Raw genomic sequence first — 44,722 nt, forward strand, 5'->3', positions numbered from 1 at the left:
GTTCACGTTGACGGCGGTTTCAACATCGCTGCCATGAACGAGCTGGAAATCAAATAAGCGCGTGACTCTCTTCCCGTCCGGGAAGAGAGTTTCTCTCCCCCTGCAGCGCTCTTCGTTATTCCCTTCTGTTATTTGTTATCACCTAACAATATTTTTCCCCTCATCCGCCTTACGCCAGGATATTGATCGCCATTTTGAGATCAAGGAACGCCCATGGAACAACGCCGCTTTTCCGGCAAAGGCCACTGGTATCATGAAACCCAGTCCAACCACTCGCAAACGGATGTCCTGCCTTTGGTGCCCGAAGCCGCTAACGTCGACGATCGTTTTTTGCTCGATTTAGAACTCCCTGAAAAGATTGTCACCGCCTGCCATGGCTGGCTCGCTCCCGCCAGGGCCTTGTGCCACCTTCTGTTCCCGCTCAATATTGAGGTTAACCGACTGCACACACTCAGTGCGTACGACAGACTCAGCACGGCGTTGACGGTCGCTCAGGCGTGTGGTGTTCAGCGACTTTGTAACCACTACGCTGCCCTGCTCGCCCCCCTCCCTGGTCCTGACTCCTCACGCGAAAGCAATCGCCGCCTGGCACAAATCACGCAATATGCCCGCCAACTTGCCAGCTCACCAGACGTCATTGACCACAAAGCGCAGCTACAGCTCGATGAAGTGGGCCTGACAACCTATGACATTGTGCTGATCAACCAGATTATCGGCTTTATTGGCTTTCAGGCGCGTGTTGTGGCGGTGTTTCAGGCGTTGCTGGGGCATCCTGTACGCTGGTTGCCCGGACACCATATTCCGCCGCATTCCTTACCGGTGACTATTCGTGTCTGGACCCCTGTACTGCCCGTCGTCGAACTGCGCTACGCGACCCCATTCCAGCTTGAGTCGCTTTCACGCTGGCAAGCAGAGCCAGAACTTCAGGCGCTCACGCCGGTGCTGAGCCACGAGCCTGCGCTACTCAACCTGACGGGCGAGATTCTGATCAATCACCGTCAAAGCGAGCCACAAACGCACGGGGCGCTTACTGCGGCAGTAGAGCTACTGACCCGTTCACCGGATCGTTTTAGCGCGGCACAATTCACGCCGCTGATTGATGCTGGGATCCCTGATATCCGCGCCATCAATCTGCTTACTCAAAGTGCATTTACTGGCTGGCTCGACCGCCTGCGAGTGGCGCTTGGCAAAGCGGAATAACCGTATTTTTTACCCAAAGAGCGCTTGCTGAAGCAGTAAGATTCGCGTAAAACTGTCAGCCGCTCAATGGCTACGAAAATAGAACATTATGTTTCAGGACAACCCGCTGCTAGCGCAGCTTAAACAGCAACTGCATTCCCAGACGCCGCGTGCAGAAGGGGTCGTAAAAGCCACGGAAAAGGGCTTTGGCTTCCTTGAAGTTGACGGGCAAAAGAGCTATTTCATCCCGCCTCCGCAGATGAAAAAAGTGATGCACGGCGATCGTGTCACAGCGGTTATTCATACGGAAAAGGAACGCGAGTCCGCCGAGCCAGAAGAACTGATTGAACCCTTCCTGACTCGCTTCGTGGGCAAGGTACACAGAAAAGATGACCGTCTTTCCATCGTGCCGGACCATCCCCTCCTGAAAGATGCTATTCAGTGCCGTGCTGCACGTGGCGTTGAGCATGATTTTAAAGAGGGTGACTGGGCCGTTGCTGAAATGCGCCGCCACCCTCTCAAAGGCGACCGTGGTTTCTATGCTGAGCTGACGCAATTTATCACCTTCGGCGACGACCACTTCGTCCCGTGGTGGGTAACGCTGGCGCGTCACAATCTTGAAAAAGAGGCGCCAGACGGCGTCGCGACAGAAATGCAGGACGAAGGTCTGTCACGCCGTGACCTGACCAGTCTGGACTTTGTCACCATCGACAGTGCCAGCACCGAAGACATGGACGATGCGCTGTTTGCAGAAGAGACTGCGGATGGCAAAGCGCCCCTCACCGTCGCGATTGCCGATCCTACCGCCTGGATTGTCGAAGGCAGTAAACTGGACGATATGGCAAAAGTGCGTTCGTTCACCAACTACCTGCCGGGCTTCAATATCCCGATGCTGCCGCGTGAACTCTCTGACGATCTCTGCTCGCTGCGCCCGAATGAAGTGCGCCCGGTACTCGCCTGCCGCATGACTATCGCCGCCGACGGCACGATTGAAGACGATATCGAATTTTTTGCTGCGACCATCGAGTCCAAAGCCAAGCTGGCCTATGACGACGTGTCCGACTGGCTGGAAAACACCGGCACCTGGCAACCTGAAAACGACGCCATTGCCGCGCAAATTCGACTGTTGCATCGCGTGTGTCTGAACCGCAGTGAATGGCGTAAAACCCATGCGCTGGTCTTTAAGGATCGTCCGGACTACCGTTTCGTGTTGGGTGAAAAAGGCGAAGTGCTGGATATCGTTGCTGAACCACGCCGTATCGCTAACCGTATTGTTGAAGAAGCCATGATTTCGGCCAACATTTGTGCCGCCCGCGTATTGCGCGACAAGTTAGGCTTCGGCATCTATAACGTGCATACCGGATTCGATCCGGCTAACACTGAGGCGCTGGCTGCCCTGCTGAAAACGCATGACGTGCATGTCGATCCTGAAGAAGTGCTGACGCTGCAAGGCTTCTGCAAACTTCGTCGCGAACTCGATGCGCAACCATCCGGTTTCCTCGACAGCCGTATTCGCCGCTTCCAGTCCTTTGCCGAAATCAGCATCGAACCGGGCCCGCATTTCGGTCTGGGGCTTGAAGCCTATGCTACCTGGACCTCTCCGATTCGTAAGTACGGCGACATGGTAAACCATCGCCTGCTGAAAGCGATTATCAAAGGGGAATCGGTCGCACGTCCTCAGGATGATTCCACCGTGCAAATGGCCGAGCGCCGCCGCCTGAACCGTATGGCTGAACGCGATGTCGGTGACTGGCTGTACGCGCGCTTCCTGAATGATAAAGCTGGAACGGATGCCCGCTTCCCGGCAGAAATCATTGATATCAGCCGCGGCGGTATGCGCGTACGTCTGGTGGACAACGGTGCCGTTGCTTTCATTCCTGCGCCATTCCTCCATGCTGTACGCGACGAACTGGTGTGTAGCCAGGAAAACGGAACCGTGCAAATCAAAGGCGAAACGGTTTACAAAGTCACTGAGGTGATTGATGTGAATATCGCTGAAGTTCGCATGGAAACGCGCAGCATTATTGCGCGCCCGGTCGCCTTATAAGCTGTTAAATTGTCGACCCTTTCCTTCATGGGTGGGTCGACAAATTCTTCTCTCATCACAAACCACAAAATCACTGACTATTTTCAGTCTCCTCCCGCCCAAAATCGCCATAATTATCTACATTAAAAGAATCCCTTGATATTCGGTTACGTGAATTTTTATCTGCTGAGTATCCTTTTTAACCTGACTCGTTTTATTATAAGAAATCAGGGAAAAAACAATAAGTTCACTTCGGTTTTGCCGCTGTATCACAACGGAAAAGTCGACAACAAATGAATGATTTGTGCGCTAATGAGTAGCTGCGGGAGAAAACAGGATGGACGATTTGGAGCAGAATTTGCTGTTTCGTTACATGGGAACCCACAGCCCCTGGTGGCGACTGACCGCTGACAGCAATGCTCTGCATCTCTCCACCAGTGAAAATGCCGATGTGACGCAAGTGATCGCGCTGAATGATGAACAGGCCGCGCTCATCCGCCAGTTAACCGTTATCACTTCCAGTATCTCGATGACCCTCTCTTTGTACGGTGAAGATGTTCCTGTCCATCTGGTCGGGCGCAAAATTACCCGAAACGAGTGGGCCGGTACAGCCTCTGCCTGGCACGATACCCCTTCCGTTGCGCGCGATCTGGCGCAGGGTCTCTCTTTTGCCGAACAGGTTGTCTCAGAAGCCAATTCAGTTATCGTTATCCTGGACCAGAACGGCAATATCCAGCGCTTTAACCGCCTGAGTGAAGAGTACACCGGGCTGAAAGAGCACGAGGTGATCGGGCAAAACGTCTTCAAACTGTTTATGACCCGCAGCGAAGCCGCTGCTTCAAGACGTAATATCGCCGGTTTTTTTCGTAACGGCAGTTCCTACGAAGTTGAACGCTGGGTCAAGACCCGCAAAGGGCAGCGATTGTTTCTGTTCAGAAACAAATTTGTTCACAGCGGCAGCGGTAAAAATGAAATTTATCTTATCTGTTCCGGTACCGATATCACGGAGGAGCGGCGTGCTCAGGAACGCCTGCGCGTGCTGGCTAATACGGATACCATCACCGGACTGCCAAACCGAAACGCGATCCACGAGCTGATTTCCGATGCCATCGCCACCCGGGGAGACACTCAGGTCGGCGTGGTCTATCTCGACCTGGATAATTTTAAAAAGGTTAACGATGCCTATGGGCACATGTTTGGCGACCAATTATTGCAGGCCGTCGCCCTTGCCATTCTGAGTTGTCTGGATGAAGGTCAGGTGCTGGCGAGACTCGGCGGTGATGAGTTTATTGTGATGGCAACCGATACTTCGCAAGGCTCACTGGAAGCCATGGCATCGCGTATTTTGAGCCGGTTACGGCAACCCTTCCGCATCGGCTTAATTGAAATTTATACCGGCTGCTCTCTGGGCGTCGCCCTTGCCCCGCAGCATGGCAACGACCGCGAGAGCGTCATTCGCAACGCGGATACCGCGATGTATACCGCGAAAGAGAACGGGCGAGGCAAGTTCTGCGTTTTCTCTCCAGAGATGAACCAGCGCGTGTTCGAATATCTTTGGCTGGATACCAACCTGCGCAAAGCGCTGGATAACGACCAGCTCTTGATCCACTATCAGCCGAAAATGACCTGGCGCGGTGAAGTCAGAAGCCTGGAAGCGCTGGTGCGCTGGCAATCGCCAGAGCGCGGACTTATTCCTCCGCTGGAATTTATCTCTTACGCTGAGGAGTCCGGATTGATTGTGCCGCTCGGTCGCTGGGTTATGCTGGACGTGGTGCGTCAGGTGGCTAAATGGCGCGATAAAGGCATTAACCTGCGGGTGGCGGTCAACGTATCAGCGCGTCAACTGGCAGACCAGACCATATTCAGTGACCTGAAACAGGCGCTGAAGGATCTGAATTTTGAATATTGCCCTATCGATGTTGAACTGACCGAGAGCTGTCTTATCGAAAACGAAGAGCTGGCCCTTTCGGTCATCCAGCAGTTCAGCCAGCTTGGAGCGCAAATTCATCTGGACGATTTCGGTACAGGCTATTCATCCCTGTCACAGCTGGCGCGTTTTCCTATCGATGCCATCAAGCTCGATCAGTCGTTTGTGCGGGATATCCATAAACAATCCATTTCGCAGTCGTTGGTCCGTGCGATTGTGGCCGTCGCTCAGGCACTGAATCTGCAGGTCATTGCGGAAGGCGTGGAGAGCGCAAAAGAAGACGCCTTTCTGACTAAGAACGGCGTCAACGAACGGCAAGGTTTTCTGTTTGCTAAGCCGATGCCCGCTGCCGTTTTCGAGCGATGGCTAAAGCGCTATCAGTCACGAAAGATGCGTTAACTGGCCTGGCGCAACCCCGCCGCCTGATGGCGGTTTTGCAGCATAACCAGACGTTCCATATAAGCGATATCTTTCGGTTCAAGGCAAAACGCGGCATCGACCCAGTCTTCTGTAATATCCATCAGTTCACTGCGTGGCAGCTGCAAAACGCGGGTGCGCGCGCGCAGCATTGCCCTTACACCGTTCAGTTTAGGCTGCAGCGTGTCGATAAATGTTCGGACGGTGACATAGCTTTGTCCCGGTTCAAACAGCACATCCACCAGTCCGTGCTGTTCGTACCACTCAGCCGTATGGGATTCCCCTTTGTAGATGAGCTCCTCTGCCAGCTTCATGCCTGAGCGGCGTGCAACGAGCGAATAGCCCCCCATCCCGGGGAAAAGATTAAAGGCGATCTCCGGGAACCCTAACCGGGTATCGCGCTGAGCCAGGAGAAAATGGTGCGCCAGCGCAGCCTCGAAGCCGCCTCCTAAGGCGCTCCCTTCGACCATCGCCAGCGTAATTGCCCCGGTATCAAAACCCCGTGATGCGGCGTGTACGCAATCAACACAGGCACGCGCATATGCACGTAATGCTTCCCGGCGCCCGTTTTGAATACAGTCTACGAAGAACTGCAAGTCCCCACCGGCGTTATACATATCGGGTACCAGCGATCCGGTAACCCAAAAATCGACCGCAAAACCGGACTGGCGAACCAGCCAGGAAAGATTCATGATCTCCTCTATTAATGCGTGGTTGAAGCAAGGGCGCGGTTGCGACCGCAACATCATCCAGACAGTGCGACGCTCCGCCTCATAATAGCCCGCTAGCTGAGTGAAACGTTCAGTATCGGTAAACAGTGTGCAGGTTGCTTGATTGATAACGGTCATAGTCTAATTCCTCTTAAAAAAAAGCGCCTTGCGCGCAGTTTTAGACTAATCCACTCATTAACCCTGCAGCATGAGAGGGAATAAAATTATCACTTTCATTTATGTACTTTAGTTATTGCATTTTTTCCCTTCTCTTTTGTTCCCATTTTCTGCATCATTGAAAATATTAACTTTTCGCTCCTGGGGTGAGATTATGTCTGACATTGATGCACTGGCTGTGGCACGACGTATTGATACGGTGCTGGATATCCTGGTTGCAGGTGATTATCACTCTGCGATCCGTAATCTTGAGATCCTTAAATCAGAGTTACTGGCTCACAAAGATTCCGATTCTGCGCCAGAAAGCGCCCAGCCAAAAGCCCCGTGGGAAGTTTGACTCCACCGTTTCCGACCTCGTTTTGCTTTTTAAATGGATGCTATGAATTCCCGACAACAAATCATTTTGCAGATGGTCATCGATCAGGGGCGCGTAAGCGTGGTCGATCTCGCTAAAACGACCGGCGTTTCTGAAGTCACAATCCGTCAGGATCTTAACCTTCTGGAAAAACAGAGCTACCTGCGTCGCGCGCATGGTTATGCCGTCCCACTGGACAGTGAAGACGTTGAAACCCGCATGATGAACAATTATGCCCTCAAACGAGAACTGGCAGAATTTGCTGCGTCCTTAGTGAACAATGGTGAAACGGTCTTTATTGAGAATGGCAGCAGTAATGCCCTTCTGGCACGCACACTGGCCGATCAAAAAGACGTAACCATTATTACCGTCAGCAGCTATATTGCGCATCTGCTGAAAGAGACGCGCTGTGAGGTCATTCTGCTGGGCGGTATTTACCAGAAGAAAAGTGAAAGCATGGTGGGACCACTCACTCGCCAGTATGTCCAGCAGGTTCATTTCAGCAAAGCGTTCATTGGTATTGATGGCTGGCAACCTGACACCGGGTTCACCGGCCGGGATATGATGCGTTCTGACGTAGTAAATGCCGTGCTGGAAAAAGAGTGTGAAGCAATTGTCCTTACCGACAGTTCTAAATTCGGTTCCGTACATCCTTATATGATGGGCCCGATAAACCGATTTAGCCGCGTGATCACCGATGAACGACTGAGTGATGAACATCGCCAGCAGCTTGAGCATGACGGCCTGACCGTCGATATTGTGAGAAAACCTGCCTGACTCTCCTCTGCGCCTGAATAACGGGCGCAAATCTCTCCCTCTCTCTGAGATGATTCCGAAGCCTGCTTTAAGAGTTTTTACCTGTTTAACCTGGGCTAAAGAGGTAAAATTATTATTAGCGATATAACAGGAAGTGACTATCACTTGCGTGATTACGTAACACCTGCGCGACTAGCTTTCATGGAAAACAGAATTTAAGTATGACTATTGTCTATACTTAAAGTGCACTTCTTTCCGTGAATCGATAATTCAGGAGAAAGTATTATGACCTTTACCAGCAAAAAAATCGCTGCCGCTGTTCTGGCAATTACAGTAGCTATGTCCCTGAGCGCCTGCTCTAACTGGTCTAAACGTGACCGTAACACCGCGATTGGTGCGGGTGCCGGTGCTCTTGGTGGTGCGGTATTAACGGATGGTAGTACGCTGGGTACATTAGGTGGTGCTGCTGTCGGCGGCATTATCGGTCACCAGGTGGGCAAATAATCACCATAACGGCTCTCACCGGTCTAATAATATATTCAGTATTTTTCAGGTCTGACTTACACACGTATAAAGAGCCACGGTTAACGCCGTGGCTCTTTTAATTTAGCCACCCGCCAGTTTAACTTTCATTCCTTTGGCTTCGAGCAGCGTTTTAATTAAATCGCGTTTGTCGCCCTGAATTTCGATCACGCCATCTTTCACGGCACCGCCGCAGCCGCATTTCTTTTTTAATTCTGCGGCCAGTTTAGCCAGCTCCGCATCATCCAGATCGATACCGGTAATCAGGCACACTCCCTTGCCCTTGCGACCACTGGTCTGACGCTGGATGCGCACGATGCCATCACCTTTAGGACGTTCAGCTTTCTCTTTTGGCTCATCGATACGCCCGGTGCCGGTGGAGTAGACCAGGCGGCTGTTGGAATCGCTCATCAGGCACCCTTTTTCAATGACGCGTTGATCGCTTTTAGCGTCTGCGCCGGATCCGCAGATTGCGTAACGGGACGGCCGATCACCATATAATCTACACCTGCAGCCAACGCTTGCTCTGGCGTCATAATGCGGCGCTGATCGCCAACCTCACTGCCCGCGGGACGAATACCCGGCGTGATAAGCTTAAATTGTTGGCCCAGTTCGGATTTGAAGCGCACCGCCTCCTGGGCTGAACAGACTACCCCATCGAGACCACAGTTTTGCGTCAGACGAGCCAGACGTTCAGCTTGCTCAGCAGGTGACAACGTCACGCCAAGATCGCGCAGGTCAGATTCATCCATGCTGGTCAGCACGGTGACCGCAATCAGGAGCGGTGCATCTTTGCCGAAGGGCACCAGCGCCTCGCGCGCGGCGGTCATCATACGCGCCCCACCCGATGCATGGACGTTGACCATCCACACACCAAGCTCGGCTGCTGCAGCGACGGCATGCGCAGTGGTGTTGGGAATATCATGGAATTTCAGGTCCAGGAAAACGTCAAACCCACGCTGCTGAAGACCGCGGACAATTTGCGGACCAAACAGCGTAAACATCTCTTTGCCAACTTTCAGACGGCAATCTCGCGGATCGATACCATCAACAAAGGCCAGCGCGGTGTCGCGGTTATTATAATCAAGCGCAACAACAACAGGAGAATCAGTAATTACGCGGGAAGCGGAGGAAGTAACAGACGTCATGACCAGCCCTTTTCGTCTATGGGCGCGCAGCGGCGCGGAACAGATAAACGGCCAGCATTCTACCTGCCAGCGGTGGACATTGACAGAATCGATTTCCTTTCCTGCCTGACCGAAAAATTGCACGGTGCTGACTCAGTGACAAAAACCCAACAGTATGTTGTAACTAAAATGAGGCGTTTTAAAAAATTACTGCCCGTCAAGACCACGAATCGGCTTGATGGTTGACCAGGCGCGGCACGAAGGACAGTGCCAGTACAGCGTATAGGCAGTAAAACCGCACTTCTGGCAGCGGTAGCGCGGCTTACTGCGTACCTGCTCGCCGACCATATCGCGCAGCACCCTCAGGCTCTCTTTGGCACGCCCTTCTTCTGCGTCGTTCAGGTGGTAATCCATCAGCTTATGGAACACCCGCATGGTCGGATGACGCTGCAGCTGACGCGTAATATAAACCTGCGCGGTGTCGCTTCCCTCATACTGCTCAACAACGTCTGAGAGCATCAGTTCAGCGGTGGCGCCAGTATTTTCTTCCACGCAACGACGCAGGAATGCTACCCACTCATCCTGCTTGTCGAGCTGTTGATAGCAGGTTTGCAGCATTTCCAGCGTTTCACTGACCAACTCTTTATCCTGGTCGATAACCCGCAACAGGCTTTCAACGGCTTTGGCGTAGTCGCCATTCGCCATAAAGACGCGCCCCATCATGATGGAGATTCGTGCGCTGTTGCGATCCGCAGCGGCGCCTTTCTTCAGCAGTGCCATGGCTTTATCCATGTCGTCGTTGCCCATTTGCTGAAGCGCCAGTTCGCAATAGAAGTGAGCAATTTCTACGCGTTGCTTATCTTTGCCAAGCTTCACCAGACGTTCGGCTGTATCTATGGCTTTTTGCCATTCGCTGGTCGCCTGGTAAATCTGCAGTAACTGCTGGAGCGCACTGATACGGAAGTCGGTCTCATCAACCAATTGGGTGAACATATCTTCGGCACGGTCGTACAGCCCCGCCGCCATGTAATCACGTCCCAGCTGTTGAACGGCCAGCAAGCGTTGATCGTAGGTTAACGACGCGCTTTCCATCAGCGTCTGGTGAATACGAATAGCGCGATCAACCTCACCGCGCGAGCGGAACAGGTTGCCCAGGGTGAGATGCGCTTCTACGGTGCCCGTATCCTCTTTCAACATATCAAGGAACAGATCAACCGCTTTATCCTGTTGATTGCTCAGGAGGAAGTTCACCCCCGCTACATAGTCGCGGGAGAGTCGGTTGGCCTCATCCTGTTTTGTTTGTTGCGCACTTCTGCGGCCCATATACCAGCCATAGGCTGCGGCTACAGGCAAAAGCAGAAACAACAACTCCAGCATATTCGATTATTCCTTGGCTACCGGCACACCAGAACTCTCCGGAATGTCAGTCGCGGGCGCAATTTGATGTTCAAGGCGTTTGATTTTACGTTCAGCGCGCACAAGCGAAACACGAACTTTAAGCCAGAAGAGACCACACACCAGCCAGCCGATGATAAAACCGGCGGCGAAAAGGACCGCGAGCAGGCTCGATACCCGGTACTCGCCCTGTGCAAGCAGATAGTTAAAGGTCACCTGCTGATCGTTTTGCGCACCTAAGGTGACGGAAATAACAAAAATCGCCAACACCAGTAAGAAAATGAGTAAATATTTCACATGACTTCCCGTTATGTGGTTCAAGCGAATAAAGTCTGTTCAACTCACCGCAATCAGCCTTATAAACTACCATTTTAGTGACGGGGGCGAAACGGAAAAAGTTGCGCGCCCGTCATGGATTTATGGGCAAAATACGGAAAATCAACCTTCAGACACCGCTTTGCTCGCGCTCGGCGATTTCTTCCTTCTCTTCCGGTGGCGGCGTCAGCGGCCCACAGAATCGTTCGGCAAGCCAGGTGGCTAACGTTACCAGCAGCCAGGAAATCAGCGTGGCCACGACTAAATCACGCGGCCAGTGCATCCCCAGCAGTAAACGGCTCCCCATCACGCCGGTTGCCCAGACTAACAGAATCGCAATAGTGACCGTCCGGCGCCGCGGCCACAATAACCCGACGCCGAGTAACGCCCAGCTTGCGGCAAACATCGTGTGCCCGGAAGGAAACGCGAAACCGGTCTCTTTTTGCCAGTGTTTACGCAAAAATGCCGGAATATCCTCTTGTTCTGCAAGCTGCTCTTTTACCAGCGCACCGCGATCTTTACGTTTTAAAGTGTAGAACTCATCTACTGGCACATGGTGCGTTTTTTCCATCCAGATGACGAAAGGACGCGGCTCCTGTACACGATCTTTAACCCAGGATTTTACGCCCTGCCCCACCAGAATGGCCCCGCCGAGGATAGCAAATAACACCAGCGCTGCGCGAAGACGAAAACGCAGGCACCACAGGAACCAGGCGCAGAGAAGAACATGCGTGATGATCCCCCACGGCTGTGTCACCGTTTCCGTGATCCAGTATAACGTTTTCAGCCACATGGCGTTTTGGCCCGGCTGCCACATCCAGCCGGAGCACCATACAACCAAAGGCATCACAAGTAGTACGGCCGCACCCGCTGCCGTTCGTCTGGCGATTGAAAGCATGTCTTCTCCTTTTATGCTAAGCACCACAATCATAACTGAAATTCATCGATGTGGTGGATATGTCGGATCGTGCGTTTAACGCGCGTATAGCATGGTGGTGATTAGGCGAACTTGAGGAGCTTGTGGCAAAATGAACAGATAGAGAAAGCCAAACAGGCAGACGGCACGAAACGTGTCAGCCGATTCTGGAGAATCACATGCAGCTTAAACGTGTGGCAGAAGCCAAACTGCCAACCCCATGGGGCGATTTCCTGATGGTGGGTTTTGAAGAACTGGCAACCGGACAAGATCACGTCGCGCTGGTCTATGGCGACATTGCAGGGCAGACGCCGGTGCTGTCCCGCGTACATTCAGAGTGTTTGACCGGCGATGCGCTGTTCAGCTTGCGCTGTGACTGCGGTTTCCAGCTCGAAGCCGCCCTCTCGCACATTGCGGAAGAAGGCCGTGGCGTGCTGCTGTATCACCGTCAGGAGGGGCGTAATATTGGTCTGCTGAATAAAATCCGCGCTTATGCGCTACAGGACCAGGGTTACGACACGGTAGAAGCCAACCACCAGCTGGGCTTTGCCGCTGACGAACGCGATTTCACCCTGTGTGCAGATATGTTCAAGCTGCTGGGCGTGGATGAAGTGCGTCTGTTGACCAATAACCCTAAAAAGGTCGAAATTCTGACCGAGGCGGGGATCAACATCGTCGAACGCGTGCCGCTGATTGTAGGACGTAACCCGAAAAACGCGCACTACCTCGACACCAAAGCCGCGAAAATGGGCCATCTGCTCAGCGAGTAATCCTGAAAGCCCGGCCGTAAAGCCGGGCGTTTTCTTTCAATCCAGCATCTTACGGATCACATAGTGCAAAATGCCGTCGTTCTGGTAATAGGTCAGCTCTGTTGCCGTATCGATGCGGCAACGGCATTCCAGCACCTCAATCTTCCCATCTGCCCGCGTTAACTTCACGGGAACCGTTTTACCCGGCTGCAGATTTTGCAGACCGCTAATGTCAATCTGCTCCTCCCCGGTCAGGCCCAGCGTTTTACGGGTGACGCCCTGTGGAAATTCGAGTGGCAGGATCCCCATCCCGATCAGATTCGAGCGGTGAATACGTTCGAACGATTCGGCGATGACCACCCGAACCCCGAGCAGGCGCGGCCCTTTTGCTGCCCAGTCGCGGCTTGAGCCAGATCCGTACTCCTTCCCGGCAATGACCGCCAGCGGCGTGCCTTCCTGCTGGTATTTGACGGCCGCATCATAAATGGAAACGACCTCCGTTCCCGGCAGATGACGCGTCATGCCGCCTTCCACACCCGGCACCATTTCATTACGGATACGAATGTTGGCAAACGTCCCGCGCATCATCACTTCATGGTTGCCCCGGCGAGAACCATAGGAGTTAAAATCACGGCGTTCTACACCCCGGCTTTGCAGATAGCGTCCAGCCGGGCTATCGGCTTTGATGCTTCCCGCCGGTGAGATATGGTCCGTGGTGACAGAATCCCCCAGCATCGCGAGAATGCGCGCGCCGTGGATATCCTGAAGCGGCGCAGGCTCAGCCAGCATTTCATCGAAGAATGGCGACAGGCGGATATAGGTTGAATCATCCTGCCAGTCATAGGTATCCGAGCCGACGATGTTGATGGCTTTCCATTCCGGCGTGCCTTCAAACACCTCCGCATACTCTTTGCGGAACATTTCGGTCGACACTTTTTCTACCGCACGGGCAATTTCTCGCGACGACGGCCAGATATCTTTCAGATAGACCGGCTCGTTCCTGCGATCGTGACCAATCGGATCGGTAACCAGGTTGATGTTCATATTCCCGGCCAGCGCGTAAGCCACGACCAGCGGCGGTGACGCCAGCCAGTTGGTTTTGACCAGCGGATGAATACGACCTTCAAAGTTTCGGTTGCCCGAAAGCACTGCGCCAACGGTCAAATCGCCCTGCTTGATAGCCACTTCAATCGGTTCCGGTAGCGGACCGGAGTTACCGATACAGGTGGTACAGCCATAGCCAACCAGGTTAAAACCCAGTTCATCCAGATACGGGGTCAACCTGGCCTGCGCAAGATAATCGGAAACCACTTTGGAGCCCGGCGCGAGAGAGGCTTTCACCCATGGCTGAGGCTTGAGGCCCAGCTCCACCGCTTTTTTCGCCAGCAGCCCGGCGGCCATCAGTACGCTTGGGTTGGAGGTATTGGTGCAGGATGTAATTGCGGCGATGACCACAGCACCATCAGGGAGCTGATACTGATGCCCGTTCATGACATAGTCGACCGGACGGTGATCCTTTTGTGCCGTATTCACTTCCAGCTCATTGCTGGCCGCAAACGCCTTTGGCACATCGTTCAGGGCAACGCGATCCTGAGGCCGTTTTGGCCCCGCCAGACTCGCTTCAACCGCGCCCATATCCAGCGCCAGCGTGCTGGTAAAGACCGGTTCATCCCCGGGATTGCGCCACATGCCCTGCGCTTTGGTGTAGGCCTCGACCAGCGCCACCTGTTCTTCGCTGCGACCACTCAGACGCATATATTCCAGCGTGACATTATCGATTGGGAAAAAGCCGCAGGTTGCGCCATATTCCGGCGCCATATTGGCGATAGTGGCGCGATCCGCCAGCGGCAATGAATCAAGTCCGTCGCCGTAGAATTCAACAAACTTGCCAACCACGCCATGCTTACGCAGCATCTGGGTAACCGTCAACACCAGGTCCGTGGCGGTAATCCCTTCTGAGAGCTTACCTGTTAGTTTGAAACCGACGACATCAGGAATGAGCATGGAGACAGGTTGCCCAAGCATCGCCGCTTCCGCTTCGATGCCGCCGACACCCCAGCCCAAAACGCCCAGGCCGTTGATCATGGTGGTATGGGAATCCGTACCAACCAGCGTATCCGGGTAAGCGACCCATTCCTTATCCTGTAATTCGCTCCAGACGGCTTTGCCAAGATATTCGAGATTCACCTGGTGACAGATGCCGGTGCCCGGTGGAACAACGCTGAAGCGGCTGAAAGCCTGCTGTCCCCACTTCAGGAAAACATAGCGTTCATGATTACGCTCCATCTCCAGACGCACGTTCTCACCAAACGCATCATCATCGCCAAAATGGTCAACGGTCACCGAGTGGTCAATAACCAGATCGACGGGGGAAAGTGGATTCACTTTTGCCGTATCGCCACCCAGACGTTTTACCGCTTCACGCATGGCGGCTAAATCAACGACGGCAGGTACGCCGGTGAAATCCTGCATCAGGACCCTTGCCGGGCGATAGGCTATTTCTCTGTCAGCATGGGCATCCTTGAGCCATCCTGCCAGAGCGTGAATGTCCTCGGCGGTGACAGAATCTTCATCCTGCCAGCGCAGGAGGTTTTCCAGTAAAACTTTCAACGACTTGGGTAACCGCGAAATGTCTCCAAGCGTGTTGGCTGCCAGCGGCAAGCTATAGTAATGCCAGGTTTTATTTTCTGCCTGCAACGTATCCTTACTGGCTTCGCGTAGGGTTAACGACATAAGCTCCTCCTTAATCACAGGGAAACCCTGACAATCATCAGGGCCGTAATTAAAGATAACACAAAGATGTCGTAACGTTTTGATAACAACCCAAATTGATAAATCCAGGAAGGTTCTGGTGAAGCATAAAAACAAAAAACCCCGCCGCAGCGAGGTTTTAGCATTTAGTGGATAGCCAGCCAGATAAGCTGACACCAGAAGAGAATCGACACGGAAAAAACGCCGATCCATGACCAGTATTTGAGAGTTGTCATGTTATTCATCATAGGGGCACCAGGCTTTAATTATTAAAGATTCCGAGGTCAGCCCTCAGGTCTATATTGCTGATGTGTATTTATTAAAGAGTACAAAAGCACAGAGTCTTTATTCAGACTATTTGCATCATTACGCAAAAAAACTAAATTATTGTTTTTTGGGTTCGTCTTCCGCGAACACATCAATAAATGCTTGCTGCTGTGCTGTCAGCTTCCAGGACGCAGGTACGGTAGTCGCAGGTGCTTTGCGAGCTTTGTGCCCGTTGTCACGGTGTTGACACATTGGTTTTAGCGTTTCAGAACGTACCGTCACTGCCATATTCAACCCCAATATCTCCAGGCCAGGAGAGCAACCACCACCCAAAACAGGGTAGAGACGAGAAAGACCGCCAGCCAGGCTTTACGCTTGAGCGCAGGATCCCTTTGCGGTTCTTCACTTCCTGAAGGCATTGCTAACCTCATACAATCGACATCGCTTATCATTTTAGGACCAAACAATTGGTACAATTAATCATCTGATGAGATAAATCCTAAAGAAACTTTAGCCGAAAAGCCAGTGAATTTACGTATCTCTTCCCGCGAATATTCAATCTTTTGACCAGAAATAAATAATTGAAAAGAAATATTTGCGAAGGCGTAAAATACTTTCTACTTTTGTCGCCAATTCGCGACATTAAAACCACACAGTCTTAATGGATACTGACATTATATGGCACTAAAGTGCAGATGATGATAATTCTGATTTAGGTTTGAGAGGTTATTTCGGTATCTCTCCGCAGGGGAAAGATACCGGGAGTGATTATTTGGCAGGAAGTTTGATGTCTTTAAACATCTCTTCGATATCTTCGTTTGAGCGCAAAGCAACGGCGGTATCAACCACGTCGCGGGTTAAATGCGGGGCGAAGCGTTGAATAAAATCATACATATAGCTGCGCAGGAAAGTACTGCGGCGGAAGCCAATCTTGGTCGTGCTATGGCTGAAGACATCATGCGCATCAAGGCGTACCAGATCCGGGTCGGAAACCGGGTCAACCGCCATACTGGCAATCACCCCTACCCCCAGTCCCAGACGTACATAGGTTTTAATCACATCGGCGTCGGTTGCGGTAAAGACGATTCGCGGCGTTAAGCCCGCGCGGTTGAATGCCGTATCAAGCTCAGAACGCCCGGTAAAGCCGAACGTGTATGTCACGAGCGGATATTGCGCCAGCTCTTCGATCGTCACCGAACCTTTCCCCGCCAGCGGGTGGTCGGGCGTCACGACAATGGAGCGGTTCCAGTGGTAGCACGGCAACATCACCAGATCGTCATAAAGATGAAGAGCTTCCGTCGCGATGGCAAAGTCCGCATTGCCCTTGGAGACCGCTTCAGCAATTTGCGTCGGAGAGCCCTGGTGCATATGCAAAGAGACGCGGGGATAACGCTCGATAAAGCCTTTAATGACGCCTGGCAGCGCATAACGCGCCTGCGTGTGGGTGGTTGCGATGTAGAGCGAGCCTTTGTCTGGCCAGGTATGCTCCCCCGCCACAGATTTAATCGCATCGACTTTGGAAAGCACTTCCCGCGCAATCCGAATAATTTCCTGCCCGGCTGGCGTCACCTGTGTGAGGTGCTTACCGCTACGGGCGAAAATCTGGATGCCTAACTCATCCTCCAGCATGCGAACCTGTTTGCTGATGCCTGGCTGCGAGGTATAAAGCCCCTCAGCGGTAGAAGAGACATTAAGGTTGTGATTCACCACCTCAACAATATAACGAAGCTGCTGTAATTTCATGCCAGACCATCCGATTTAGCGCACGCGGGTCAATCGCTTAAGACGATTTGATAATAAGAAAAGGGTTAACTATAACCACTATATCATTTATAGCCTGACTGTATAGTACGTAACAAAAAATAATAACAACGTAATAAAAAAGGGCCGGAAATCCGGCCCTTTCACAGGTAAGTTACGGTAAGTGAAGATTATTTCTTGCCTTCAACCCACTTGCCGTCAACAAAGAACGCCGACCAGCCGGTCGCTTTACCCTCTTTCTCCGCAGCCACGTACTGCTGCTTCGTTTTACGGCTAAAACGCACTACGGTCTTGTTGCCTTCTGGATCCTGCTGTGGCGCGTCGGCCAGATAGCGCAGTTTTTCCGGCAGGCGATCGCGGAAGCGATACAGCTCTTCCACCAGCGGCGCACGCGTTTCACGTGATTTCGGGAAGGTGTTGGCCGCCAGGAACACGCCGGCAGCACCGTCACGCAGCACAAAGTAAGCATCTGACTTCTCACACGGCAGCTCTGGTAGCGGAACCGGATCTTCCTTCGGAGGAGCCACTTCACCGTTACGCAGAATTTTACGCGTGTTTTTACAGTCGTCGTTAGTGCACGCCATGTACTTACCGAAGCGCCCCATTTTCAGGTGCATTTCAGAACCGCACTTCTCGCACTCAACGATCGGGCCGTCATAGCCCTTAATGCGGAACTCACCTTCTTCGATCTCATATCCGTCGCAGGTCGGGTTATTACCGCAGACGTGCAGTTTACGTTTAGGATCGATCAGGTAGCTGTCCATCGCTGTGCCGCATTTCTGACAGCGACGCTTGGCGCGCAGGGCGTTGGTTTCTGCATCGTCACCTTCCAGCACGTTGAGCACTTCGCTCTCAGGTACCAGGTTGATAGTGGTTTTGCAGCGCTCTTTCGGCGACAGCGCGTAACCGGAGCAGCCCAGGAACACACCCGTGGTTGCGGTACGGATACCCATCTTGCGGCCACAGGTTGGACAGTCAATGCTGGTCAGGACCATCTGGTTAGGCAGCATGCCGCCCTCTTCAGGGTCTTTCTCGGCTTTCTCAAGCTGGTCGGTAAAGTCGCTGAAGAAGCTGTCGAGAACCTTCTTCCACTCCGCCTTGTGGCTGGCAACCTCATCGAGGCTGTCTTCCATCTGCGCGGTGAAGTCGTAGTTCATCAACTCGCGGAAGTTGGCTTCCAGACGGTCGGTGACAATCTCACCCATTTTTTCAGCGTAGAAGCGACGGTTTTCAACACGGACGTAGCCACGATCCTGAATGGTCGAAATGATCGACGCATAGGTCGACGGACGACCGATCCCGCGTTTTTCCAGCTCTTTAACCAGCGAGGCCTCACTGAAGCGTGCAGGCGGCTTGGTGAAGTGCTGCGCCGGAACCAGATCGACAAGCGACAACTCGTCACCTTTATTAACCGCAGGCAGCGTTCTGTCTTCATCGCCTTTACGCAGCGCAGGCATCACTTTGGTCCAGCCATCGAAGCGCAGAATACGACCGCGCGCCTTCAGGCGGAAATCACCCGCGCCGACGGTCAGCGTTGTGGAGTCGTATTTCGCAGGCGTCATCTGACAGGCGACAAACTGGCGCCAGATCAGCTGATACAGCTTCTGCGCATCCGCTTCCATATCTTTTAACGATTCCGCGAGGACGGAGACGTCAGAAGGACGAATTGCTTCGTGCGCTTCCTGGGAATTCTCTTTGCTGGCGTACTGATTCGCACTTTCCGGCAGGTATTTTATGCCGAAATTGTCACTGATATAGCCGCGGACCATATTAACAGCGTCCTGGCTCAGGTTGGTGGAGTCAGTACGCATGTAAGTGATGTAACCCGCTTCATACAAGCGCTGCGCCATCATCATGGTTTTCTTCACGCCGTAACCCAGACGCGTGCTCGCCGCCTGCTGCAGCGTTGAGGTGATAAACGGCGCACCAGGCTTGCTGCTGGTCGGTTTATCTTCGCGATCCAGCACCTGATAACGTGCTTTTTCCAGCAGCGCCACCGCAGCCATAGTCTGGTCACGGTTCTCAGGACGGAAAGGTTTGTCGTTGTGATGACTGACCTGCAGCGGCAGAGCGTCACCGCCCGGCGTAGTCACATTGGCGTCAACTTCCCAGAACTCTTCCGGGACGAAGGCTTTAATTTCGCGTTCGCGCTCGACGACAAGACGTACGGCTACGGACTGCACACGACCGGCGGACAGACCACGCGCAACCTTTTTCCACAGCAGTGGCGAAACCATGTAGCCCACGACACGGTCCATAAAGCGACGTGCCTGCTGCGCGTTTACACGGTCAATGTTCAGTTCGCCCGGCTTCTCAAACGCCTGACGAATCGCATTCTTAGTAATTTCGTTAAACACTACACGGCTGTAGCGTTTGTCGTCACCCCCGATCACTTCCCGCAGGTGCCAGGCAATGGCTTCCCCTTCGCGGTCAAGGTCGGTTGCGAGATAGATGTGGTCTGCTTTTTCAGCAAGCTGCTTCAGCTCGTTAACGACTTTTTCTTTACCTGGCAGCACTTCATATTGTGCATCCCAGTTATGCCATGGGTTAACACCCATGCGGTTGACAAGCGCGCTACGTTCATCCTTTTTAGGCTTTTTAGCCCCTTTGGTGGAGGTAGAGTCTGCGCTCTTTTTGCTGGCTGAGCCACTGGTCGGCAAATCGCGGATATGACCGACGCTGGACTTAACCACGTAGTCATTACCCAGATACTTATTGATCGTTTTGGCTTTTGCCGGGGACTCAACGATGACGAGAGCTTTACCCATATTCACCTTTACCTAATTTAATTCTTCCAGGAATACGCCGCACGTTGATTTCCCTTCCGCTGACGACGAGCCATTGATATTGCGACTGCGCCAGGGGATATCAACCCCTTTGTCTTACCGGACGTCAGAAAGATAACATCCAGGTTATTGACTTATCGGGTATTTTTCTCGCACTTAATATAATTCGTGACGAATTCCCGGTCGAATGTCAAGCAATTCTGTTGCCAGAATGACGAAAGCGCACACTGTACCTGATAAAATTCGTTACGCAACTTTATTAGCATGCAAAAGCAAATCATGCCAGCCAGACCCCTTCACCTTACCCTCTCAGATTACAGGGAAAATTTGCCCCCAACGCGCCCCGGGCGTAAACTACTGTCATTGTTTAAGGAGTGGATTATGCACAGTACGACCCAACCTATTGACCGAGCGTCTCTGCTTATTGAAGCAAATAAACTCATTCGCGATCATGAAGACACCCTGGCGGGCATTGAGGCCACTGGCGTGGAACAGCGTAACGGCGTGCTTGTTTTCAGCGGTGAATATTTCCTTGATGAACAGGGTTTACCCACCCCGAAAAGCACCGCGGTATTCAACATGTTTAAATACCTGGCGCATACGCTCTCAGAGAAATATCACCTGATCGATTAATGCAAAACGCGAGGCAACTGCCTCGCGTTTTTGTTTACAGCAGCGGTTTTTGACCGCGCTGTAGCCAGCGTAGCAGCAAGCGATCTGCACTTTCTGCGGCACTATTGGTAAAGCGGTCCAGCAGACGCTTACGCTGTGTGAAGCGCACGCCAACCAGTTCGCGCCCTTCCATCAGGTTCAGGAGCAGATCGTCACTGGTCCCCACCTCGTCCACCAGCCCTTTATCCTGGGCCTGCGTGCCATACCAGTGTTCACCGGTTGCGACATGTTCGATATCAAGCGAGGGGCGCATACGGTGCACAAAATCTTTAAACAAGTGGTGGGTTTCGTTCAGGTCTTCGCGGAATTTTTGACGCCCTTCTTCCGTGTTCTCTCCCAGCAGCGTCAGGGTACGTTTATACTGCCCCGCGGTGTGAAGTTCGATATCAATCTCTTTATTTTTCAGGAAGCGGTTAAAGTTCGGGATCTGCGCGACCACGCCAATTGAGCCAATGATAGAGAACGGCGCCGCGACAATTTTGTCCGCCACGCAGGCCATCATATATCCCCCGCTTGCGGCCACTTTGTCCACGGCTACGGTCAGCGGGATCTGTTTTTCACGCAGGCGCTGCAGCTGCGAAGCCGCCAGTCCGTAACCGTGGACCACCCCGCCAGGACTCTCAAGACGGACCACCACCTGATCCTGTGGTTTCGCTACCGCTAATACTGCCGTCACTTCTTCGCGCAGGGAGGAGACTTCATGCGCATCCATGCTGCCTTTAAAATCGAGCACATAGACGCGAGGTTTTGCCTCATCCTGCGGCGCGGCAAGCTTCGCTTTTGCCTTAGCCGCTTTGGCTTCCTGTTTATGCTTTTTCCTCTGCGCTTTAAGCCAGAGTTTCTGTTGATGGCTATCAAGCAGCGCCAGAGACATCTCTTCCTGCATTTCTTTATACTGCTCGCTCAGGCGAGTGATGCGTAACTCCCCACGCTGACGCTTGCGCTGCGTCAGGTTGACGATCAGAACGGCAACCACCGCAATGGCAATCACCACCGTCGCGATTTTGGCCAAAAACAACCCATATTGAGAAAGTAATTCCACGCGTTCCACCTTGATTTAACCACGAATCTTTCACGGCAGTGTACAACAGCCCTGCCCATGCGTCTCGCTCGTGACATTACCTCTGCGAGCCGCCTTCAGGAATCCCCGGTCTGGAGTTTAAATATTTGCAAATTGTTAATTTTACAGTAATCCGTCCTGTAGACTGATTGAATTATTAGGCTAATTCGGGCATAAAGCCGAAAAGTCATAAAAGAAGGCGCCATCAAGCTCCAGTGCGCCAGAGGAGTCACCGTGCATTATCAACCGCAAAAAAATCTGCTCCAGAACCGGATCATACTTGTCACTGGTGCCAGCGACGGCATTGGTCGTGAAGCCGCCCTGACGTACGCTGAATATGGTGCCAGCGTCATCCTGACGGGTCGTAATGAAGAAAAACTCAGGAGAGTCGCTCAGGAGATTGAATCTGCTGGCGGCATCGCTGCGTCCTGGTACACCCTCGATTTACTTACCTGCACGCCCACTAGCTGTCAGGAACTTGCCCAGCGTATCAGCACTCATTATCCCCGTCTGGACGGCGTGTTGCACAACGCAGGCTTATTGGGCGAAGTACGCCCAATGGATGAACAAGATCCTGAGATTTGGCAGCAGGTAATGCAGGTAAACATTAATGGAACCTTTTTCCTCACCCAGGCTTTGCTTCCTTTATTGCTCAATTCTGAGTCTGGTTCGCTGGTCTTCACCTCTTCCAGCGTAGGCCGTGAGGGACGCGCCAACTGGGGGGCTTATGCCGTCTCGAAATTTGCGACCGAAGGCATGATGCAGGTGCTGGCGGAGGAGTATCAAAACCGTCATCTGCGCGTAAACTGCATTAACCCTGGCGGAACGCGGACAAAAATGCGCGCCAGCGCTTTCCCGACGGAAGATCCGCAAAAGCTGAAAACGCCGGCAGACATTATGCCGCTCTATCTCTGGCTGATGGGTGATGACAGTCGCCGTAAAACCGGGATGACTTTTGATGCCCAACCCAACCGCAAACCGGGGATTTCGCAATGAGTGATGAACGCCATCAGCAGCGCCAGCAGCGTCTGAAAGAACAGGTTGATGCACGCGTTGCCGCAGCCCAGGACGAGCGTGGGATCCTCATCGTATTTACCGGCAACGGTAAAGGGAAAACCACCGCCGCGTTTGGCACGGCGACGCGTGCCGTCGGACACGGGCAGAAAGTGGGCGTGATCCAGTTTATCAAAGGCGAATGGCCCAATGGCGAGCGCAATTTACTTGAGACTCACGGCGTTGAATTTCAGGTGATGGCCACCGGATTTACCTGGGACACGCAGAACCGGGAAACCGATACAGCCGCATGCCTCGCCGTCTGGGAGCATGCAACGCGAATGCTGGCTGATCCCTCGCTGAATATGGTTCTGCTGGATGAGATAACCTACATGGTCGCCTACGACTATCTGCCGCTGAACGCCCTGCTGGATGCACTGAAGAACCGCCCTGCGCACCAGACGGTTATCATCACGGGACGCGGGTGTCATCGGGATATTATTGAGCTGGCAGATACCGTCAGCGAACTGCGTCCGGTCAAGCATGCGTTTGATGCAGGTATCAAAGCGCAAATTGGGATTGATTACTAAAGAAAAAAGCCCGGTGCGTTCACCGGGCTTTTAGATTAACCGTTGTTATTCCGGCTGCCAGAGCGACGATTGCTGCTGACCTGGCTGTGACGCTTCACAGCACGGCGGATCTGATTCGCCTTCATGCGACGACGATCTTTTTCAACCGCCACTTTAGAGGTGGTTTCCGGGGTCAGACCGACCAGCTCGCGCAGGTAGTTGGTTTGAGTCAGATCCAGTTCGGTATACCCACCGCGTGGCAGTCCTTTAGGCAGCAGAATGTCACCGTAACGGACACGGATCAGACGGCTCACCTGGACGCCTACCGCTTCCCAGAGACGACGCACCTCGCGGTTACGGCCTTCGGTCAGGGTCACGTTGTACCACTGGTTAATGCCTTCCCCACCGGTAAACTTGATGGTTTTGAACGCCGCAGGGCCGTCTTCCAGTTGAACGCCACGCGACAAGTCGCGCAGTTTATTTTCGTCAACCTGGCCGAAGACGCGCACCGCGTATTCCCGTTCCACTTCGCGGCTTGGGTGCATCAGACGGTTTGCCAGTTCACCATCGGTGGTAAACAGCAGCAGGCCGCAGGTGTTCACGTCCAGACGGCCTACGGCGATCCAGCGAGCGCCACGCAGCTTAGGCAGACGGTCGAACACCGTCGGGCGACCTTCCGGGTCGTTGCGGGTACACAGCTCGCCTTCCGGCTTGTAGTAAGCCAGCACGCGGCAGATCTGTTCGGCGGACTCTTTCACGGAGATAAGATGACCGTCGATGCGGATCTTCAGCCCCGGGACAATTTCTACGCGGTCACCCAGCGTGGCGATTTTACCGTCCACACTCACGCGACCCGCTTCAATAATGGCTTCGATTTCACGGCGCGAACCGTGGCCAGCACGCGCCAGCACTTTCTGTAACTTCTCGCTCATTGAGCTTCCTCAGGTGTCGCCTTCACAGGCGTCGAATCAGGTCAAAAGAGGGTCGGGCCCTGCTTTGATGGCCGCGTAGTATATCTGCTTACACCTTTACAAGAAAGGCTTAACATCACCCACGCCTTCACGAATCACTTCCGGCGCATCTTCGGTTAAGTCGACCACGGTGGTCGGCTGCTGGCCAAGATAGCCACCGTGAATAATCAGCTCAACCACCTTCTCCAGACGATCTTTGATCTCTTCCGGGTCGGACTCGGTAAACTCACTTCCCGGCAGCCTCAGCGAGGTGGAGAGCATCGGTTCGCCGAGGGTTTCCAGCAGCGCCTGCGCAATCGGATTCGATGGCACGCGCATGCCGATGGTTTTGCGTTTTTCCTGCAGCAGACGACGCGGTACTTCCTTCGTGCCCTTCAGAATGAAGGTGTAGTTACCCGGCGTGTTGTTCTTAATCAGGCGAAACGCCACGTTATCAACATACGCGTAGGTCGACAGCTCAGAGAGATCGCGGCACATGAGGGTAAAATTATGACCGTCCGGCAACTGGCGAATACGGCAAATACGCTCCATCGCCCCTTTATCTTCAATTTTGCAGCCCAGCGCGTAGCCTGAATCGGTCGGGTAGACAATGACGCCGCCTTTGCGGACGATCTCCACGGCCTGGTTAATCAGACGTGGCTGCGGGTTATCAGGATGGATATAGAAAAACTGACTCATACTTCCCTCTCTTCAATTTGCTGCGGCTGTCCCCAGAGCTGCCAGACCGGCTCACCGCCGGCAGGCAACCAGAGCTTGCGCCCCAGTTCGATCCAGGCACAGGGCTGATGGAAATCAGAACCCTGTGACCCAAGCAGGCCGAACTGACGAGCATAGGTGGCAAGCTGTGCACGCTCATTGGGTGCCTGCTGACACTGGGCAACTTCCATTGCCTCGCCACCGCATTCGGCAAAGTGTGCCAACAGTCTTTTCAGCCATTTAGCAGAAAGATTATACCGTCCCGGATGGGCCAGCACAGCCTTACCGCCAGAATGATGAATCACATCAATAGCTTGTTTTATTGTACACCACTGTGGCGGAACGTATCCGGTTTTCCCGCGCGCCAGATACCGTTTAAAGACGTCCGCCATGGTCGTCGCTTTACCTGCCTCAACCAGAAAACGGGCGAAATGACCGCGCGTCACGGCCCCACCGTTCGCCAGCTTTTGCGCCCCTTCGAGTGCGCCAGGAATGTGGGCCTTCTCCAGACGTTCGCCAATCATCTCTGCACGCTGGTTGCGGCGTGTTTTTTGTTCTTGCAAAAACGCACACATTGCCGGATGGTCTATATCAATGTTGAGGCCAACAATATGAATTTCATGGTTTTCCCAGACGGTCGAGATCTCAACGCCGGCGATCAGGTTCAGCGCCAGCCCGCTGCGGGCGATCTCAGCGCGCGCCACCGGAATGGCATCTGTCGTATCGTGATCGGTTATCGCCAGCGTGCCGACACGCATTTCAACGGCACGATGAACCAGGGCTTCGGGCGTCAGAAGGCCATCAGAGGCCTGAGTATGGCTGTGTAAATCATAAATAATGGCGTAGGTGGTATCGCTCAAAGCACTTCCCATAACAGGTTGGAGACATCCGAAAACACCATGATACCGACTTAACGCGAAATTCTGAAATCAAGGGTTGACAACCAGCCATCGAACTAGTTAACTAGTACGCAAGTTCACACGAGAAAGGTATCTGAAAATGACAGCACATTTCACTTTGCACGGTTGGTGGCGCACTTCCTGATCTTCGGGCAGTGTCACGCGTCTGCGAAATGCAAACAGATACCCAGCCCGCTACCCAGCGGGCTTTTTTTTGAACAGAAAATGAGAACAATATAATGCAAACAGCCAAACCACACCTCGAACTGCTGACCTGCGAGGCGGCCTATCGTCACAACCCCACCGCACTGTTTCATCAGGTTTGCGGAGCGCGTCCGGCTACCCTACTGCTGGAATCTGCGGATATCGACAGTAAAGACGATCTCAAAAGCCTGCTGCTGGTCGACAGTGCGCTGCGCATTACCGCTTTAGGTGACACTGTCACTATCAAGGCGTTATCAGAGAATGGTGCATCGCTGCTGCCACTGCTGGACGCCGCACTGCCTTCTGGCATAGAAAACGAGCGCCATCCGGACATGCGCATTCTGCATTTCCCGGCGGTCAGCCAGCTGCTGGACGAAGACGCGCGGCTCTGCTCTCTTTCCGTTTTCGATGCCTTCCGCCTGCTGCAGAATCTTGTCACCGTGCCGGCAGAGGAACGGGAAGCGATGTTCTTTGGCGGGCTGTTTGCTTACGACCTGGTTGCCGGTTTCGAAGATTTGCCGGAAACGGAACAGGGTAACCGCTGCCCGGATTACTGCTTCTATCTGGCTGAAACCCTGCTGGTGATCGACCATCAGAAAAAGTACACCCGCATTCAGGCTAGCCTGTTCACTCCATCGACCGCTGAGAAAAATCGTCTTGAGCACCGCATCGCTCAGCTTCAGCAGCAGATGACGGAAGAGCCACCGGCGCTGCCTGTGCAGCGGGTGGAGAAAATGACGTGCGACGTTAACCAGACCGACGATCAGTACGGCGCCGTGGTTCGCCAGATGCAAAAAGCGATTCGCGCCGGGGAAATTTTCCAGGTGGTGCCTTCACGCCGCTTCTCACTGCCCTGTCCGTCGCCGCTCGCAGCCTACGACGTGCTGAAAAAGAGCAATCCAAGCCCGTACATGTTCTTCATGCAGGACAATGATTTCACGCTGTTCGGCGCATCCCCGGAAAGCTCGCTGAAGTACGACGCCACCAGCCGTCAGATTGAGATCTACCCGATTGCCGGTACTCGTCCACGTGGACGCCGCGCCGACGGCTCGCTGGATCGCGATTTGGACAGCCGTATCGAACTCGAAATGCGGACTGACCATAAAGAGTTGTCAGAGCACCTGATGCTGGTTGACCTGGCGCGAAACGATCTGGCTCGCATTTGTACCCCTGGCAGCCGCTACGTGGCGGATCTGACCAAAGTTGACCGCTATTCATTCGTGATGCACCTGGTCTCCCGCGTGGTTGGTGAGTTGCGCCACGACCTTGACGTTCTGCACGCCTACCGCGCCTGCATGAACATGGGCACCCTGAGCGGTGCGCCGAAAGTGCGCGCCATGCAGTTGATTGCCGCCGCCGAAGGACGCCGACGCGGCAGCTACGGCGGCGCGGTGGGCTACTTCACGGCTCACGGTGACCTCGACACCTGCATTGTTATCCGCTCCGCTTATGTTGAAGACGGTATTGCCACCGTCCAGGCGGGTGCCGGGATTGTTCTTGATTCTGTTCCGCAGTCTGAAGCTGACGAAACGCGCAGTAAAGCGCGTGCGGTCCTTCGCGCCATTGCGACTGCACACCACGCACAGGAGATTTTCTGATGGCTGACATTCTGCTGCTCGATAATATCGACTCTTTTACCTATAACCTGGCAGATCAGCTGCGTGCTAATGGTCACAACGTCGTTATCTACCGCAACCACGTACCGGCGCAGACCCTGATTGACCGTCTGGCAACCATGCAAAACCCGGTGCTGATGCTCTCCCCGGGGCCTGGCGCACCGAGCGAAGCGGGCTGTATGCCGGAGCTGCTGACCCGTATGCGCGGCAAGCTGCCGATCGTCGGCATCTGTCTGGGACATCAGGCGATTGTTGAAGCCTACGGCGGCTACGTTGGCCAGGCGGGTGAGATCCTGCACGGCAAAGCCTCCAGTATTGAACATGACGGCCAGGCAATGTTTGCCGGGCTGCCGAATCCGCTCCCGGTTGCGCGCTACCACTCGCTGGTGGGCAGCAATATTCCTGCGGGGCTGACCATTAATGCCTCGTTTGAAGGCATGGTGATGGCGGTGCGTCATGATGCGGATCGCGTCTGCGGTATGCAGTTCCACCCGGAATCGATCCTGACCTCCAACGGCGCGCGCCTGCTGGAACAGACGCTCGACTGGGCGTTACAGAAGCTGGAGCAGACCAACACCCTGCAGCCGATTCTGGAAAAACTGTATCAGGCGCAGACCCTGAGCCAGCAGGAGAGCCACCAGCTCTTCTCCGCCGTGGTTCGCGGCGAGCTGAAGCCTGAACAGCTGGCGGCTGCGCTGGTGAGCATGAAAGTGCGCGGCGAAAGCCCGCAGGAGATCGCCGGTGCCGCCACGGCCCTGCTGGAAAATGCCGCCCCGTTCCCGCGCCCGGACTATCAGTTTGCCGATATCGTTGGGACCGGCGGTGACGGCAGCAACAGCATCAACATCTCTACAGCCAGCGCCTTTGTCGCCGCGGCGTGTGGGCTGAAAGTGGCGAAGCACGGTAATCGCAGTGTCTCCAGCCGGTCAGGCTCTTCCGATCTGCTCGCCGCGTTTGGCATTAACCTGGATATGAAAGCAGAGCGTTCTCGTGAAGCGCTGGATGACCTGGGCGTCTGCTTCCTGTTTGCACCGAAGTATCACACCGGTTTCCGCCACGCGATGCCAGTGCGACAGCAGCTTAAAACTCGCACGCTGTTTAACGTGCTCGGCCCGCTGATCAACCCGGCCCATCCACCGCTGGCGCTGATTGGCGTTTATAGCCCGGAACTGGTTCTGCCGATTGCTGAGACACTGCGCGTGCTGGGCTACAAACGTGCCGCCGTGGTACACAGCGGCGGTATGGATGAAGTATCGCTGCATGCACCGACGCTGGTTGCCGAACTGAACAACGGTGAAATTATGAGTTACCAGCTTGAGGCTGCTGACCTCGGCTTAGCGCCGTATCGCCAGGAAGCGCTGGCAGGCGGTACGCCGGAAGAAAACCGTGACATTCTCACGCGCTTATTACAAGGTAAAGGAGAGGTTGCCCACGAGGCCGCCGTGGCTGCCAACGTCGCTATGCTGATGCGTTTGCACGGTGAGGAAGACCTGAAGGCCAACGTTCAAAAAGTTCTGGACGTACTGCGCTCCGGTGCAGCTTACGATCGCGTTACCGCACTTGCGGCAAGAGGGTAAAGAATGCAAACCGTTTTAGCGAAAATCGTTGCCGATAAGGCCATCTGGGTAGAAGCCCGCAAGCAACAGCAGCCGCTTGCCAGCTTCCAGAATGACGTCGTACCAAGCCAACGACGTTTCTATGATGCCCTGCAGGGTGCGCGCACCGCGTTTATTCTTGAGTGCAAAAAAGCGTCCCCGTCGAAAGGCGTTATTCGTGACGATTTTGACCCGGCGCGTATTGCCGGTATTTATAAGCATCATGCGTCCGCCATCTCCGTGCTGACGGATGAAAAATATTTCCAGGGCAGCTTCGATTTTCTGCCGATCGTCAGCGGCATCGCGCCGCAGCCGATCCTGTGCAAAGACTTTATTATCGATCCGTATCAGATCTGGCTGGCGCGTTTCTACCAGGCCGATGCCTGCCTGTTGATGCTCTCGGTGCTCGACGACGAGCAGTATCGCCAGCTCTCCGCCGTCGCGCACAGCCTGAACATGGGCGTGCTGACCGAAGTGAGCAATGAAGAAGAGCTTGAGCGCGCCATTGCGCTGGAAGCCAAAGTGGTCGGCATTAACAACCGCGATCTGCGCGACCTGTCCATTGACCTGAACCGCACGCGCCAGCTGGCACCGCGTCTCGGATCTGGCGTCACGGTTATCAGCGAATCAGGCATTAACAGCTACGCCCAGGTGCGCGAGCTGAGCCACTTCGCCAACGGTTTCCTGATTGGCTCCGCCATGATGGAGCATGACGATCTCAACGCAGCGGTACGCCGAGTGCTGCTGGGTGAAAACAAAGTCTGCGGCTTAACCCGCGAACAGGATGCCCAGGCCGCGTACGAAGCCGGGGCAATTTATGGCGGGCTGATCTTTGTCGATTCGTCCCCTCGCGCGGTCAGCGAAGAGCAGGCGCGTAAGATCATTGCGGCGGCTCCGCTCAGCTACGTGGGCGTTTTCCGCAATGCAGATATTGAAGACGTTGCGGCAAAAGCCGAGGCGTTATCCCTGAGCGCGGTGCAGCTTCACGGCGGCGAAGATCAGGCGTATATCGATGCCCTGCGCGCCGCGCTGGCGCCTCAGGTTCAGATTTGGAAAGCGCAAAGCGTCGGCGAGACCCTGCCCGCACGTAACCTGAACCATGTGGATAAATACGTGCTCGATAACGGCCAGGGCGGCACCGGCCAGCGTTTTGACTGGTCACTGCTGAGCGGCGAAAAGCTGGACAACGTCCTGCTGGCGGGCGGATTAAGCCCGGATAACTGCGTAGAAGCCGCGAAAACCGGCTGCGCAGGCCTCGATTTCAATTCAGGCGTAGAGTCCCAACCGGGTATTAAAGATGCCAACAAACTGGCCTCGGTTTTTAAAACTCTGCGTGCATATTAAGGAAGAGAAGATGACGACATTACTAAATCCGTATTTTGGTGAGTTCGGCGGGATGTACGTCCCGCAAATCCTGATGCCCGCGCTGCGCCAGCTGGAAGAAGCCTTTGTCAGCGCGCAGAAGGATCCGGCGTTTCAGGCGGAATTTACCGACCTGCTGAAGAATTACGCCGGTCGTCCGACCGCGCTGACCAAATGCCGTAACCTGACGGAAGGCACCAAAACCACGCTTTATCTGAAGCGTGAAGACCTGCTGCACGGCGGTGCGCATAAAACTAACCAGGTGCTGGGCCAGGCGCTGCTCGCGAAGCGTATGGGTAAAACCGAAATCATCGCTGAAACCGGCGCAGGTCAGCACGGCGTGGCCTCTGCGCTTGCCAGCGCCCTGCTCGGCCTGAAATGCCGAATCTATATGGGGGCGAAAGATGTTGAGCGTCAGTCTCCGAACGTCTTCCGTATGCGCCTGATGGGGGCAGAAGTGATCCCGGTACACAGCGGTTCCGCCACGCTGAAAGATGCCTGTAACGAAGCGCTGCGCGACTGGTCTGGCAGCTACGACACCGCGCACTACATGCTCGGCACAGCCGCAGGTCCGCACCCGTTCCCGACTATCGTACGCGAATTCCAGCGTATGATCGGTGAAGAGACCAAAGCACAAATCCTCGAGAAAGAGGGTCGCCTGCCGGATGCGGTGATCGCCTGCGTTGGCGGCGGGTCTAACGCCATCGGCATGTTTGCTGATTTCATTGACGACACCAGCGTCGGTCTGATTGGCGTCGAACCTGCCGGTCACGGGATTGAATCCGGTGAGCACGGCGCGCCGCTGAAGCATGGTCGCGTAGGGATCTACTTCGGGATGAAATCCCCGATGATGCAAACCGATGAGGGCCAGATTGAAGAGTCTTACTCTATTTCTGCCGGCCTCGACTTCCCGTCCGTTGGCCCACAGCATGCGTATCTGAACAGCACAGGCCGCGCGGACTATGTCTCCATTACCGATGACGAAGCGCTGGAAGCCTTTAAAACATTGTGCCGCAGCGAAGGGATCATCCCGGCGCTGGAGTCTTCACATGCCCTGGCGCATGCGCTGAAAATGATTAAAGAGAACCCGGAAAAAGAACAGCTGCTGGTAGTGAACCTTTCCGGTCGCGGTGACAAAGACATCTTCACCGTTCACGATATTCTGAAAGCACGAGGGGAAATCTGATGGAACGCTACGATAACGTATTTGCAGAGCTGAAGTCCCGCCAGGAAGGCGCGTTCGTTCCCTTCGTCACCCTGGGCGACCCGGGCCCGGAACAGTCGCTGAAGATTATCGACACCCTGATTGAAGCCGGTGCCGACGCGCTGGAGCTGGGTATTCCGTTCTCTGACCCGCTGGCGGATGGCCCGACCATCCAGAACGCGACGCTGCGCGCTTTTGCCTCCGGCGTGACACCAACCCAGTGTTTCGAGATGCTGGCAGCGATTCGCCAGAAGCACCCGACCATTCCGATCGGCCTGCTGATGTACGCCAACCTTGTCTTTAACCGCGGTATTGATGAGTTCTATGCCGAGTGCGCACGCGTGGGCGTCGACTCCGTGCTGGTAGCAGACGTGCCGGTTGAGGAGTCTGCTCCATTCCGCCAGGCGGCGATGCGCCATAACGTTGAGCCGATTTTCATCTGCCCGCCGAACGCAGACGACGAACTGCTGCGCCAGATTGCTTCTTACGGACGCGGGTATACCTACCTGCTCTCCCGCGCGGGCGTGACCGGTGCCGAGAATAAAGCGGCGTTGCCTCTGCATCATCTGGTGGAGAAGCTGGCTGAATACCACGCCGCGCCTCCGCTGCAGGGCTTTGGTATTTCATCCCCGGATCAGGTTGCTGCAGCAATCGATGCGAAGGCCGCCGGGGCGATTTCCGGTTCCGCCATCGTAAAAATCATCGAGAAAAACGTGGATAAGCCAGAGCAGATGCTGGCCGAGCTCAAAACCTTCGTGACCGAGATGAAAGCGGCAACGCGCAAAGCATGATGCACTCCCCGTCTGGCGCGACTGCCAGACGGTTCCCCTTTTACCCCTGTCGAGTTACGTCAAAATTGATCGCGTCGATATTCTCGGTGCGAATAACTTTTCAAACCCTGCCGTAAGCGTATGATTCGGTTTCTTTCTGTTTATACCTTCTGAGTTCAAAGAAAAACGAAAAATACAAATTCCTCATTTAATTCAAAAAGATAACTAAGATTTTTAGCGTATTTTTTAATGTATTTTACGTTGTGCGAACGCAAGCATTTTCATGCACTTACATCTAAGTTTTGGAGAAAGATTTTTTACCGACGTTGACATAAAAATCATTTTTTCTCATACTCGCCCTGCACCAGCAAAATCTGGTGCCGGGATTGGCGTCCCGGATCACATCATGACGCATGGCCGCGTTAGCGGTTTTTTTATGCGTTAAGCACGGCCACATTCGCATTATGGTGGGCTGTGTGGGGGCGGAGAAATCCGCGCCGGGTTTCATGATGACCGGTTACGCCAACCCTGCACAGTTCACCACCTCGCTGATTGGCGTCAGCAGTGGTGATAACTTCGTTTCTTAGGAGTATCATCATGAATGCAGAGATCGCCGTTTCCACTGAATCCCCAAAAGTATTTTTTAGCAATTCCCGCTTAGTTACCACTTCCCAGGCTATCGCCGATTACTTCGACAAACAGCATAAGCACGTATTGGAAAAGATAAGATCCCTTGATTGTTCACCAGAATTCGCGACAGCCAACTTTTCGACCGTCGTCATAAAAGTTCAGGCAGGTTTCATGGAAAAGGATGCTGAAAGTTACGAAGTAACCAAAGATGGCTTTATGTTTTTGGTAATGGGTTTCACCGGAAAGAAAGCAGCCAGACTTAAGGAGGCATACATCGCCAAGTTTAACGCGATGGAAGCCGAGTTGCTTAACAGAAACCCAGCAGCTTCACGCCATGGTAATTACGCTGTTATCACCTATTTCGAAAACGGCCTGCCCGTGGCATGCCACCCTCTTATGCCTGGCGAAGCAATTATGAGTCCAGATTCTTGTCTGGAACATGTGATCCGCTCAGGCTATGTGGTGATGCCATGCGATGAGGCTGAGAAATTCACCCTGGGGCAGATTCAGGAAATGATTGCCATAGCTCGTCGAGCGCGAGATCGCAGGTCATAGTATTAATGCCGCCGCCCGTTCTTACATGCAACGGTCGGCGACTCAGAAGTTCATGAGAGATATACCATCACTCTAATATGACCGCAAAATTTTAAATCGATAAATATCGTCAAGGAGTGCATAAATCGAGGGCTTATTGATATTGGGAAAAGCAAGATTGACGAACTTAAACGAGCTTTATAAGGTGGTTTTGCCCCATCCATGCCCCGCAACAGATTTCATCTCACACCAGGTGTCATCCGGCCTGCAGGTTGATTTGTCTAAAAATCCACTAAGAATTCCCCAAAAATTTCTTAATAGTATAATGGCTGTTGCGAAAAACACTGTATATTAAATCAGTATCAGCGTAGCTCTGTTATATGCATCGTAATGGTTATGACAACCTAAATAAATAATGAAGGGTTGGATGCTCTATGTGGTTTACATATTCTCACTAACAACCGGAAAGGTATTTGGTGGTAAAGGACTCAATCAGATTTTTCAGGGCGAAAAAATCGGTGTGGTTATCAAGAAAGGTCAGGATTACGTTGCGCATGGTGAATCCCACGTCTGAGTGTGTCGTAGAAGTACGATGCCCGCAAACCTGCGGGCGGAGGGAGGGCGACGGCAGGAAATGTGCGCTTTTGCGGGGGAGTTCACAGGAATTTTTGGGTTATGCTTCTTTCCTTCAATCTTCCTAACAATCTGAACAACTCACAATCATTTTTCAGACCGAACTTGTGCATCATACTGTATTTATGTGTCGTCACCGTTTTGTAGCTGATGTTCATCATTCTGGCGATATGTTCTATTGAATTTCCCTTATAATATTTATCCAGAATATCTCGCTGCTTGAGAGATAATGTGTAATGTTTACAGTTCAGACAGGATGTGTATTGTGGAAATACATCGCTCACTATCCATTGTTGCCAGGCAATATAGAGTTGATGCGTTATCTCCTCAAGAGATTCCCGTCGCGTGAGATAGAGAATATCTTCAAAGCATAAGGGCGAACGACGATAATCCCTCTCATCGACTAGGCCAATAATAATACCCTTACGCCGGGCGCGTAACTCCGGGAAGCAGGTGTAACGTTCGCCATTGCACATGGAAAGCACAATCACATCGGCGACAGCAATATTCTCTGAGTTATAGTCAGTAATAAATTCGGCTTTTAGCCGGAATCGCCGCCAGAAAAAATCACTCAGATAATATTCCATGCCCTGGAGAAACATGAGATCGGTCTCTTTTATCAAAACTTTTACCATCTTCAACCTAGTGTATAGCTGATAAAAAACCTTTCTTCCGGCCACATAAACCCCTGCAGGAAATGGCTTCCGCCCCCTTTCGCGATTTGGAAATGCTGGCTGTTTTCCACTCCTTCCACCAGCACGGCGTTAACGTTACGGACGCAACGGTTAATAAGCGGAATTAAAGCAGACGGATCCTGCAGGATGCTTCTGTCAATTTTCACCCCGTCGAACCGCGCCAGTTCACCGCCTAAATTATCTACCTGCTCCGGAAAAATATCATCCAGCCAAATTTCTGCCCCCATGGATTTAATCATCCTGGTATATGCATAAAAGGCCTGCCGGTCGGAATAAGACAGGGAAATAAAGCCGTGCGGATCTTGCACCTCAAGGACAATTCCCTCCCGCAACCACGGGAGGAGTCGTTCAATAACCTGAGACGAACACAATAACCTGGCGGGAACGTTTAAATAGTACCGTTTCCTGTTTCTCATTTTATAGATAATCTGCAACTGCCAGCATAATATATCCAGGCAAGCATTATCAGATTGCGAGGAAAAATAACGTTCAGGATCCATGTTGGGTTGCAATAAGCTCAACACTTCCCACGCCTTAATCATTTTTTCTGCCACAGAAAAAATGGGCTGAAAACGTATTCCACGCACCGCATGTTCAAATGGTAAACGATACATAGTGAACCTTTATAAAAAATTCCCACCAAGGAGTGGATTACTGCCAGGTAAAATCGACGTTCATCACTGACTGGAACGTACCAGGCGTCGCACTACCCTGCGGAGTAAACATCCGGGCCGACAGCGGGAAGGAGACCGAGCGGCTACTGATATTGACGCTTTGCTGCAGGGAACTTCCAGGCGCATAGGCGGTGGCATGGTCACGGCTGGCGATACGCAGCGCCATATTGCCGCTGGTACCGCTGTTTTTCCACGCCGTGGCGTCTTGACTGTCCACCGTACCGCTCAGCAGTGCCGTCACGTTACTGGTGCCCGCTGGGCAGTTCGTCAGCAGCAGATCGAAATCCTGCCACTCGCCGCCTTCCCCTGCGGTGCGTAGATCGATTCGCTGCAGAGAACCGAGTACCACGGTTTTGTTGACCGTGTCGGTGTCGATGGTGCACGGGCTGGCAACCACGTTGCCGCTCAGGGTTAGCGATGCGTCAGCAAATGATAACAAGGGCAACATCAGCATGAATGCGCCACCGAGCCATTTACATTTGTGCATGGGAATTCTCCACAGCGCTCCAGTTTCCTGGCGCGCCTTTAAACTATTGATATTCAAACGTAGCGGTGACGACAGAGTTAATGCTGCCCGGCATTACGCCACCGTTTTGGGTATAAGCACGTGCGCGTAACTTGTAGGTGACTGCATTACTTGCAACTGCCCCGGAAAGCGTTTTGGTATCACCGAGCGCATCCCCTGCCTGACTTTGCAACTGCACGGCCAGATTCATAGCAGAACCGGTATTACTGTACATATCACCAGGATTGCTAAGATCAGCGGTGCCGTGCATGGTCATAATCGCGTTTGTTGTGCCAGCCGGGCAGCTACTGAGATTAATATCAAAGTTAACCCAGCTGGTCGCAGCCCCCGCTGTTTGCAGAGAGGAAGCCTGGATAGTCTGTCCAAGATCAACCGCTTTGGTAATGCTGTCGCTACTTACCTGACACGGAGAAGCAATCACGTTCCCGGTAATATTCAGGGTGACTGGATCACCTGCATAAGCATTAAGACTTGCTACCATCAGACCCAGGGTGCTTGTCGCGATAATTGAAAGTTTCGCCATTTTTTCTAATTCCTTTATCTATTATTGGTACGTTAAATCCAAGGTCGCTGATGCGTTAGCCTTACCCGTTGAAACACTAGTTTTAGTCTGATAATAGCGAGCGGTAATTGGGAAAGTTTCTTGTCCTCCTGCCGATTGCTTCAGCATAATACGGTTATTTAATACTAACGGCGTACCGTTATATAACAACTGCACACCGACACCCTTCGCTACATCTGCATTTCCCTGTCCGGTTAAAGCTAATACGCTGGAAGTACTTACGTCAGGGTTTTCGGTGCCTTGTAGCGATACGTTAATATTGGCTCCAGCGTCGCAGTCAAGACTTAAATACTGGGTATTCTGTGCTCCGGAAGGAATAGTCCCAACTGAACTCCCAAAATATGATGCCAAAATATTACCAATAGGAAATGTTAAATTAGGAGTTCTAATTGAACATGCAACTTGCGTACTATTGGCACCAATTATATTATAAGTGTAAGCCACCGTTGCATTATCACTTGCTTTAACGATGGCGAATCGCCCTGAACTCAAAATACCTGAATTTATATTTCCAGTTTTAATAAACTGTATCGTTCGTTGGGTTGTATCACTCATTGCTCCCAATCCAAAAAGCAACATCTTAGCCGGGGAGGAAAATGAACCCATTTTTATCCCCACCCCAGGAATGTTAGTATTATAATACCCTGCAATGGATGATGCCGTTGTAAATAAAGTCATTTCATAATAATACGGGCTGTTATTAGAATCGCAGCTAAGGAAAACGCTACCAGTTGTAGGGACATTAATTGTCCCAATAATAGCTCCTACAGTCGCATCACGTTGAACTACAATGTTTGTAGCATTTATTGTGGTTGTTATTGGTGTTGCACCACCTTGGTTAGTATAACAAGCTGCATTTACACCATAACTTATCAATCCCACCAAAGCGACAACCATGTATCTTATAAATTTCAACACAATGATATTTTGAATCATCATTTTCGCCCTCAATTACAACGCGCACTAATAACTAGAACACCGGAAGTTAAGTTTTTTTCTGACAGGGAATAATTTGCATTACATTGCTCCGAAGTATCATTACCCCACTTCACCAGCAATGTCCCGCTCGGGTTCAACCCAGTTAAATAAACCTGTCCTTTATCCCCAACAATAAAGCTGTTCGCGCCCTGCCCTTTCACCGTCGCAATCGCGCCAAACGGCACCGGCTGTCCGCTGCTGTGGTTAAGCGTCATCAATACCCTTATCCCCACGTTCGCCACATAATCCGCCCGCACCACCGCGCCACGCGTTGGAATCACCGTCTTGTTGGTTAACTCCAGTTCCACATCATCCGGCAGGGTATCGGTCATTAGCGCTACGTCGTTCTTACGGTACGGCGTCAGGTTGCTGACAGCGGTATAGCCGCGCCAATCCGTTTTCGCTCCGCTCTGGTTCTGAATACTCACCCCTTTCGCACCCGGCGCTTTCACCAGCACATTGGTTTCACCCAGCGGCTGCGAGAAGGTCACGCCATCGGCATGGGCAATGATCCCGCCCTGCAGGCCGTAGTTCAGACGATCGCTGTCTTTGTCGTAGCCATAACCTGCGGTGACTTCGCCGTAGGTGCCTTTGTAGTCAGCGTTAGCGTTGCCGGTATAACCCACGTTATCGGTGCCATAACCCTGCTGCACATTCCAGCTCAGGGCGTTGTTCTCCAGCGCCGTGCCGTTCAGCCCTACGCTGTGGGTGGTGCCGTTGTTCTTACTATGGTTCATGCTGTAGTTGGCCCAGGTGCGCGGAAGGAATTTCTCCAGCGGCACGCTGACGGTCAGCGCAATCTGCTGATCTTTGTCATAGCTGGTCGTGTGACCGTAGCTGTCGGTACTGCCGTTTTTGCTGTAGGTGTACGTAATGCCATAGCTCACGCTGTTCCATGAGTTGTTATACCCAGTGCTATACGACTCCATGGTCTTACCGCTATTCCAGTAATCCTCCCGCACCGCACTGAGCATCAGCGAGCCGAAGTTCTGGCCGATGTTTTGGCTCATGGTCAGCTCAGCGCGGTTGCGACGACGATCCTGCAATGCGCTGCTGTCGCCGTAAGAGTCCAGCACTTCCTGCATGCCGTAATAGCCGCTGGTGGAGTAGCGATACCCGGCGATGGCGAAGTTGGTCCCCGTTTCAACAAAGTTCTTGCTGTAGCGAATACGCCACGACTGGCCCTGGCTCTTCGGCATATCTTTCGGGGTACCCCACGACTGCGTTACGTCGGTGGAGAACGCACCCAGATCGCCCATGTTTTTACCGATACCCGCCGCCAGGGACTGATACTTGCTCGACTCCTGAAAACCGCCGTACATCGTCAGGCCATATGGCAGACCGTAGATTCCGGTCAGCTGGCTGAACGGGGTTTTATCCACGTCGCTGTTATACGAACGGTACTGACCCCCCGTCACTGCATACTTAAAGCGCCCTTCACGCTGCAATACAGGAAGTGACGCAAAGGCCACGGTAAAGTGCTGCTCGCTGCCGTCGCTCTCTTTGACGGTAACGTCGAGGTCGCCCGCGCCACCAGTCGGGTACATATCTGTTATTTCAAACGCACCCGGCGCCACGTAGCTCTGGTAAATCTGATACCCGTTCTGGCGAATAATCACCTGCGCGTTAGTTCGCGCAATGCCGCGCACTACCGGGGCGTAGCCTTTCAGAGAGTCCGGCATCATGTCGTCGTCCGAGGCCAGTTGTGCCCCACGGAACGGGATACTATCGAACACATCCGCTGGGGAGGAGCTGTCACCGGCGGTGAGCTGCGCCTTCAGCGGAATGATCGCCCGCTGACCGTAGGTGTAGACCGTATCCCACTTGTCTTTGCCGTTGCTGTCGCGCGTCCAGGTGGTGTAGTTACGCAGTCGCCACGGGCCAATGTTGATCCCCGGACGCAGGTTGGCGTACTGGCTGTTGGTGTCGCTGTCGTTGCCGTTACGCGCCCGGTTGTTAGAGCCACTGAGGCTGTAGTTGAGCATCGCGGCGGTGATCCCTTCGTCCCACATCTCCGGCGGCACGTAGCCGCGCGCCTGCGGAGATAACGCCGCCTGCGGAATACTGATCACCAGACGCTGGGCGCTGAACAGGAACTCAGCCGAAGCCTGCGGGATGGCGTCTAACTTCGCGCACTCACCACCGGACGCCAGCTCCGGGAACAGTTCAGTCTTCACGCCCCAGCTTTTCAGCTGAGCGACGCTCAGGCAGGGTTGCAGCGACTCCTCACCGTTCGCATCTTTTACGGCGTCAAATTTAACCTCACGGGTATCGACAACCTGATCCCCGAGAACAATATCGACGCGATAGGTGCCAGGCAGCTGCGACCCGGATTCAAATGCCGACAGGTCGGCACCTTTCATCCCCGGGTTATCCAGCTCGATCAGCTCCGGGTTAAAATAATCGCGGGCATGGGCGACCTCAGTGGTCGCGCCAAGGGCAAACGCGATTAAAAATGCCAGGCGTGCAGGTTTGAATAGTCGTTCCTGCTTATTTTTTCTCATCACAACTTACTCCATCCGTACGAAACAGGTGTCCTTTACCCCAGCGCGCATTACAACGTGGCGTTATGTATGTTTCCGGTTCCGCCGTAGTCGTTGATAATTTTGAAGGTCACCGCCCCGCCGCTGATGCCTTTCGGCAGATCGAAACGCGCTGTTGACCCCGGCAATACGTATGTGACGTCTTCCAGTTTTTTGCCATTGACGTTAATTTCGTTGAAGTTCATCACCACGTTAGTCGGGTTGGTCACCTGGATTTGGTTGCCGCTGCGCTGCCAGGTTAATTTGTCCGCCAACTCTTCCGGAATAACACCTTTCAGCGCCGCCGGGCGGTATCTCAATTTGATGCGGGTTTTAACCGCAATTTGCAGAGTATTGTCTTTACGTGGTGCCGCAGGGATGGCTTTAATATTCAGCCAGTAAAGCGACTCTTTATCCTGGGCAACCGAACCGGCTAATACGATGCGCTCGACGTTTTGCTGATCTTTGTCCAGCCGATATAATGGCGGCGTAATAATAAAAGGTGCTTTCTCAGCACCCCCATTTGGCGTTTCTACCCACGACTGAATTAAATACGGCGTCGAGTCGGGATTGTTGACGCTAATAGAGGATTCCTTTTTATTGCCATCATAAATTACACGCGTTCCACCAATGACCACTCCGGCATTGGCTGCTGAAACGCCAGCAGAAAGAATCGCACAGGCAATTAAAGTTTTACTCAGAAAGTGCATTTTATACCTCGATAAAAAAGGGGCCGACAGGCTGGCCCCAATGGTTTTTTCCGGCAGGAAAATTAGTTGTAGACTACGGAGAAGTTAGCTACAGAGTTAGCCGGACCCGCAGTTACAGAATCAACGGTAGATTTATACTGAGCGTAGAAATCCAGAGTGTTGTCTGCAGTTGAAGAGAGCGCGTAGCTGTAGCCGTTAGAACCGTGCAGCGGCAGCTGTGCTTTGTCAGCGGTCATCAGGTTGATACCAACACCAGTAGCAGCGCCAGCAACAGAGCTGTCGATAGCCAGCAGAGTAGAATCAGTAGCATCAGGTGTACCGTCGAAACGTACAGATGCAGAAGTCACGGTAGCCGGGCAGTCTTTCAGCACGATGTCGAACTTAGTGGCAGCAGTAACGTCGCCAGCAGCAGCGAATTCAGACTTGTTGTATTTGCCCAGCTCAACGGTCTGGTTCTGAGAACCAACGTCAACGGTGCACGCTGCGTCCAGAATTTCACCGTTGAAGTTCACAGTGCCAGCAGCAGCGAATGCGTTAGACATAGACAGTGCAGCGGTAGCAACGATAGCAGCAGCGATAATATTCTTTTTCATGAATTAAATTTCCTAGTGATCCTATAATTTATTGAAATACAGACATCACCATCCGAATGGGTATTTTCCATTTGTTTTGTTATGCCCGAGATTTCATTTCCAGTGTGCATTGAGTGGAAAGAAAAGATGTTTAATTGATAACTTTGCTTTCACGCCCTCATTTGCTGAAACGAAATTTATAAAACTTTTAATGCAATCGCAATTTTTTTACGAGCTATTATTGGATTAGTTTTTAAACATAAATTTAACATACCGGAACGCCGCATTAATTCCAAAAAAACGATCGTGTTTCATCATTGTTAAATAACGAGTCCATTTTGACACCAAACAACCGTTTAATTTTTCCTGTAAGAAGAGATAATTGAAATCGAGTTAAAAAAAATAATTTTTGGAGTTTAGATAATGAATTCAAAAATCCCTGCAACCTCAGCTCCGTGGATAGATGGTACGCATGCAGTCAAACCTGAATGTGAAATCAATAAATTAATCGAACACATATCACCTTTTGCAACGCCTTGTAAATCATCCAGAGGAGAAATTCTTCGTTTCTATACTGGAACCAAGCGTACATGTTATTTGCTGCATCAGGGAAGCGTTACACTTAACCGGAGGGGAGATGGAATGATACTAAATTCAGAAAATGCGACATTCATCCTTGGCGTCAGCAATCAATTTTCCCAGTCAGAAAATTTATATATTCGTGTCACAGAAGATGCACTGATAAGCAGGCTAACGCTGGAGAGATTCAATCTGCTCTTAGAACGTTATGAACTTTGGAAAAGCATGTATAAGCTGTTAGTTTACACTTCTTCCAGAGTATATGAGCATTGTGCGATAATCTCTCAGATGTCCTCCTATGAGATTATTCGATTTCAGTTACAGGAATTGATGTTTGAGCCTGAACAGATCCGGAGCAGCATGACAGCTGCTAATTATATCAAAGGCCGTACCTATCTTTCACGGAGCGGAATTATGCGTATCCTGGCAGATTTGCGTGACGCTGGGTACATTGAGCTTAGGCGCGGGGTATTGATATCCATCAACAAATTACCTTTGAAGTATTAGTAATACCAATTGCGCCGGGTGTTAAAATCATAGGATGAACTATACTGTTTAAAATGTTTACGGATTGGACAGGTTATGTATGGTTAACAATGTTTCTTCTTCCCTGATTTTAAGTCAGTCAGACATTGAACAACAACTGATCGATAAACTCAGTTCATGTGCAGAGATTCTTCATATACCTCCTCGTCGACGTTTAAGCTTGCAGGTTAGCGCAGTACGCTTATGCTATGTAGTCCTCAAAGGGCAGGTCTCAGTACATCGCATAAGTGATGGTCTAATGTTAGGAACCTTACATGACCCCGGCCTTATAGGTATTGTTAACATGGATGTTCTTGAATTTGACGGTTACATAAGAACGTTGGTCCCCTGTAAAATAGGCGTCCTTAAAGTGGAGACCGCTCGAGAGGTTATTTGCACTCACAACCTATGGGAACATGTGACAAAGCATATGTTCGAAGTTGCCAGTAAACTTGTTCGTTCAGGCGAAAAGCTTTCTTTGCCTTCTTCGTATGATATGGTTTGTGTACAACTCCAAGAATTGATCAATCAACCCCCTGAGATCAGAAATAATATCACTGCAGAGCATTATATTAGGGGAAAAACATACCTTTCACGCAGCGGTATTATGCGAGTTCTGGCTGAACTTAAGAAGGGAGGGTATATTGAAATTCAAAGGGGAATACTCTTAAAAATCAATAAATTGCCATCTAAATTCTAGTCAAGAAAACTTTTCTTTCTTACCAAGCAGCTTAGGAAAAATGTTATATTGGTGCGCAACTCTTCTTACAGCGGAATGTCATCTGTTTCTGACCTGCTGATGAAGTACATTTCCCGCCCTATAACCTCGACCTTTTCGGCTGCTTCCCCTTTGGTTGCTTCCCCATCATCCATGATTAACGCTTTGTTCGTAAGCTTTGTGAACTGAGTCCTGCCATCGCTGAGGATCAGCAGAGCCTGTCTTTGCACCAGTTGGCTGACCGGTTCGATCACCCCAAACCCTGACGTAGTTTCGATTATGCGGCTTTCGTTCGTGGTGCACGTACTCGCCGGAGATAAACGCTGTTCAACGTAGTCTGTTGCCGGTGAAGGAAAGCCCATCAGAAAACCCTCCCCATGTTACGCAAGATCCAGTAGCGATTGTCGCTTCCATCGGCCGTCTTATCAGCGAAGTCTGGCTGGTTGCGCTCTATCCACGAATTTGCATCAGCACGGGTAAAGTGCCAGTTAACGCCACGCAACTTCTGTATGAAGCTGTCTGTTCTCAGGCAGCGGTAGCCTTTTGGGTTCAGTTCTATTGCAGCAATAAAAGCTGCATTTATGTCTGCAGTTCGTGCCATGATTACCTCACAAAATACTGTGTTTATATACAGTGTATTTTGAAGATTAAAATGGTCAATCCCGATATTGCCTATAAATTCTCAATCGTGGGTAAGTCATTGATAAAAGCTGCGGCAGGGAATTTTTTATACAGGGTACATACTGCCACATCATAAATTATCGCTACCTGCTTCCTGTCTACGCCGTTCGCTATCAGTCGTCCTGCCTGCGCCCATTGCTCCTCGGTAAGTTTCGGACGCCTGCCGCCGATTCGCCCTTTCTCACGAGCTGCAGCCAGACCTGCCCGGGTGCGCTCTACAATCAATTCCCTCTCCATTTCCGCCAGGGCTGACATGATATGAAAGATGAAGCGCCCCATCGGGCTTGATGTATCGATACTGTCTGTGAGGCTCTTAAAGTGGATACCGCGCTGCCGGAGTTCGTCCACCAGCAGCACCAGATTTCGCATGCTGCGCCCAAGGCGATCCAGCTTCCAGACCACCAGCGTATCCCCCTCATTCAATGCCCTAAGAAGC

At 52.5% G+C, this 44,722-nt stretch carries 47 protein-coding genes and 1 other annotated feature (1 of these 48 running past the window's edge); of the genes, 21 read left to right on the forward strand and 26 right to left on the reverse strand.

All coding sequences use genetic code 11. The annotated features are described in order from the left end of the window. From fabI to pdeR, 4 genes are all read left to right on the forward strand, one after another. Positions 1 to 57: the 3' portion of an enoyl-ACP reductase FabI gene (gene fabI, locus ENTMO_RS0113480; protein ID WP_010431723.1), read on the forward strand. 732 nt of this gene lie to the left of the window's left edge; the window shows 57 of its 789 coding nt (coding positions 733-789); its start codon lies off the left edge, out of view; its stop codon occupies positions 55 to 57. A gap of 156 nt (positions 58 to 213) precedes the next feature. Beyond that, complete coding sequence (locus tag ENTMO_RS0113485; RefSeq protein ID WP_010431725.1) at positions 214 to 1,200, forward strand: CMD domain-containing protein; 987 nt, start codon at positions 214 to 216, stop codon at positions 1,198 to 1,200. Between the two features lie 88 nt (positions 1,201 to 1,288). Next, positions 1,289 to 3,226: an exoribonuclease II gene (locus ENTMO_RS0113490; RefSeq protein ID WP_010431727.1), complete on the forward strand. Its 1,938-nt coding sequence runs from the start codon at positions 1,289 to 1,291 to the stop codon at positions 3,224 to 3,226. A gap of 316 nt (positions 3,227 to 3,542) precedes the next feature. Beyond that, a complete protein-coding gene (pdeR, locus tag ENTMO_RS0113495; RefSeq protein ID WP_010431729.1) occupies positions 3,543 to 5,531 on the forward strand; it encodes a cyclic di-GMP phosphodiesterase in 1,989 nt (662 codons plus the stop codon). On the opposite strand, the gene ENTMO_RS0113500 is transcribed toward pdeR, so the two are convergent. Further along, a complete protein-coding gene (locus ENTMO_RS0113500) occupies positions 5,528 to 6,397 on the reverse strand; it encodes a crotonase/enoyl-CoA hydratase family protein (protein ID WP_010431731.1) in 870 nt (289 codons plus the stop codon). The genes pdeR and ENTMO_RS0113500 overlap by 4 nt on opposite strands. A gap of 193 nt (positions 6,398 to 6,590) precedes the next feature. On the opposite strand from ENTMO_RS0113500, the gene ENTMO_RS0113505 reads away from it, so the two are divergent. From ENTMO_RS0113505 to osmB, 3 genes are all read left to right on the forward strand, one after another. After that, positions 6,591 to 6,773: a YciZ family protein gene (locus ENTMO_RS0113505; RefSeq protein ID WP_010431733.1), complete on the forward strand. Its 183-nt coding sequence runs from the start codon at positions 6,591 to 6,593 to the stop codon at positions 6,771 to 6,773. Positions 6,774 to 6,815: 42 nt separating this feature from the next. After that, positions 6,816 to 7,568 carry a DNA-binding transcriptional regulator YciT gene (gene yciT, locus ENTMO_RS0113510; RefSeq protein WP_010431736.1) on the forward strand — a complete coding sequence of 251 codons (753 nt, stop codon included), beginning with the start codon at positions 6,816 to 6,818 and terminating at the stop codon, positions 7,566 to 7,568. Positions 7,569 to 7,832: 264 nt separating this feature from the next. Then, entirely contained in the window at positions 7,833 to 8,051 is a 219-nt protein-coding gene (gene osmB / locus ENTMO_RS0113515; RefSeq protein ID WP_010431738.1) for an osmotically-inducible lipoprotein OsmB, read from the forward strand. 102 nt (positions 8,052 to 8,153) lie between these two features. Here osmB and yciH read toward each other — a convergent pair whose 3' ends face one another. The 5 genes from yciH to pgpB all read right to left on the reverse strand — a co-directional run bounded on the left by yciH (position 8,154) and on the right by pgpB (position 11,804). Then, complete coding sequence (gene yciH / locus ENTMO_RS0113520) at positions 8,154 to 8,480, reverse strand: stress response translation initiation inhibitor YciH (protein ID WP_010431741.1); 327 nt, start codon at positions 8,478 to 8,480, stop codon at positions 8,154 to 8,156. Further along, complete coding sequence (gene pyrF / locus ENTMO_RS0113525) at positions 8,480 to 9,217, reverse strand: orotidine-5'-phosphate decarboxylase (protein ID WP_010431744.1); 738 nt, start codon at positions 9,215 to 9,217, stop codon at positions 8,480 to 8,482. Before pyrF ends, yciH begins: the two co-directional genes overlap by 1 nt. 186 nt (positions 9,218 to 9,403) lie before the next feature. Further along, positions 9,404 to 10,573, reverse strand: a complete 1,170-nt coding sequence (gene lapB / locus ENTMO_RS0113530; RefSeq protein WP_010431752.1) for a lipopolysaccharide assembly protein LapB — start codon at positions 10,571 to 10,573, stop codon at positions 9,404 to 9,406. Positions 10,574 to 10,579: 6 nt separating this feature from the next. Further along, positions 10,580 to 10,888: a LapA family protein gene (locus tag ENTMO_RS0113535; protein ID WP_010431755.1), complete on the reverse strand. Its 309-nt coding sequence runs from the start codon at positions 10,886 to 10,888 to the stop codon at positions 10,580 to 10,582. Positions 10,889 to 11,036: 148 nt separating this feature from the next. Further along, positions 11,037 to 11,804 (reverse strand): phosphatidylglycerophosphatase B, encoded by a 768-nt coding sequence (gene pgpB, locus ENTMO_RS0113540; protein WP_029485098.1) that lies wholly within the window; start codon positions 11,802 to 11,804, stop codon positions 11,037 to 11,039. Between the two features lie 197 nt (positions 11,805 to 12,001). On the opposite strand from pgpB, the gene ribA reads away from it, so the two are divergent. After that, positions 12,002 to 12,592: a GTP cyclohydrolase II gene (ribA, locus tag ENTMO_RS0113545; RefSeq protein ID WP_010431761.1), complete on the forward strand. Its 591-nt coding sequence runs from the start codon at positions 12,002 to 12,004 to the stop codon at positions 12,590 to 12,592. Between the two features lie 36 nt (positions 12,593 to 12,628). Here ribA and acnA read toward each other — a convergent pair whose 3' ends face one another. The 5 genes from acnA to topA form a co-directional block, all read right to left on the reverse strand. Beyond that, complete coding sequence (acnA, locus tag ENTMO_RS0113550; protein ID WP_010431764.1) at positions 12,629 to 15,304, reverse strand: aconitate hydratase AcnA; 2,676 nt, start codon at positions 15,302 to 15,304, stop codon at positions 12,629 to 12,631. Positions 15,305 to 15,468: 164 nt separating this feature from the next. Then, positions 15,469 to 15,567 (reverse strand): small membrane protein YmiC, encoded by a 99-nt coding sequence (gene ymiC / locus ENTMO_RS26635; RefSeq protein ID WP_042713577.1) that lies wholly within the window; start codon positions 15,565 to 15,567, stop codon positions 15,469 to 15,471. Positions 15,568 to 15,879: 312 nt separating this feature from the next. Continuing rightward, positions 15,880 to 16,020: a YmiA family putative membrane protein gene (locus ENTMO_RS24680; protein ID WP_218307473.1), complete on the reverse strand. Its 141-nt coding sequence runs from the start codon at positions 16,018 to 16,020 to the stop codon at positions 15,880 to 15,882. Positions 16,021 to 16,357: 337 nt separating this feature from the next. Then, positions 16,358 to 17,332: an HTH-type transcriptional regulator CysB gene (gene cysB, locus ENTMO_RS0113560; protein ID WP_010431770.1), complete on the reverse strand. Its 975-nt coding sequence runs from the start codon at positions 17,330 to 17,332 to the stop codon at positions 16,358 to 16,360. A 188-nt stretch (positions 17,333 to 17,520) separates the two neighbouring features. Further along, entirely contained in the window at positions 17,521 to 20,118 is a 2,598-nt protein-coding gene (gene topA / locus ENTMO_RS0113565) for a type I DNA topoisomerase (RefSeq protein WP_010431771.1), read from the reverse strand. Positions 20,119 to 20,517: 399 nt separating this feature from the next. On the opposite strand from topA, the gene ENTMO_RS0113570 reads away from it, so the two are divergent. After that, positions 20,518 to 20,769, forward strand: a complete 252-nt coding sequence (locus ENTMO_RS0113570) for a YciN family protein (protein ID WP_010431772.1) — start codon at positions 20,518 to 20,520, stop codon at positions 20,767 to 20,769. A 34-nt stretch (positions 20,770 to 20,803) separates the two neighbouring features. On the opposite strand, the gene sohB is transcribed toward ENTMO_RS0113570, so the two are convergent. Next, positions 20,804 to 21,850: a protease SohB gene (sohB, locus tag ENTMO_RS0113575; RefSeq protein WP_010431773.1), complete on the reverse strand. Its 1,047-nt coding sequence runs from the start codon at positions 21,848 to 21,850 to the stop codon at positions 20,804 to 20,806. A 252-nt stretch (positions 21,851 to 22,102) separates the two neighbouring features. On the opposite strand from sohB, the gene ENTMO_RS0113580 reads away from it, so the two are divergent. Together ENTMO_RS0113580 and cobO are read left to right on the forward strand one after the other, a co-directional pair. After that, a complete protein-coding gene (locus ENTMO_RS0113580; protein ID WP_010431774.1) occupies positions 22,103 to 22,864 on the forward strand; it encodes a YciK family oxidoreductase in 762 nt (253 codons plus the stop codon). Then, positions 22,861 to 23,451, forward strand: coding sequence for a cob(I)yrinic acid a,c-diamide adenosyltransferase (gene cobO / locus ENTMO_RS0113585; protein WP_010431775.1), 591 nt, complete (start codon positions 22,861 to 22,863; stop codon positions 23,449 to 23,451). Before ENTMO_RS0113580 ends, cobO begins: the two co-directional genes overlap by 4 nt. Positions 23,452 to 23,486: 35 nt before the next feature. Here the strand turns inward: cobO and rluB are convergent, their stop codons facing one another. The 3 genes from rluB to rnm all read right to left on the reverse strand — a co-directional run bounded on the left by rluB (position 23,487) and on the right by rnm (position 25,957). After that, complete coding sequence (gene rluB, locus ENTMO_RS0113590; RefSeq protein WP_008502809.1) at positions 23,487 to 24,362, reverse strand: 23S rRNA pseudouridine(2605) synthase RluB; 876 nt, start codon at positions 24,360 to 24,362, stop codon at positions 23,487 to 23,489. 96 nt (positions 24,363 to 24,458) lie between these two features. After that, positions 24,459 to 25,079, reverse strand: coding sequence for an L-threonylcarbamoyladenylate synthase (locus ENTMO_RS0113595; protein WP_010431788.1), 621 nt, complete (start codon positions 25,077 to 25,079; stop codon positions 24,459 to 24,461). Then, positions 25,076 to 25,957: an RNase RNM gene (gene rnm / locus ENTMO_RS0113600; protein WP_010431797.1), complete on the reverse strand. Its 882-nt coding sequence runs from the start codon at positions 25,955 to 25,957 to the stop codon at positions 25,076 to 25,078. Before rnm ends, ENTMO_RS0113595 begins: the two co-directional genes overlap by 4 nt. A 139-nt stretch (positions 25,958 to 26,096) precedes the next feature. Between rnm and trpL the strand changes: the two genes are divergently transcribed. From trpL to ENTMO_RS26645, 8 genes are all read left to right on the forward strand, one after another. Further along, positions 26,097 to 26,141 carry a trp operon leader peptide gene (gene trpL / locus ENTMO_RS26965; protein ID WP_106993556.1) on the forward strand — a complete coding sequence of 15 codons (45 nt, stop codon included), beginning with the start codon at positions 26,097 to 26,099 and terminating at the stop codon, positions 26,139 to 26,141. After that, positions 26,118 to 26,212: a sequence feature (Trp leader region), on the forward strand. (Overlaps the previous gene by 24 nt.) Positions 26,213 to 26,235: 23 nt before the next feature. Beyond that, positions 26,236 to 27,798, forward strand: a complete 1,563-nt coding sequence (locus ENTMO_RS0113605) for an anthranilate synthase component 1 (RefSeq protein WP_010431799.1) — start codon at positions 26,236 to 26,238, stop codon at positions 27,796 to 27,798. Beyond that, complete coding sequence (trpD, locus tag ENTMO_RS0113610) at positions 27,798 to 29,393, forward strand: bifunctional anthranilate synthase glutamate amidotransferase component TrpG/anthranilate phosphoribosyltransferase TrpD (RefSeq protein WP_010431801.1); 1,596 nt, start codon at positions 27,798 to 27,800, stop codon at positions 29,391 to 29,393. Before ENTMO_RS0113605 ends, trpD begins: the two co-directional genes overlap by 1 nt. A 3-nt stretch (positions 29,394 to 29,396) precedes the next feature. Then, entirely contained in the window at positions 29,397 to 30,755 is a 1,359-nt protein-coding gene (gene trpCF, locus ENTMO_RS0113615) for a bifunctional indole-3-glycerol-phosphate synthase TrpC/phosphoribosylanthranilate isomerase TrpF (protein ID WP_010431803.1), read from the forward strand. Positions 30,756 to 30,765: 10 nt separating this feature from the next. Then, positions 30,766 to 31,959 carry a tryptophan synthase subunit beta gene (gene trpB, locus ENTMO_RS0113620; RefSeq protein WP_010431806.1) on the forward strand — a complete coding sequence of 398 codons (1,194 nt, stop codon included), beginning with the start codon at positions 30,766 to 30,768 and terminating at the stop codon, positions 31,957 to 31,959. Next, a complete protein-coding gene (gene trpA, locus ENTMO_RS0113625) occupies positions 31,959 to 32,768 on the forward strand; it encodes a tryptophan synthase subunit alpha (RefSeq protein ID WP_010431809.1) in 810 nt (269 codons plus the stop codon). Before trpB ends, trpA begins: the two co-directional genes overlap by 1 nt. Before the next feature lie 392 nt (positions 32,769 to 33,160). Next, a complete protein-coding gene (locus ENTMO_RS26640; RefSeq protein WP_010431811.1) occupies positions 33,161 to 33,334 on the forward strand; it encodes an ash family protein in 174 nt (57 codons plus the stop codon). 10 nt (positions 33,335 to 33,344) lie between these two features. Continuing rightward, the gene (locus tag ENTMO_RS26645) at positions 33,345 to 33,932 is read left to right on the forward strand and encodes a Rha family transcriptional regulator (protein WP_010431813.1); all 588 of its coding nucleotides are present in this window, start codon (positions 33,345 to 33,347) and stop codon (positions 33,930 to 33,932) included. A gap of 635 nt (positions 33,933 to 34,567) precedes the next feature. On the opposite strand, the gene ENTMO_RS0113650 is transcribed toward ENTMO_RS26645, so the two are convergent. From ENTMO_RS0113650 to ENTMO_RS0113680, 8 genes are all read right to left on the reverse strand, one after another. Further along, on the reverse strand, positions 34,568 to 35,224 hold the full coding sequence (locus ENTMO_RS0113650) for a helix-turn-helix transcriptional regulator (protein ID WP_157133719.1): 657 nt from the start codon (positions 35,222 to 35,224) through the stop codon (positions 34,568 to 34,570). After that, positions 35,182 to 35,853, reverse strand: coding sequence for an EAL domain-containing protein (locus tag ENTMO_RS25295; RefSeq protein ID WP_071985422.1), 672 nt, complete (start codon positions 35,851 to 35,853; stop codon positions 35,182 to 35,184). Before ENTMO_RS25295 ends, ENTMO_RS0113650 begins: the two co-directional genes overlap by 43 nt. A 37-nt stretch (positions 35,854 to 35,890) precedes the next feature. Further along, positions 35,891 to 36,400 (reverse strand): fimbrial protein, encoded by a 510-nt coding sequence (locus tag ENTMO_RS0113660; RefSeq protein WP_010431823.1) that lies wholly within the window; start codon positions 36,398 to 36,400, stop codon positions 35,891 to 35,893. Positions 36,401 to 36,443: 43 nt separating this feature from the next. Then, on the reverse strand, positions 36,444 to 36,962 hold the full coding sequence (locus ENTMO_RS0113665; RefSeq protein WP_010431826.1) for a fimbrial protein: 519 nt from the start codon (positions 36,960 to 36,962) through the stop codon (positions 36,444 to 36,446). 21 nt (positions 36,963 to 36,983) lie between these two features. Continuing rightward, positions 36,984 to 37,940, reverse strand: a complete 957-nt coding sequence (locus ENTMO_RS25300) for a fimbrial protein (RefSeq protein ID WP_083816533.1) — start codon at positions 37,938 to 37,940, stop codon at positions 36,984 to 36,986. 8 nt (positions 37,941 to 37,948) lie between these two features. Continuing rightward, a complete protein-coding gene (locus ENTMO_RS0113670) occupies positions 37,949 to 40,483 on the reverse strand; it encodes a fimbria/pilus outer membrane usher protein (RefSeq protein ID WP_010431832.1) in 2,535 nt (844 codons plus the stop codon). Between the two features lie 50 nt (positions 40,484 to 40,533). Beyond that, positions 40,534 to 41,211 carry a fimbrial biogenesis chaperone gene (locus tag ENTMO_RS0113675; RefSeq protein WP_010431835.1) on the reverse strand — a complete coding sequence of 226 codons (678 nt, stop codon included), beginning with the start codon at positions 41,209 to 41,211 and terminating at the stop codon, positions 40,534 to 40,536. Between the two features lie 62 nt (positions 41,212 to 41,273). Further along, positions 41,274 to 41,804, reverse strand: a complete 531-nt coding sequence (locus tag ENTMO_RS0113680; RefSeq protein ID WP_010431837.1) for a fimbrial protein — start codon at positions 41,802 to 41,804, stop codon at positions 41,274 to 41,276. Positions 41,805 to 42,206: 402 nt separating this feature from the next. Here ENTMO_RS0113680 and ENTMO_RS24160 point away from each other — a divergent pair, with 402 nt between their 5' ends. Next, a complete protein-coding gene (locus tag ENTMO_RS24160; protein WP_041951402.1) occupies positions 42,207 to 42,869 on the forward strand; it encodes a winged helix-turn-helix transcriptional regulator in 663 nt (220 codons plus the stop codon). Between the two features lie 79 nt (positions 42,870 to 42,948). Next, on the forward strand, positions 42,949 to 43,587 hold the full coding sequence (locus ENTMO_RS24165; RefSeq protein WP_071985423.1) for a winged helix-turn-helix transcriptional regulator: 639 nt from the start codon (positions 42,949 to 42,951) through the stop codon (positions 43,585 to 43,587). 65 nt (positions 43,588 to 43,652) lie between these two features. Here the strand turns inward: ENTMO_RS24165 and ENTMO_RS0113695 are convergent, their stop codons facing one another. The 3 genes from ENTMO_RS0113695 to ENTMO_RS24170 all read right to left on the reverse strand — a co-directional run. Further along, positions 43,653 to 43,859, reverse strand: coding sequence for a hypothetical protein (locus tag ENTMO_RS0113695; protein WP_324292039.1), 207 nt, complete (start codon positions 43,857 to 43,859; stop codon positions 43,653 to 43,655). 107 nt (positions 43,860 to 43,966) lie between these two features. Next, positions 43,967 to 44,206 (reverse strand): hypothetical protein, encoded by a 240-nt coding sequence (locus ENTMO_RS0113700; RefSeq protein WP_010431841.1) that lies wholly within the window; start codon positions 44,204 to 44,206, stop codon positions 43,967 to 43,969. 71 nt (positions 44,207 to 44,277) lie between these two features. Continuing rightward, positions 44,278 to 44,722 (reverse strand): recombinase family protein (locus ENTMO_RS24170; RefSeq protein WP_010431842.1); only part of this gene is annotated, 445 nt, incomplete at its 5' end.

This window comes from Enterobacter mori LMG 25706, from assembly GCF_000211415.1.
GTDB lineage: Bacteria > Pseudomonadota > Gammaproteobacteria > Enterobacterales > Enterobacteriaceae > Enterobacter > Enterobacter mori.

Coding starts and splice junctions, on each gene's coding strand:
- ENTMO_RS0113485 (WP_010431725.1), top strand. CDS start 214: ATGGAACAACGCCGCTTTTCCGGCAAAGGCCACTGGTATCATGAAACC.
- ENTMO_RS0113490 (WP_010431727.1), top strand. CDS start 1,289: ATGTTTCAGGACAACCCGCTGCTAGCGCAGCTTAAACAGCAACTGCAT.
- pdeR (WP_010431729.1), top strand. CDS start 3,543: ATGGACGATTTGGAGCAGAATTTGCTGTTTCGTTACATGGGAACCCAC.
- ENTMO_RS0113500 (WP_010431731.1), bottom strand. CDS start 6,397: ATGACCGTTATCAATCAAGCAACCTGCACACTGTTTACCGATACTGAA.
- ENTMO_RS0113505 (WP_010431733.1), top strand. CDS start 6,591: ATGTCTGACATTGATGCACTGGCTGTGGCACGACGTATTGATACGGTG.
- yciT (WP_010431736.1), top strand. CDS start 6,816: ATGAATTCCCGACAACAAATCATTTTGCAGATGGTCATCGATCAGGGG.
- osmB (WP_010431738.1), top strand. CDS start 7,833: ATGACCTTTACCAGCAAAAAAATCGCTGCCGCTGTTCTGGCAATTACA.
- yciH (WP_010431741.1), bottom strand. CDS start 8,480: ATGAGCGATTCCAACAGCCGCCTGGTCTACTCCACCGGCACCGGGCGT.
- pyrF (WP_010431744.1), bottom strand. CDS start 9,217: ATGACGTCTGTTACTTCCTCCGCTTCCCGCGTAATTACTGATTCTCCT.
- lapB (WP_010431752.1), bottom strand. CDS start 10,573: ATGCTGGAGTTGTTGTTTCTGCTTTTGCCTGTAGCCGCAGCCTATGGC.
- pgpB (WP_029485098.1), bottom strand. CDS start 11,804: ATGCTTTCAATCGCCAGACGAACGGCAGCGGGTGCGGCCGTACTACTT.
- ribA (WP_010431761.1), top strand. CDS start 12,002: ATGCAGCTTAAACGTGTGGCAGAAGCCAAACTGCCAACCCCATGGGGC.
- acnA (WP_010431764.1), bottom strand. CDS start 15,304: ATGTCGTTAACCCTACGCGAAGCCAGTAAGGATACGTTGCAGGCAGAA.
- ymiC (WP_042713577.1), bottom strand. CDS start 15,567: ATGAATAACATGACAACTCTCAAATACTGGTCATGGATCGGCGTTTTT.
- ENTMO_RS24680 (WP_218307473.1), bottom strand. CDS start 16,020: ATGAGGTTAGCAATGCCTTCAGGAAGTGAAGAACCGCAAAGGGATCCT.
- cysB (WP_010431770.1), bottom strand. CDS start 17,332: ATGAAATTACAGCAGCTTCGTTATATTGTTGAGGTGGTGAATCACAAC.
- topA (WP_010431771.1), bottom strand. CDS start 20,118: ATGGGTAAAGCTCTCGTCATCGTTGAGTCCCCGGCAAAAGCCAAAACG.
- ENTMO_RS0113570 (WP_010431772.1), top strand. CDS start 20,518: ATGCACAGTACGACCCAACCTATTGACCGAGCGTCTCTGCTTATTGAA.
- cobO (WP_010431775.1), top strand. CDS start 22,861: ATGAGTGATGAACGCCATCAGCAGCGCCAGCAGCGTCTGAAAGAACAG.
- rluB (WP_008502809.1), bottom strand. CDS start 24,362: ATGAGCGAGAAGTTACAGAAAGTGCTGGCGCGTGCTGGCCACGGTTCG.
- ENTMO_RS0113595 (WP_010431788.1), bottom strand. CDS start 25,079: ATGAGTCAGTTTTTCTATATCCATCCTGATAACCCGCAGCCACGTCTG.
- ENTMO_RS0113605 (WP_010431799.1), top strand. CDS start 26,236: ATGCAAACAGCCAAACCACACCTCGAACTGCTGACCTGCGAGGCGGCC.
- trpD (WP_010431801.1), top strand. CDS start 27,798: ATGGCTGACATTCTGCTGCTCGATAATATCGACTCTTTTACCTATAAC.
- trpCF (WP_010431803.1), top strand. CDS start 29,397: ATGCAAACCGTTTTAGCGAAAATCGTTGCCGATAAGGCCATCTGGGTA.
- trpB (WP_010431806.1), top strand. CDS start 30,766: ATGACGACATTACTAAATCCGTATTTTGGTGAGTTCGGCGGGATGTAC.
- trpA (WP_010431809.1), top strand. CDS start 31,959: ATGGAACGCTACGATAACGTATTTGCAGAGCTGAAGTCCCGCCAGGAA.
- ENTMO_RS26640 (WP_010431811.1), top strand. CDS start 33,161: ATGGCCGCGTTAGCGGTTTTTTTATGCGTTAAGCACGGCCACATTCGC.
- ENTMO_RS26645 (WP_010431813.1), top strand. CDS start 33,345: ATGAATGCAGAGATCGCCGTTTCCACTGAATCCCCAAAAGTATTTTTT.
- ENTMO_RS25295 (WP_071985422.1), bottom strand. CDS start 35,853: ATGTATCGTTTACCATTTGAACATGCGGTGCGTGGAATACGTTTTCAG.
- ENTMO_RS0113660 (WP_010431823.1), bottom strand. CDS start 36,400: ATGCACAAATGTAAATGGCTCGGTGGCGCATTCATGCTGATGTTGCCC.
- ENTMO_RS0113665 (WP_010431826.1), bottom strand. CDS start 36,962: ATGGCGAAACTTTCAATTATCGCGACAAGCACCCTGGGTCTGATGGTA.
- ENTMO_RS25300 (WP_083816533.1), bottom strand. CDS start 37,940: ATGATGATTCAAAATATCATTGTGTTGAAATTTATAAGATACATGGTT.
- ENTMO_RS0113670 (WP_010431832.1), bottom strand. CDS start 40,483: ATGAGAAAAAATAAGCAGGAACGACTATTCAAACCTGCACGCCTGGCA.
- ENTMO_RS0113675 (WP_010431835.1), bottom strand. CDS start 41,211: ATGCACTTTCTGAGTAAAACTTTAATTGCCTGTGCGATTCTTTCTGCT.
- ENTMO_RS0113680 (WP_010431837.1), bottom strand. CDS start 41,804: ATGAAAAAGAATATTATCGCTGCTGCTATCGTTGCTACCGCTGCACTG.
- ENTMO_RS24160 (WP_041951402.1), top strand. CDS start 42,207: ATGAATTCAAAAATCCCTGCAACCTCAGCTCCGTGGATAGATGGTACG.
- ENTMO_RS24165 (WP_071985423.1), top strand. CDS start 42,949: ATGGTTAACAATGTTTCTTCTTCCCTGATTTTAAGTCAGTCAGACATT.
- ENTMO_RS0113700 (WP_010431841.1), bottom strand. CDS start 44,206: ATGGCACGAACTGCAGACATAAATGCAGCTTTTATTGCTGCAATAGAA.